The following is a 56079-nucleotide window of genomic DNA, read 5'->3' as shown; positions in this document are numbered from 1 at the left end:
AGGCCTCGTCCGTGATGACCGGGAGCTCCCGGTACTCGATCTTGATCTTCGCGGCGGCGCGGCGGGCGGTCTCCGGGTGGTCGGCGGCCACGAGGGCGACCGGCTCACCGTGGTGACGGACCTTGCCGTAGGCGAGGACCGGGGTGTCCTGGAACTCCATGCCGTAGTTCTTCGCGGCCGGCAGGTCCTCGTGCGTCAGGACGGCGTAGACGCCGTCCATCACGAGGGCCTCGGTCGTGTCGATGGACACGATCTCGGCGTGCGCGACGGTGGACCGCAGGATCTGGCCCCACAGCATGTCCTCGTGCCACATGTCCGAGGAGTACGCGAACTCGCCGGTGACCTTGAGGGTGCCGTCGGGGCGCAGCGTGGACTCGCCGATGCCGCCCTTGACGTGGTTCTGCGTGACGTCGGTGGGCGTGCCCACCGGAACGGTGCGTGTGTTCTGAGCCATCGTCAGACCGCCTCTTCCTGACGCTCCTGGCGAGCGGCCGCGAGGCGGACCGCGTCGAGGATCTTCTCGTAGCCCGTGCAGCGGCACAGGTTGCCGGAGAGCGCCTCGCGGATGTCCGCGTCCGTCGGGGACGGGTTGCGCTCCAGCATCTCGTCGGCCGCGACGAGCAGACCGGGGGTGCAGAAACCGCACTGGACGGCGCCCGCGTCGATGAACGCCTGCTGGATCGGGGAGAGTTCGACACCCTCACCGGTCTGCGAGTCCTGACCGGCCCGCGGGCGGAGCCCGCTATTGGACGGGCGCGCCTCCCACCGCTTGGCGGCGTCGAGGGAGGTGCCACAGGTGCCGGTGGCGCAACCGGCGTGCTCCGCGCGGTCCTTGGCGAACTCGGCGAGGCCTTCGACGGTGACGACCTCGCGGCCCTCGACCTGACCGGCGGCGACGAGGCAGGAACAGACCGGCACGCCGTCGAGACGGACGGTGCAGGAACCGCACTCGCCCTGCTCGCAGGCGTTCTTGGAGCCGGGGAGGCCCATCCGCTCACGCAGGACGTAGAGGAGGGACTCGCCCTCCCAGACGTCGTCGGCTTCCTGGGGACGGCCGTTGACCGTGAAATTGACGCGCATGGTTATGCAGCTCCCTCAAGCGTGCGGCCGCTTCCGCGGTACTGCTCCCAGGTCCAGCCGAGCTGGCGGCGGGCCATGATGCCGACGGCGTGGCGCCGGTACTTGGCGGTGCCTCGGACGTCGTCGATCGGGTTGGCGGCGCCCGAGCAGAGGTCGGCGAACTGCTTCGCGATCGACGGCGTGATGATCTTGCCGTTGTCCCAGAAGCCGCCCTCTTCGAGAGCCGCGTTCAGGAAGGCCTCGGCCTCCTTGGCGCGGATCGGGGTCGGCGCGGCGGAGCCGATGCCGGTACGCACCGTCCGGGTCTCCGGGTGCAGGGCCAGGCCGAAGGCGCAGACGGCGATGACCATCGCGTTGCGGGTGCCGACCTTGGAGTACTGCTGGGGGCCGTCCGCCTTCTTGACGTGGACGGTCTTGATGAGCTCGTCGGGCTGGAGCGCGTTGCGCTTCACGCCGGTGTAGAACTCGTCGATCGGGATGAACCGGCTGCCGCGGACCGACTCGACCTCGACCTCGGCACCTGCGGCGAGCAGGGCGGGGTGGGCGTCACCGGCGGGCGAGGCGGTGCCGAGGTTGCCCCCGACGCCGCCGCGGTTGCGGATCTGCGGGGAGGCGACCGTGTGCGAGGCGAGGGCCAGGCCAGGGAGCTCGGTCCGCAGGTTCTCCATGATCTGGGTGTACGGAACGGACGCGCCGAGGCGGACGTTCTCCTCCCCGACCTCCCACTCGCGCAGCAGCTCGATACGGTTCAGGTCCAGGAGGTACTCGGGCCGCCGGTGGTCGAAGTTGATCTCGACCATGATGTCGGTGCCACCCGCAATGGGCACGGCCGTGGGGTGCTCGGCCTTGGCGGCGAGCGCCTCCTCCCAGCTGGCGGGGCGAAGGAAGTCCATGGTGGCTCTCTTCTAGTGCTTCTAGTGATCGGGGGTCGAACGCCTGGGCCCGGGGGGACGGCCGGCCCTCGACTTTCTTATTCATGTGCTGTTAACGCGGTGTGTGGCCTAGTACACAAGCCCACCTTCGCCCGGGTGCAGTCACCGAAAACATGAAGGAGTTGGCTGGTGCCCGTCGTCGTCTTGTAGATTCGAACGAAAGGCGGAGATCAGCAACCTCTCCGTTTTCCCCTGGAAACGGTGGCACCACGCCACCGTCGACAACGCGACATCCACGATCACCCACTCGAAGGAACGGCGGCGACACGATGCGGCTGCGCGCACTGCTGGAGAACGACGCGCTGGGGCTGCGCCTGCTCGGCGGCGAGGACGAGCTGGACCGCACCGTCCGCGGTGTGATGACCACTGACCTCAAGGATCCCAGCCGGTACCTGTCCGGCGGTGAGCTGGTGCTCACCGGCCTCGCCTGGCTGCGGGACGCGGCCGACGCCGAGCCCTTCGTCCGGATCCTGGCCTCGGCCGGTGTGGCGGCTCTCGCGGCGGGCGAGGCGGAGCTCGGCGACATCCCCGACGATCTCGTACAGGCGTGTTTGCGCCATCGGCTGCCGCTCTTCGCGGTGAACGAGACCGTTGCGTTCGCGACGATCACCGAGCACGTTGTTCGACAGGTCTCCGGCGAGCGGGCGGGCGACCTGGCGGCCGTCGTCGACCGGCACCGGCGGCTCATGACCTCAGGACCGGCGGGTGGCGGCCCCGAGGTCGTCCTCGACCTGCTCGGCTCCGACCTGGACCTCCGGGCCTGGGTCCTCTCCCCCACCGGCCGCCAGATCGCGGGCGCCGGCGAGCCCCTCGACAGCGGCCTCGCGGCGACCCTGGCGGGCGAGCACCTGGCCGCCACCCGAACGGGCCGGCGCGGCCCGCACCGGCTGAGCATCGCCGGAGCCACGTACTCGCTGTTCCCGATCCGCAACACCGGCAGGGGCCCGGCCCCCGCCTCCCGTGACGTGCGCGAGACGGTCCTGTCGGACTGGCTGCTCGCCGTCGAGGCGGACGCCGGGGACTGGCCTGCCGCCCGTCTCGACCTGCTCCAGGGCGTCACCCAGCTGATCGCCGTCGAGCGGGACCGGCGCGACGCGGCCCGTACGGTACGGCGCCGGCTCGCCCAGGAGGTCCTTGAGCTGGTGCAGACGGGCGCCGCGCCCGCCGAGATCGCGGCCCGCCTGCGGGTCGCGGCCCCGGTGCTGCTGCCCGGGCTCGGCACGGCCCCGCACTGGCAGGTCGTCGTCGCCCGCGTCGACTGGGAGCAGGAGGCCGGTCAGGGCAACGCCGTGGACGGCGGCCCGGTCGCCCAGGCGCTCCTGGAGGAGATCCTCGTCGACCCGGCGACCGTCGGGGCCGAGTCCGCGGACCGGATCGCCGTCGCGCACAGCGGCGACGAGGCGATCGCGCTGGTCCCGCTGGCCACCGCGCCGCTGCCGGACAGCGAGGACGAGGGCCCGGCGACCGCGCTCGGGCTGCACGCGGACGCGCTGCTCGCCGCCGTACGCGCCCCGCTCTCCTCCGGCCTCGCCGACGACGGGCGGCTCACGCTCGGCGTCAGCGCGGCCGTGCACTCGGCGGAGGGCCTGCGAGGGGCCCTGGAGGAGGCCAGGCACGCCCGCCGGGTCGCCGCGGCCCGTCCGGGCCGGGTCTGCGCCGCGGGCCACCACGAGCTGGCCTCGCACGTCCTCCTGCTGCCGTTCGTGCCGGACGACGTCCGCCGCGCGTTCACGGCCCGCCTGCTCGACCCGCTGCGCGACTACGACCGCCGTCACCGCGCGGAGCTGATCCCGACCCTGGAGGCCTTCCTCGACTGCGACGGCTCCTGGACGCGCTGCGCCACTCGGCTGCACCTGCACGTGAACACGCTGCGCTACCGGGTGGGCCGGATCGAGCAGCTCACGGGCCGCGACCTGTCCCGCCTGGAGGACAAGCTCGACTTCTTCCTCGCCCTCCGGATGAGCTGATCGACGGCTGGTACACCGTTGATCCACGGCTGATCCACAGCTACGCGCGTCCTGCGGATTCACTCTTTCGGAGGAGTCCGCAGGAGTGACATCCGAGCTGGTGGCGGCCCGTCGGCCGGAGTGGCCGACGGGCCGCGCCGGGGCCTGATCCCGGGCCCGACGGCGATCTGACGGCCTGTCGGTCGCCACCCGGACGACGGCGTCCGCCCGCCCCGGACTCTTGTGAATTCTTTCACCTGACCCCTTGGCCAGGTGCTGCCCTTCGTGCTGAGATGCGGGTCTACTCAACAGCTCGATGGCGCGCTCGGGGAGGGCAATGTGGCGGATACCGCCATGTCTGGTTCCGAATCAAGGGGTGGCGAAGATCCGTCCCTCGCCTACGGCAAGGAGACTCCCGTGGAGACCGCCATATGGCGGCTCCGCTCCCGAGGTTGCTGGACGGACGCGGCAGCGCTGCTCGCCCCGTACGCGACCGAACCGGCCGCCGCGCTCGAACGGGCGGCCCTTCTGATCGAGCGCTGTCTCTACACCGAACAGGGCTGGGCCGACGCCGAGGAGGCCCTCCGGGCGGCCGAGGCGATCGCCCGCACCGACGAGGAGCGCGGGGCCGCCGCCTGCGAACGCGGCTATCTCGCCTACGCGTCCACGCTCCTCGGGGTACGCGACCGGGCCGACGAGGCCCGGATGGCCCTGGGCCGGGCGGCGGCCCTGATCGGGCCCTCGGCCAAGGGCCGGCCCCTGCTGGACCTCCGGCGCGGGCTCATCGCCCAGAACCTCGGCGACTCCCCGGAGGCGGCCCGTGCCGCGTACCGCAGGGCGCACGCGGGAGCGACGGACCAGGGGGACTCGCTGCTGCTGTCCTCCACCTGGCGCCATCTCGCCGGACTGGCCCTGCGGGAAGGCGAGTTGGCGGAGGCCCGGCACGGCTTCGCCGAATCGCTGCGGATCCGCGAGGAGTTGGGATATCTGGTCGGCACGGCCCCGGCGCTCACGGCCCTCGCCGACACGGAGACGGAACCGGAGGCGGGCCGGCTGCGCGCGGAGGCGAGGCGTCTCTTCCGGCTCCTCGGCGGCGTCCCGACCTGGCTGTCGGCTCAGCTGACCCCCCGGACGGCGACGTGAAATCGTCGACGGGAACACCAAAGTGACGTTCCCTCGGCTTTCGTGCGATGCACCTCCACACCGGTCTCTCAGCCGGTGTGGAGGATGCGGAAGCGATCGGGTTCCGCCGGGTCCCGGTCGGCCACCTGGATGGGCGCCCACGCCCATTGCCACACGCCGATGCCCGGCGGGCGGGTGAAGCGGATCGGTCCTCGGGTTCCCTCGGCCGTCACGTGCGGCCATGAGCCGGCGAGGGCCGACCGGTCCGTGCCATGGGCGCGGAGCGCCTCGGCGAGGACGGTGACGGTGTCCCAGCCCTCGAAGGCGACGAAGGAGGGTTCCTCGCCCAGCCGTTCGCGGAGCTCCTTCCCCACGCGTTCGCCGAGCGGGCCTGGCTGTTCGGGCAGGTAGCGCAGGAACGGGATGCCGGCACCGTCCTCGCCCAGCGCTCCCAGCCATTCGGCGAACTCCGGCTGTCCGGCCGGGGCTCCGATGAGGAGCTCCGCGAGCCGCGGGTCGCTCCGGACGGCCCGGACGATCGGCACCGCCGGCTCCGGATGGCCGGCCAGCAGGAGGAGCGCCGTCGCGCCGTGGTCGACGAGGGCGTCGCACAGGGCCTCGGGCGTGAGGGCGTTCGTGTCGAGTTCGACGACGGTGCCGCCGCGGGGAGCGACGTGGTCCCGCAGGACGCGGGTCCCGGACGTCCAGTACACGCTCGGCTGGGTCGCCACGGCGATCCGGTGCCGGCCGGCGCCGAGGAGGAAGTCCGCATAGATCCGCCAGCCGCGCGACTGGGCCGGGGCCAGGCGCGCGACCCACTCCGTCGGCTCCTCGGTGAGCGCGTCGAGCACCGCGGAGGAGCAGAGGTACGGCACGCCGCGGACGTCGGCCCGGGCGGCGACGGCGCGGGCGACGACGCTGTGGTACTCGCCCACCACGGCGGCCACGCCCAGTCCTGCCAGTTCGTCCACGGCCGCCGCGGCCCGCACGGGGTCGGCCGCGGTGTCCCGGACCACCAGCTCCATGGCCCTGCCGTCGATCCCGCCGGAGTCGTTGACCTCACGGACGGCCAGGTCGAGCCCGGCGAGCAGATGCCGGCCCGCCCCGACCCAGCCGGGCCGCGTCAGCGGGACGAGCGCGCCTACGCGGACGGGCTCGCCGTCCGCGTGGTCCGCTCCGGACGACGACGGTGGCGTGTTCTCACCGATGATCATGGCGCCATTGGATCCACCATCGCCGTCGACAGGCAACCCCTATTCGTTCGTTCCGTAGTGCCGCAGGACGTACACGTGGTCCTCGTCGTACTGCTCCCAGTCCGTGACGAGGTGGAAGCGCTGGAGGTCCTGGAGGTCCCCTGCCGAGGCGACCGGCACCCGGGGGATTCCCCGGTAGAGACGGATGTGCTCGTCCTCCACCAGGTCGTCGAGCGCGGCGCGGAGTTCGTCGGGGCTCAGGCGCACGGCCTCGGCGAGACGGCCCGGCGTGGTGAACAGTTCCCCGGGGCGGCCGAGGGTGTGGTCGAGGTAGTCGGTCAGGGCGTGCTTCCAGGGCTCGGCGGCGTCGCTTCGCCGCAGCCTCCGGAAGGTCCCCCGCAGGTCGTCGGGGAGTTCGAGCACGTCCTCCGGCAGGGGCAGCCGGTCCGGCATGGACCAACGCCCCTCGGTCGTATGGGCGATGCCCAGCGCCAGCATCGTGCCGACGAGGTCGCGGATCGTCTCCGGTACGGGGAATCCCCCCGCCCGCAGGGCGCCTTCGCCGCCCGCCCGGCGCGCCGCCGCCTCCGCCCGGATCCGGGCCTCCTCCTCGGTGTCCTCTGCGGCGGCGAGGGTGTCGGGAGCCAGCCAGAGCACCGGCGAGTCCAGATCCTCACCGAGTCCGTGGAGGAAGTCGCGCGGAGAGTCGCCGAACACCTCCCGCGCGACCTCGTCGAGCGTCCCGGTCACGGGCCGCGTCGCGGCCGTGCTCAGGAGCATGCACATCAGCATGGCCTGGTACCCCGGCAGCAGGTGCATCCATCCGCTGGAGAACCAGTCGTTGTGCACGGCGAGATCGCCCTTCCCCGCCTCGCCCTTCCCCGCCTCGGTCTTCCCCGCGCCCTGATCAACCGTCATGGCCGTCCTCCCACATGTCAGCGGCATACTCACCCGCTCAACGGTCACGACCCCGCCGAGGTCACCGCTCGGGAGACGATTCGCGCGATGATCGGAAGAGCTTCTCCCGGGATCGCGGTACGAGGCAGACCAGGCTCTCGTCGGTGCCGACGAGCAGCGCGCCCGCGCCGGTGACGGCGACCGCGCGGACCGGGGGGCCCGGGCGGAAGGAGAGCGTCGCGCCGCCCTCGGGGCGGTGGAGTTCGACGAGGCCGTCGGCCCAGGCCGCGGCGACCAGGGGGCCGTGCGGGGTCTCCGCCGCGTGCAGGGAGACCACCGGGGACCGGCGTTCCGCGAGGGGTTCGGAGCGCGGCTCGCGGCCCGGGGTCCAGAGCCGTACCGTCCCGTCGGCTCCGCCGGAACACACGAACGGCGTCTCGGACTCCACGGCGGCGACCGCCGTGACCCGGCCGCTGTGCGGGGCCGCCTGGTGCAGGCCGGTGAGGCCGAAGGCGTGCACGGAGCCGAGCCGGTCCCCCACCACGACCGAGCCCGCGATCGCCGCGAGAGCCGTGCCGGGGTGGCGGGCCAGGGTCTTCGAGACGGCCTCGGTGAGGCGTTCCAGGTACGGGGCCCTGGGCACCGTACCGCGGACGGAGTGCAGCCGGCCCCGGTCGTCCAGGAGCAGCACCGTGCCGTCCGGGGCGGGCGCGAGCGCCGTGACCCGGCCGGGGACGGTGTGCGGGAGCCGCCCGGCGGAGCTCGCGTCGGCCTCGTGGAGCAGGCGGACGGTGCCGGTGCGGTCGCCGACGAGCAGGGTGCCCTCCAACGGGCCGCCCGCCGCGCCGAGTACGGCGACGGGACCCGGCCAGGGCGGTGTCAGGTCGCCGCGGTTGCGGGCCCAGCGGAGCCGCCAGGCGGCCCCTTCGGCGAGCTCGGCCAGCGCGGGCCGCAGCCGGGGGTCGGCACCGTCGCCGAGCGCGGCGAGGAGCACGAGTGCCCGTTCCGCGGGGGCCTGCGCGCGGCAGAGCGACTGCCCGGCCCGCAGCCAGGCGGTCCTGAGTCCCCCGTGGTCGTCAACTCCGGCCTCTCCTGAGCCTTCACCGGTTCCGGTGACGTACGCGGTGGTGACGAGCAGCGGGTCGGCGGCGCACACGGCGAGCGGGTCGGAGAGGTCCGGCAGCGGGCGCGGGGGCTCCGCGGGGGCTCCGCCGGCGGGGGCCGGTTCGCCGTCCGCGTCCAGGTCCACGACCGTCGCCCGGCGTGCGGCGCGCAGGGTCCCGGGTGCCGGGCTCCCGGTCCGGGCCTCGACGACGAGCCGGACCCGGCCCACCCCGGCGAGTTCGCCGATGAGTTCCGTGAGCGCGGCGGGCTCGGCGGCGGCGTGGAGGTCCGTGAGGAGGAGGACGGCCCGGCCCGAGGGCCGCGCCTCGCTGGTGGCGAGGGCGTGGACGAGTTCGTCCGGCGACCTGGCCACCACACCGAGGAGGTCGGCGATCGTCCAGGTCGCGCCGAGCGCGCTCTGTCCGGCGAGCGGGACGAGCACCCGGGGCGTGCGACGCCGGCCGCCCGAGCGCGGGCCGTACGCGGCGAGCCAGTCGAGGAGGGCCGTCTTGCCGCTGCCGGGGGCGCCGGTGACGAGGCAGAGCCGGGGCGCCTCCGGGTCGGTGAGCCAGCCGAGCAGGGCCGCGGCCTCGGCTTCCGTACCGGTGACGGCTCGGCCTCCCTCCCGTGCCGGGGGCGGGGTCGCGGACGGCATGGGACACCTCACGGACGACGCGGTGCGGGCGGTCTGACGTCAACGACCTTAATGCTCCGGACACCCTCCGGGGGGTGTGTCGTGGATCAGTACTCGGATCCGGCGAAGTGCTCCCGTACGAGCGACTGGACGACCGCCAGGTCCTGGGCGATCAGGGCGTCGAGCAGGGCCGTGTGCTCGGCGGCGTCGGCGACGAGCTCACCGTGGCGGAGGGCGGGGGCGCTGATCAGCGGCCACTGGGAGCGCCGGTGGAGGTCGTCGGCGACGGCGAGCAGCTGCGCGTTCCCGGCGAGGGAGAGGACCGCCCGGTGGAAGGCGCGGTCGGTCTCCGCGTAGTGGGCGCGGTCGCCCCGCGCGGCGGCGGCCCCGGTCGCCTCGGCGAGCGGGCGGAGGTCGGCCCAGCGGGCGGCCGGGACCGTGCGGGCGAGCCGCAGCATGACGGGGACCTCGATGAGCGCGCGGACCTCGGCGAGCTCGGCGAGCTCGCGGGGGGTGCGCTCGGTGACGCGGAAGCCGCGGTTCGGGACGACCTCGACGGCCCCTTCGACGGCGAGGCGCTGCATGGCCTCCCGGACGGGGGTGGCCGAGACGCCGAAGCGCTCGGCGAGGGCGGGGCCCGAGTAGACCTCGCCGGGGACGAGCTCGCCGCCGACGAGGGCGGTGCGGAGGGCTTCGAGGATCTGGTCGCGGACGGAGTGCCGCTGGACGACGCGCGGTCCGGGGGCGGTGGCGGGACGACGCGCCGCCGGTTCGCCGTGCGTGTGCTCGCCACGGGCCTGTTCCGGTACGCGTACGGCGTCGCCGAAGGGCGGGTACGGCCTCTCCGTCGCCCGCTCGCGCGCTGCGCCCTGCTCCACCCGGGTCCTCCTGCGGCCTCGTGCCGGGCCCGGCTCGCGATACCCGGGTCCCCTGTGCACCATAGGCGAACGGCCGACATTTGGGGCACGGGGGGCCTACCCGCGGGACCCGGGGGTGGACGCGGCCCGTGCGGTGGTGAGAGCCGATCGAGATTCGGGTAAGGTAAGGCTTACCTGCTAACGATCGCGATTCGGTGGTCCGCATGACCGTCCCCGCTCTGTTGCCCGCACCCCCGACCTCGCCCGTCGCGGCCTCGTACGCCCGGCTCGCCGAGGTCTTCACCGGCCTGCGGATAGAGGAATCGGCCCCGGACGAACGGCTGCCGCGCGGCGCCGGCTGGGTCGGCGCCGAAGAGCTCGCGGCCGGCGGATCCGCCCTCGACGCCTTCCTCGCCTGGGACAACGCCCAGGTGCTGCGCGACTACGGCACCCAGGCCCGCCCCGACGTCGTCGCGAGCTTCGGACTGCACCGCTACGCCTGGCCCGCCTGCCTCCTCGTCACCGTCCCCTGGTTCCTGCACCGGAGGGTGCCGCGGCTGCCCGCGGCGAACGTGTCGTTCCAGCGCGCGCTCGGCCGCATGTCCGTCGGCATCGAGGAGTTCGCCTGCCTGCCCGGCGACCCCGCCGCCGCGCTGCCCGGCGCCCGCGTCGTCGCCGACGAGGAGGCGCTGCGGACCGAGGTGCGCGCCTCGCTCGCCGAGCACTTCGAGGCGATCCTGGGCGGTTTCGGCCCCCGGATGAAGCGCGGCCGCCGGGCCCTGTGGGGCATGGCCACGGACGAGATCGTCGAGGGCCTCTGGTACATCGGCGCCCTGCTCGGCGAGGAGGAGCGGGCGATGGCCGAGCTCGAACTCCTCCTGCCGGGCACCACCGCCACCCGCAAGCAGCACAAGCCGTACGCCGGTTCGGCCGGTTTCCGCGAGCTCGCCGGCACCGAGGGGCCCGATGGCGCCCCGCGCGCCACCCGCGACCGGGCGACCTGCTGCTTCTTCTACACGCTGCGCCCCGAGGACACCTGCCTCACCTGCCCGCGCACCTGCGACACCGAGCGCGTCCGTCGTCTGGCCGCGACGGCCTGAGGCTCCCGAGTGATTACGCCACCCGGACGGGTGGCGTCAATCGAACCCAACCCCCTTCTCTTGCACGGGTGTTCGACCAGATCGCACCTATTCGTATGCCCTGGGACCCCGATGGCGTGCTCTTGCCCCGAAACCGCTTGAGCGCCGCGCGGGGTCGGCCAGTATGGGCCGCCAAACGCCCTACTGCGATGCAAGGGACACCGCATGAGACTGACCGACATATCGCTGGACTGGCTGCTTCCGGGCGGCGTGATGGTGGCCGGGGTCCTGACGGCGGTGGCGGTGCTCGCGCGCGGGAAGCGCGCCGGTGACCAGGCCGCGGCCGAGGACTCCTGGGAGCGCAACGAGGAGCGCCGCAGACGCAAGGAGGCGGTGTACGGAACGGCTTCCTACGTCCTGCTCTTCTGCTGCGCCGCGGTCGCGGCGGCGCTCTCCTTCCACGGACTCGTCGGCTTCGGCCGGCAGAACCTCAACCTCTCCGGAGGCTGGGAGTACCTCGTCCCCTTCGGCCTCGACGGCGCCGCCATGTTCTGCTCGGTCCTCGCCGTCCGCGAGGCCAGCCACGGCGACGCGGCGCTCGGCTCGCGGCTCCTGGTCTGGCTGTTCGCCGGCGCGGCCGCCTGGTTCAACTGGGTGCACGCCCCGCGCGGCCTGGGCCATGACGGGGCACCGCAGTTCTTCGCGGGCATGTCCCTCTCGGCGGCGGTCCTCTTCGACCGGGCGCTGAAGCAGACCCGCCGGGCCGCGCTCCGCGAGCAGGGCCTGGTGCCCCGCCCGCTGCCGCAGATCCGGATCGTACGGTGGCTCCGCGCGCCCCGGGAGACTTTCGCGGCCTGGTCGCTGATGCTCCTGGAGAACGTACGGACGCTGGACGAGGCGGTCGACGAGGTGCGCGAGGACCGGCGGGAGAAGGAGCAGAACCGGCTCCGCCGGCGCGACCAGGTCAAGCTCGACCGGGCGCGGCTCAAGGCCATCAACCGCCAGCACCGCGCCTTCGGGCTCGGCCGCGGCGGCGGCACCGACCGTCAGGTCGAGATGGCGGCCTTGGGCGCCGCGGGCGGCGCCGGTACGGGCTCGGGCCCGGGTTCCGGTTCGGGTACGGGCTCCGGCTCCGCGACGCCGGCCGTGCAGGCCGCCGTCGCGGAGCCCGCCATAGCGGATCCCGGACAACTGCCGCTTCGACCCCGGCCCTCCCTGCAAGCCGTGAGGGGCGCCGAGTCCCGCACGGTGGACCTCACCGCTGAGGACGACACCCAGACGCTGCCCCGGCTCGACTCCCTGGAGCGCAAGCTCAAGGACCTGGAGCAGCAGTTCGGCTGAACAGGGACCTACGGAAATCCGGCGGGGCCGCCTCTCAGGCGGCCCCGCCGTTCAGTTCGAACCAGACCACCTTGCCCGCCCCGTACTCCTCGACTCCCCAGGAGTCGGCGAGCGCCTGGACGAGGACGAGCCCCCGGCCGTGCGTACGCGTACCGTCGTCGGCGGGCGGTACGTGCGGCGGTGCGAGCCCGGGGACGAAGTCGCGGACCTCGACCCTCAGTTGCTCGGGGACGACCGTCGCGGTCACGACGGCGCCGTGCTCGGTGTGGACCAGGGCATTGGTCACCAGTTCGCTGGTGAGCAGTTCGGCCACGTCGGAGGCGCCCGGTCCGCCCCATTTCCGCAGCAGTTCTCGCAAGGCATGTCGCACCTCCGGCACCGCGGTGAGATCCGCGCATCCCACCTTCCTGAGCAGTTGAGTCGGCTGTCGCGCCTCCCCGGCCATAACCCCCACCCACACGTCGTCGAACAGGCTCACGGGGATGCATGCCCCACGGGGGCGCCCGCATTCCCTCGGAGCCGGGCGACTCGGAGCGGGGACGGAGCCGGGGGTCAGAGCCGGGGGACGTTGCGCAGGTTGGAACGGGCCATCTGGAGCATGCGGCCCACTCCGCCGTCGAGGACGATCTTGCTGGCGGAGAGGGCGAAGCCGGTGACCATGTCGCTGCTGATCCTGGGCGGGATGGAGAGGGCATTGGGGTCGGTGACGACGTCCACGAGGGCCGGGCCCTTGTGCTTGAAGGCGTCCTTGAGGGCGCTCGCGAGCTGCTTGGGCTTCTCGACGCGGACGCCGTAGGCCCCGGCGGCGCGCGCGATGGCCGCGAAGTCGGGGTTCTTGTTCGTCGTCCCGTACGAGGGGAGCCCGGCGACCAGCATCTCCAACTCGACCATGCCCAGCGAGGAGTTGTTGAAGACGACGACCTTCACCGGGAGGTCGTACTGGACCAGGGTGAGGAAGTCGCCCATGAGCATGGAGAATCCGCCGTCGCCGGAGAGCGACACCACCTGCCGGTTGCGGTCGGTGAACTGTGCGCCGATGGCCTGCGGCAGCGCGTTCGCCATCGAGCCGTGGCTGAACGATCCGATGATCCTGCGCCGTCCGTTCGGCGAGAGGTAACGGGCCGCCCAGACGTTGCACATGCCGGTGTCGACGGTGAACACGGCATCCCCGTCGGCCAGTTCGTCGATGACGGAGGCGACGTACTCGGGGTGGATCGGGACGTGCTTCTCGACCTTGCGGGTGTACGCCTTCACGACGCCTTCGAGCGCGTCGGCGTGCTTCTTGAGCATCTTGTCGAGGAAGCGGCGGTCGGTCTTGGCCCGGACGCGCGGGACGACGCAGCGCAGGGTCTCGCGGACGTCGCCCCAGACGGCGAGGTCGAGCCGGGAGCGTCGACCGAGGTGCTCGGGCCGGACGTCCACCTGGACGATCTTCACGTCGTCGGGCAGGAAGGCGTTGTACGGGAAGTCCGTGCCGAGCAGGATCAGCAGGTCGCACCCGTGGGTGGCCTCGTAGGCGGCGCCGTAGCCGAGCAGACCGCTCATCCCGACGTCGTACGGATTGTCGTACTGGATCCATTCCTTGCCGCGCAGGGCGTGGCCGACCGGTGCCTTGATCCGCTCGGCGAACTGCATCACCTCGGCGTGCGCGCCCGCCGTGCCGCTGCCGCAGAAGAGCGTCACCCGGTCGGCCGCGTCGATCATCCGGACGAGCGCGTCGATCTCGTCGTCACCCGGTCGGACGGTGGGGCGGGAGGTGACGAGCGCGGTCTCCGCCGCCTTGTCGGGCGCGGGCAGGGAGGCGATGTCGCCGGGGAGCGAGACCACGCTGACGCCGCTGCGGCCGACGGCGTGCTGGATCGCCGTCTGGAGCAGCCGGGGCATCTGCTTCGGGTTGGAGATGAGCTCGCTGTAGTGGCTGCACTCGCGGAAGAGCTGGTCGGGGTGGGTCTCCTGGAAGTAGCCGAGGCCGATCTCGCTGGACGGGATGTGCGAGGCGAGGGCCAGGACCGGGGCCATGGAACGGTGGGCGTCGTACAGGCCGTTGATGAGGTGCAGGTTGCCGGGGCCGCAGGAGCCCGCGCAGGCGGCGAGGCTGCCGGTGATCTGGGCCTCGGCACCGGCGGCGAAGGCGGCCGTCTCCTCGTGCCGCACCTGGATCCAGTCGAGCGCGGGGGTGCGGCGGATGGCGTCGACGACCGGGTTCAGGCTGTCCCCGACGACGCCGTACAGACGCTTCACGCCCGCGCGCACGAGGATGTCGACGAACTGTTCTGCGACGTTCTGTTTGGCCATGGCTCCATCAACACATGACCCGGCGCGTTACGCCTCCCAGACGGCCACCCCCGTACGGTCGTCGGCGTAACCCGTCACCCTCAGCTGGGTGTCGGCGAGGAAGGCGGCGAGTCCTGGCGGTTCCTGGCCGCCCCAGCGGGTGGCGAGCTCGCGGGCGAGGGCGGGTTCGCCGCGCATCGGCTCGGCGAATCCGGGCGAGGCGAGGAGCAGGGTGTCCCCCGGGCGGGCGACGGAGGCCCGGAAGCGGAACGGTTCGGCGGGCGGCGGCACGGGCTCCTCGATGAGCGGACGGCCGGGTGCGGTCGTGACGCCGAGGTTCATGGTGAGCCGGTCGCCCTCCTCGGACCCGGCGTCGATGTCGGCGTCGGCGTCGGTCTCGGGCTCGGCTTCGGCCTGGGAGCGGCCCTCGGGTGAGCGCGGCGAGCCGAAGCCGACGACGGGGGCGCCGGTGACGGCGGCCGGTTCGGGCAGGAGCGGTTCGATGTCCTGCCAGGAGCCGTCGCGGAGCCGGAACAGGCCGCCGCCGCCGATCCCGAAGAAGACCCGCGTACGGCAGTCGGGGTCGGCGGGGACGAGGAGGCAGCGGAGGGTCGCGGTGTACTCGTCGGAGCCGAGGCCCCGGTCGGCGGCGCGGGCGCGCAGCTTGCCGTACGTACGGTCGGTGAGCCGGTGCAGTCCGGACTTGAGGTCGCCGCGGCGGCCGGTCCTGATGTCCTCCGAGAGCCTGGCGTGGCTGCGGCCGACGGCCTCCGCGATCCACTGGCAGGCGTCGGCGGCGGCGAGGTGGGCGTCCTCGGCGGCGCGGGAGCCGGCGGCGACGGCGACGAGGACGAGCGCGGCCTCGTCGTGACCGAAGCGGGCGGTGAGCAGGGCGTCGCGCCGGGGTTCGCCGCGATAGCGGGCGGAGTCGCCGCGTACGGATGCGGCCCGCAGGGTGCAGGTGCCGTAGCGGGCGCCGTCGAGGACGGTGTCGGCGACCAGTTCGGCGAGCTCGCCGGGGCGCGCGATGGGCAGGGCGGTGGGCTCGGACTCGTAGGTCGGCGGTCGGCTGCCGACGAACCCGGCGGCCCGGGGGCGGGGCACGGGCACCTGGACGGTGAGGTCGGCGTCCGCGCCGATGTCCGGATCTCCGTCGCCCGGAGGCACCGGCACCTGGACGGTGGGTGTCTCGACGGGCGGGGCGACCGGGGGCGGCGGCGGTGGCGGGGGTGCCGGGAAGGAGCGCGGTCCCGATTCGGGCGCCTCCCAGGGCGCCCGGTCGGACAGGACGGGCGGCGCTGTCCGGGGATCCGGCGCGGGCATCGCGGCCTGCTCCGGTTCCGGTTCCGGTTCCGGCTTCAGGTCCGGCTTCAGGTCCGGCGTCAGGTCCGGTTCCGGGCCCGACGGGACTGACGGGCCCGGCGGGCCCGTGGCGGCGCGGGGCGCCGTGGCGAAGTGGTCGTCGAGTGTGTCACCCGAGACCGCCGGGGCCGTGTCCGTCGCCGACTCGTCGTAGAGCTTGTCCCACCAGTTGTCCCCCTGCTGAGTCATGCCCATATTGTCCACCGCGCACGGCGCCCGAAAACGGACATCAGGAAAACCGTTGCTGCGAATGAGTGATCCGCCGGGCGGCCCCACCCCCCACGGGAAGGACGCCCGGCGGATCGTCGTGATCAGCGCACGTCGTAAGCGCGGACCACGGTCTGGGTGACGGAGTTGCCGTTGGCGTCCGTCAGTTCGGTCTTCAGGGTGACGGGCTTGCCGGTCGCGCCCGTGTGGTTCACGGTCGCGGTCCAGTCGCCGCCCTGCTGAGAGACCCGCGCTTCGGTCCAGGTCGTGCCCCCGTCATAGGAGTACGAGAGCTTGGCCGAGGTGAGCGCTGCGGGGGTGTAGCCCGCGTGACCCGTCGCGGTGAGGCCGATCTGCTGGCCGTCGGTCGCGGCGAGGGTCTTGAGTCCGTCCTCCGGAAGGTCGTACCGGGGGAAGAGAATCGGGATGCCCTGAGAATAGACGCTCTCGTCAAGCTTGGAGGTGAATTTCCAGACCGAGTTGACGGAGGTGGAGCGGGCCCACACCTTGCTGCCGATCTTCATGGTGTTCTGTTCGAGCGTGTACGTCCCGGCTTCGGCCGGGACCTCGAAGGCACCGAACGGCCAGCCGTTCTCACCGAGGAGCTCACCGTCGCGGCTGAGGCTGATGTTGCCGATGTCGCCGAAGGAGCCGGGCTCGGCGTAGTGGGTGCTGTCGCCCCACATGGCGTTGGCGAAGCCGATGAGGTTGCCCTGCCGCTCGGAGACGAGGACCGGCTTGCCGGTGGCGTCGCGCGGGGCGGTGGGGGCGAGGACGCCGTCGTACCAGTTCTCGGTGCGCCGTTCGCCGGGCGTGTACGTGTGCGGCGTGCCGATCATGATCTCCCCGAACGGGAAGCTGCTGCCGACCATCGGCTCCCAGAGCGTGTCACCGGCCGAGTAGTACTCGGTGCGGGCGCCGGGCGCGGGGACCGCCTCCAGCGAGGAGAAGCCGACGCGGACGCCGTCGGGACGGCGTGCGGACGGGAAGTCCACGAAGTCGGTGGCGATGCCCGCCGACCCGTGGGTGGCGTCGGTGCGGCCCAGTTCGCGGTCGCGGACCCGGTAGGTCCGGTCGTCGCGGATGGCTCCGTCCTCGGGGAAGGCGAGGCTGTAGACGTACGGGCTCTTCGCGGTGCCCTTCCAGGCGAGGGTGACCTCGCCGGTCGCCAGCTTGCCCTGGAGCGCGGTCGCCTCCGCGGACGGGACGGACAGGACCGGCAGGCCGAGGCCGTTGAAGCCACCGGCCGGGTACCAGCGGCCGGGGGCCGAGTGGTACGCGACGACGGCGACTGCGCCGGCGGCCTTGGCGTCACGGGCGAGAGCGCCCGCGCCGTTGGAGCCGTCCGGCAGGCGGACGAGGGCGATCCGGCCCTGGACTCCGGCGGCCTTGAGCTCCTCGGGGGTGCCGGTTCCGGCGTCGACGAGGCGGGCGGAGCCCGTGCCGTCGAGGTTGTCGGAGCCGAGGGTGCCGGTGAGCGGGTGCAGGGTCAGGCCGTCGCTCGTGCGGAGCGAGGTGATCTGCGGGGCGGCGGCGCGCCAGTAGCTGCCGAACTCGAAGGCGCCCTCGTCTGCCCGGCCTTCGACCGAGGCGTAGTAGCCGCGGATGGTGCGCGGTCCTGCGGCGGTGCCGGCGTGCAGCCAGGTGTCGTCCCAGGAGCGGGAGAACGTGAGGGTGGCGCCGCGGAGTTCGGTGGCCTGGTCGGTCTGCACCGACAGCTTGTGGGCCTTGCGGGCGTCGAGGACGACGGTGGTGTCCTTCTTCAGCTCCAGCTGCGGGCGGCCGAGGTAGCTGAGCGAGTCGTTCAGCGTGGCGCCCTCTCCGGCGTCGGGGGTGGTGACGAAGGAGGAGAGGAAGTAGCTGCCGGGACGCAGGCGGTAGACCTGGTCGGCGGCGCCCTCGTTGAAGCGGCGCTCGCCACTGGCGTCGTCGGTGCCGATGACGTCGAGGGAGGAGGCGCCGGAGGCGGGCTTGCCCTGACGGTCGATCAGCTTGACGCGCAGGGTGACCGTCTCGGGCTCGACGTAGAGCGAGAACGGGGTGGAGACGTGGATGCCGCCGGGGCCGGTGGCGAGGACGCGGCCGGTGACGTCGCCGTACTGGGCGCGCTCCAGGCGGGCGTCGGGGTCGAGCTCCAACGGGACCTGGGCGGTGGCGCCGGCCGGGACGGTGACGGTGCGCTTGCCGAGGCGGGCGACCGAACTCCGCACCCGGGAACCGTCGTTGCCGGTGACCTTCTCGACGGCCAGGTTCAGGGTGACCGGGGCGTCGGAGGTGTTGGTGTACGGGACGGAGACCGTGGTGCGGTCGCTGGTGTCCTGCGGCCAGTCGAACGTGCCGCCCTGGACGGCGGAGGCACCGAGGACGGTCTGGTCGACGGCGGCCTTGACGTCGAGGCGGCCGCCGCCGACCTGGCGGACGTCACCGGGGAGGTCGCTCTCGGCGGAGGAGACGAGGGCGGCCTTGATCTGCTGGGCGGTCCAGTCGGGGTGGCGCTGCTTGACGATGGCGGCGGCGCCCGCGACGTGCGGGGTGGCCATCGACGTACCGGACATGGACTGGTAGGCGTACACGCCACGGCCGCCGGCCGCGGCGGCGGAGATGTCGACGCCGGGCGCGGCGATCTCGGGCTTGAGGGTGTGGTTGACGATCGTCGGGCCGCCGCTGGAGAAGTACGCGGTGGAGTCGTCGCGGTCGGTGGCGCCGACGGTGAGGACGCTGGGCGCGCAGCCGGGCGAGGAGACCGTGTTGAGGGTCGGTCCCGAGTTGCCGGCGGCGATGACGAACAACGTGCCCTTGTTCTGGGCGAGTTCCTCGGCGGCGGCGCTCATCGGGTCGGTGCAGTCGGTGGGGACGGAGCTGCCGAGGCTCATGGAGACGACGTCGGCGCCCTGGGCGACGGCCCACTCCATGCCCGCGATGATCCAGGAGGCGGCGCCGGAGCCGGAGTCGTTGAGGACCTTGCCGTTGAGGAGGTCCGCGCCGGGGGCGACGCCCTTCTTCCTGCCGTCGCTCGCGGCGCCGGAGCCGCCGACGGTGGAGATGGTGTGGGTGCCGTGGCCCTGGCGGTCACCGGCGGTCTCGGAGTCGGTGAAGTTCTCCGAGGCGGTGACGCGGCCCTTGAGGTCGGGGTGCTCGGTGTCGGCGCCGGTGTCGAGGACGGCGACCTTGGTTCCGGTGCCGTCGTAGCCGGCGGCCCAGGCTTCGGGGGCGTGGACCTGCTTCGTCGACTGCTCCAGGGTGGCCTGAACCTTTCGGTCGAGCCAGAGCTTCTCGATGCCGGCGGCGGAGCGGGCCTTCGGGGTGTTCACGTCGGCCCAGAAGGTCGCGGCCTGCTTCTTGTCGGCCTTGAGCGCGACGCCGTCGACGGTCTTGAGGACCTGGCCGCGCTGGGCGCCACGCGGGGCGGCGGGGACCGAGCGGGCGAGGTCGGAGCCGTAGACCGCGATGAGGGGCAGCGTCGTGGTGGCGGCGTCGTCGTAGCCCTGGCGGACGAGCCCGGTGACGTTGAAGAGCTCCTCGTCGACACGGCCGGCGGCGAGCGCGTCGGTGGCGTCCTCGGGGTAGACGTACAGGTCATGGCCCGAGCGGCGCGTCTGGACGAGGGGGACGATGCCGTCCTCGCGGGGCAGCGCCGTGGCCGCCGGGTTTCCTTCGGCGTCGTGGGTGACCAGGACGCGGTCGCCGGTGACCAGGGTCACCGTGGCCGTCCGGTCCCCGGCGCGGGCCGAGGCCTCGCTGCCGACCAGCGGTCGCTTGCCGGCCGTGTCGTCCTGCGGCTCATTCGCCATGGACGGCGCGACCGCGGTGACGGCCAGGACGACGGCGGTCGCCGCCCCCAGGGCCGTACGCGAAATCGGGCGCATCGCTCTCCCCATCTGATTCCGGAAAAAAGGCACAAGACACCCGTCTCCGGAGGCTGTTGGTGCTGCGGTGGCGCCACATTGGCAGAGGTGAGGGCGGTACAGGGATGATGGGCAAGGCGGGAATACGCCGTGGCCGTTTCCCGCCAGGTCACCAACGGAACGAATGCCTCCGGTGAAGGTCCCGGAAATATCCGGGGCGCCCATCGGACGTACGGCGAGGGGTGGGGCAACCATGCTGGGAGCGATAGGGCTCGATGAACGCCAGGAGTCCGCGTACCGCGCGCTGGTCGCGCTGGGCGCGGCCGAGGTCACCGATCTCGCGCACCGGCTCGCCATGCCCGAGCGGGACACCGAGCGGGCGCTTCGCCGGCTGGAGTCGCAGGGGCTCGCCGCGCAGTCCTCGGCGCGGACCGGACGGTGGGTGGCGGCGCCGCCGGGAGTGGCCCTCGGTGCGCTGCTGACCCAGCAGCGCCACGAGCTGGAGCAGGCGGAGCTGGCGGCGAAGCTGCTCGCCGAGGAGTATCGCGCGGAGGCGGCGGAGTCCGCCGTCCACGACCTGGTGGAGGTGGTGACCGGCGCGAGCGCGGTCACCCACCGCTTCCTCCAGCTCCAGCTGGGGGCGACGGAGGAGGTCTGCGCCCTGGTCACCGGCAAGCCGATCGCGGTCACCGGGATGGAGAACGACGCGGAGGAGCAGGCCGCCGGGCGGGGGGTGCGCTACCGGGTGGTGCTCGAGCGCGAGGTGCTCGCGCTCCCGACCGGGCTGCTCGAACTGTCGGCGGCGCTCGGCCGCGAGGAACTGATCCGGGTCGCCGACCGGGTCCCCACCAAGCTGGTGGTCGCCGACCGGTCCCTGGCCATGGTGCCGCTGACCGGGCGGGGCGCGGAGCCCTCGGCGCTCGTCGTGCACGCGAGCGGGCTCCTCGAATCGCTGATGGGCCTCTTCGAGTCGGTGTGGCGGGACGCCCTGCCGCTGAGGCTGGGGGCGGGCGCGCAGATCACCGAGGACGAGGCCCCCGGCCCGGACGTGATGGACCTGGAGATCCTGTCGCTGCTGCTCGCCGGGATGACGGACGCGAGCGTGGCCAAGCAGCTGGATCTGGGGCTGCGGACCGTGCAGCGGCGGGTCAAGGGCCTGATGGAGCTGACCGGGGTGACGACCCGGCTCCAGCTGGGCTGGCACGCGTACGAGAAGGGCTGGGTGGCCCGCGGCTGAGCGCTCCCGGACCCGCGCTCGCCCCCCGTATGCGCCGCGCGACCTGCGCGGACTCGGATTCTGGGGGACGCTGGGCAGCGTGGGTGTGTGGCAGCTCCTGATGGTCGCGACGGTGATGCTGCTCGGTCTGTTCGGGGTGCTGACCCCCGGCGTGCCGGGAACGTGGCTGGTGTGGGCCGCGATGCTCTGGTGGTCCCTGCACGAGCGGACGGACCTCGCCTGGATCCTGCTGGCCTCCTCGACCGGTCTGCTGCTCCTCACGCAGGTGATCGTCTGGCAGCTGCCACCACGCCGCTTCCGGGGCGTCGGCATCACCCGGCGGATGATCCTTTACGCGGGCCTGGGCGCGCTCCTGGGCTTCGTCCTGATCCCGGTGCTCGGCGCGATCCCCGGCTTCGTCGGCGGGATCTACCTCGGGGAACGCCTCCGCCTCGGCGGCCACGGCCAGGCCAGGGCGGCCACCCGGACGGTCATGCGGGCGGCCGGCACGAGCGTCCTCGTCGAGCTCTTCTCGTGCCTGCTGATCGTGGGGGCGTGGGCGGGTGCGGTGCTCTGGGGCTGAGCCGTGTCCGGTGAGGTCTCTTAGGTGCGGACTCTTACGGCGCGGACTCTTACGGCGCGGTCGCGAGGTAGCGCGCCGCGTACGAGCGCCAGGGGCGCCACTCCTCCGCGTCCGGGGCGCCCCCGGGGAGGACGTCCGGGTCGCCGAGGGCCCGCATCCGGATGAGGGCGGCGGACTCGGGGGTCACGCCGGGGACGGTCAGCAGTGCCCGCTCGGCCTCGTCGCGGTCGGCGCCCGGGTCGAGGCGTACGGCTCCGTCGGCGAGCGCGCGGGCCAGCGGCCCCGCGACGGGGTGGCCGGTCAGGTCGGCCGGGGCCGGGAAGAGGTGGGTGAGGCCGCCGCAGGCGGTGGCCAGGGGTGTGCCGTGCGCTTCGACGAGCCGGGCCGACTCCTCGGGTCCGAGGAGGGTGCGCAGCGCGAACTCCTCGGGCTCGGCCGTCCCCGGGGACCGTACGCCGGGGCGGGCCGTCACCTCGGCAGCGAGGCCGGGGGCGGCGCCGAGGCGCTCGGCGACCGCGTACGGGTCGGCGTCGAGGTCGAAGAGGCGGCGCAGCCGGTGCACGGCGGTCGTGAGGTCGCGCAGCTCGGTGAGGTGGATGCGGGCGTCGAGCCAGCGCCCGGCGGACCGCTCGTCGACGGAGACGACCCCGGTGCCGTACGGGAGGCGGAGCGTGCGCCGGTAGGTGCGGGTGCCGGGGGCGCCGACGACCTCCTCGACGCGGGGCACGGCCTCGGCCGCGAGCAGGTCGAAGACCTCCCCCGCGGCGTACGGCCCCCGGTGGGCGAGCCGCAGCGGGACCCCGGCGGCGAGCGCGGTACGGCTTCCCGCGCCGCTGCCCGCCTCTTCCCGCAGGGCGGTGGGGGTGCGGGCGTAGACGGCGCGGATGGTCTCGTTGAACTGGCGGACGCTGGCGAAGCCGGCCGCGAAGGCGATCTCGGTGACGGGCAGGCCGGTCGTCTGGAGCAGCAGCCGCGCGGTGTGCGCCCGCTGGGCGCGGGCGAGGGCGACGGGTCCGGCGCCGAGCTCGGCGGTGAGCTGGCGCTGCACCTGCCGGGTGCTGTAGCCGAGGCGTCCGGCGAGGCCGGGCACGCCCTCGCGGTCGACGACCCCGTCGCCGATCATGCGCATGGCGCGGCCGACGACATCGGCCCGTACGTCCCACGCGGCGGAGCCGGGCACGGCGTCCGGCCGGCAGCGGCGGCAGGCGCGGAAGCCGTGGCCCTGGGCGGCGGCGGCCGTGGGGAAGAACGAGACGTTGCGCCGCTTCGGGGTGACGGCCGGGCAGCTGGGCCGGCAGTAGATGCCGGTGGTGCGGACGGCGAAGAAGAACTCGCCGTCGAACCGGGCGTCCCTGCTGCTGACCGCCTCGTAGCGGGTGTCGTCGTCCCTCATGCATCCCAGTGTGCGGGACCCGACGACACCCGACTCGCGGATTTCGGACACGGCGCTGCGGCCCGGAAGCGCCTCCCGGACCGCGACACGGCGCCAAGACGGCCCCTACCGGACGCGCCCGCGCTTGGCCTCCATGGCCGCGCGTCCTTCCGCGCCCTTGCGCTTCCAGTCCTTGAGGATCTCGGTACGCACCCGGGCGTCGGTCTTGGCCACGATGCGCTGGTTCTCGCGGAGCAGCTTGCGGTAGCTCTCCAGTCGGCGCACGGGCAGCGAGCCGTCCTCGATCGCCGCCGCCACCGCGCAGCCGGGCTCCGACTCGTGGGCGCAGTCGTGGAAGCGGCACTGCGCCGACAGCTCCTCGATCTCGGCGAAGACCTGGCCGACGCCGGTCTCGGCGTCCCAGAGCCCGACCCCGCGCAGCCCGGGGGTGTCGATGAGGACGCCCCCGCCCGGCAGGACGAAGAGGTTGCGGGTGGTCGTGGTGTGGCGGCCCTTGCCGTCGACGTCCCGGGCGGCCTGGACGGTCATCACGTCCGTGCCGACGAGCGCGTTGGCGAGGGTCGACTTGCCGGCGCCGGAGACGCCGAGGAGGACGGTCGTGCCGCCCGCGACCACCGCGGAGAGCACGTCGAGGCCCTCGCCCGTGGCGGAGCTGAGGGGCACGACCTGCACGCCGGGCGCGACGGTCTCCACGTCCTCGACGAGGTAGGACAGCCCGAGGGGGTCGGGCACCAGGTCCGCCTTGCTGAGGACGACGGTCGGCTGCGCGCCGGACTCCCAGGCCAGGGCGAGGAAGCGTTCGATCCGGCCGAGGTCCAGCTCGACGGCGAGCGAGACGGTGATGACCGCGTGGTCGACGTTGGCCGCGAGGATCTGGCCCTCGGACCGCTGGGAGGAGGTGGAGCGCGCGAAGGCCGTACGGCGCGGCAGCAGCGTCCGTACGTAGCGGGGGTCGCTGGCGCCCTCGGGGTCGACGGCGGCCCAGTCACCGGTGCAGACGACGCGGAGCGGGTCGTGCGGGGTCACGAACGCCGTGTCGGCGCGCACGACCCCCTCGGGGGTGGCGACGTCGCACTGCCCGCGGTCGACCCGGATGACCCTGCCGGGGAGGAGTCCCTGCCGGGCGTACGGAGCGAACTCCGCCTCCCAGTGCTCGTCCCAGCCGTAGGCGGTGAGGGAGGAGAGAGAAGACGGGTGGAGAGAAGCGTGGGACAAGGGGAACCCTTCGAAGGGTGGCCCCGGCGGCGCGCTCTGCGCGCGGAAGTCGAGTGAGTGTCAGCCGGAGACCACAGGGGTGGGGACGATGAACTCCTGAATGCGGGCAGTGCCCGTCACCGTGACAGTCATCAATGTCCTCACCTCCTGCTTCTTCTCTACGAACAGACGCTGTTCCGTGGAAACCCGTGGATCGATCCGTGGAACGAGCAGAACCATAGCCCGGCCCCGCGGCTCGGTCCACCGATTTAAAGGCCCTCGTGGATCAGCGGCATTTCCTCGGTATTGCAGTGCCACGGGAGAGGGTCCGCGGGCGAGAACCGTACGAGACGAGAGGGCTGCCACGTGAGTGAGACCCCGCAGAGCGATCCCCGACGGGCCTTCGGCGACAGCCGTCCCACCCAACCCCTCGGACAGACCGCCCCGGCCTGGGGACCCATGGCGCAGAGCCCCGGTCAGGTCCCGCCCCCGATGCCGGGTCAGATGCCCGGTCAGGTCCCGCCCCCGATGCCGGGTCAGGTCCCGCCGCCGGTCCCGCCGGTGGCGCCCTCGGCATGGTCCCAGCCGGTTCCCGCGGGTGGCCAGGGCGGACCCCGCGGCGGCCCGCGCGGATGGCACCCTGATCGCCTGGGGCAGCCCCGCGAGGACGGACCCGGTCGCGTCGACCAGGGGGTACGCCTCTCTCGCCCCGGAGTCCGGCGAGCGCGTGTGGGCCAAGGACCTCGTCGCCCTCTACCCGTCGGACACCGGCGAGGAGGAGTGTGCAGACCGCCGCCCGCGGGAACCGCGGCTACGCGCGCTCCGGCGCGACCGTCTGCTACCTGGACGGCAGGGTCCTGCACGGGATCGACGCCGGGACCGGCGCGAAACGCTGGACGGCCGGGTCCGGCCTGGGCGACCTGGAGTTCCTCGGCTCCCTGCGCGGCCTCTTCCTCGCCGCCGGCGACAAGGGCCTGTGCGCCTTCCACGCCGAGAGCGGCCGGCAGGTCTGGCATCACGCGGCCGGCGGCGCCGGTTCCGCGTCCGGCGCCTGGTCGACGCACGTCGTCGGCGATCACCTCTACGCCACGGTCCGGCAGGCTGCTCCGCTTCTCGCTGCCCCCGGCCTGACGAACGTCAGGCCAGGGCGAGCAGGATCAGCGACGCGGCCGTGAGGAGGGTTCCGGCGAGGAGGACCTGGGTGCCGGGGGCCGGGTTTCCGAGCCGGGGCGCCGTCGGGAGGTCGTTCGTGCGGACGGCGGCGCGGGCGCGGGCCAGTTCGGCGGCCGGCGGGTGCTGCGGGAGGTCGACCCGCCAGGGGCGGCGCGGGTCGTGGCGGACGAGCGCCGCGCGGTGGAGCCGGACGTCCTGGAGGTCGAGGGGGTGCTCGACCTCGATGCGGTACGGGGCACCCCTGTCGGGGAGGACGGTCAGGTCGAAGACGAAGTCGGTGCCACGGACGGTGAGGGAATGGAGCCTGGCCGGCGCGTGGACGGCCCCTTCCCCGGAGGGGAGGTCCTGGGCCACCCCGGGGCGGTGCCGAAGTCGCACGGTGCCGAGCGTGAAGAGCAGGGCGGCCGTGCCGTTGAGGCCGAGCATCATGGCCCAGCGCGGCCCGTCGAGGGCTCCGTGGACGAAGGCGGTGACCACGACGGCGGCCGGCGCGGCCACGAGGAGCGTGCCGGGGGCGAGGACCTGACGCAGCAGGGCCCGGCCGGGGACACGGCCGCCGTCCGCGGCCGGACCGGCCGCCTCGGGTTCCTGACGTAGCCCCCGCCGGCGCAGCGACCGCGCCGCTCCCGTGACGACGAGGACGACCCCGAGCGCGACCAGGCCGTACGCGGCGACGACCGCGTGGTCGTCCTCCCGGCGGAGGAGGAGCCCGAAGGCGGCGAGCACCACGGCGAGCCCGGCCCCGGCGAGCCCCAGGAAGGGGGCCGCGAGCACGGCGGCGCCCACGGCCGAGGGAACCGCGAGGAAGAGCGCCCCGCCCGCGAGCTGGTTCGTGCCGCACCCCTCGGTGTCACAGGTCCAGCGGACGCCCGAGCGCTCGGTGGCGTAGACGTGGCAGAGGAACCAGGTCTGCCAGAACAGCAGGACGGCCGTCGCGGCCCAGGGCCAGGACGTCCTTCCGTACGCACGTGTGCTCATGGACGGACCGTAGCCCTCGGGTCGGCTCTCCGGTCGGGGTACTCGTCTGTTTCGTTCAAGACCGGGACGTCCGGCAGCGCCTAGCGTGCGAGGCATGGACACAGCACCCCGCATCGCACCCCGACTGGACCTCGTCGGCGTGGTGGTCTCGGACATGGCCGCCTCGCTCGCCTTCTACCGCCGTCTCGGCCTGGACGTCCCGGACGGGGCCGAGACCGCCCCGCACGTGGAGGCCGCGCTGCCCGGTGGGCTGCGCATCGCCTGGGACACGGAGGAGACCGTGCGTTCCTTCGATCCCTCCTGGCGGCGCCCCGAGGGCGGGAACCGGATCGAGCTCGCCTTCCGGTGCCGTACGCCCGAGGACGTGGACGCGGTGTACGAGGAGCTCGTGGGCGCGGGCCACGGCGGGCATCTGAAGCCCTGGGACGCCGTCTGGGGGCAGCGTTACGCCGTGGTCCTCGACCCGGACGGCAACGGCGTGTCCCTGTTCGCGGACGCGCCGGCGGCCGCCTCGTAGGCACGGGCCTCGTAGGCACTCAGGGTCGTGCCGGCCAGGGCCCTCGTCTCGCGCGCGAGATGGGCCTGGTCGGCGCAGCCCGCGCGGAGGGCGGCCTCGGCGTACGGCAGCCCGGCCCTGACCAGGGCCAGGGCGCGCTGGAGGCGGAGGATCCGGGCGAGCGTCTTGGGGCCGTAGCCGAAGGCGTCCAGGGAGCGGCGGTGCAGCTGCCGGGCGCCGAGTCCGACCGCGTCGGCGGTCTCCGCGACCGGGCGGCCCGCGTCCAGGCGGGCGACGACGGCCCGCAGCAGCGGGTCCGGGGCGGGGGCGTCGGCCGCCCTGCGCAGGGCCAGGGACTCCAGGGCCGCGGCCGGGTCGGGGGCCTCCGTGATCCGTTCGCCGAGCTGTCGCGCCTCGGCCTCGCCCCAGAGCGCGCCGAGGGCGACCCGCCGGTCGCGCAGTTCACGGGCCGGTACGCCGAGGATCGCCGGCGCGTCTCCGGGGGCGAAGCGGATGCCCGCGTACCGCGTGACCGGGTCCCCCGGTACGTACGCCCGCGTGTCGGGTCCGGCGACGAGGAGGCTGCCGTCGGCCCAGATCAAGTCCATGCAGCCGTCGGGCAGCACGGGATGCAGGGGGTGCAGGGGGCCTGCCGGACGCGAGACCAGCGTCCTCGTCCACAGCACGGCTCCGTCCAGCAGGGCCGGGCGTTCCTCGTACATCCTTCGAGCCTACGACGGGACGGCTCGCCGCCTCATTCCTTCTCCCAGCCCGAGTGGATGCGCGACTTCACGTCGTCCGGGGGCAGGAACTTCGACCAGCGCTCCGGGAACTCGGAGGGCATGTCCGGGTCGTCCTCGTCGACGTCCTCCGCCTCGGCGCGGACGCGGGCGACCAGCTCGGCGGCCTGGACGGCCCGGGCCCGCTCGTTGGCCTCGCGGGCCGCCGCGGTGGCGACGGAGGGCCAGACGCGGTCGATGGCGGCGTTCACGGCGGCGCCGACGAGGACCGCGAAGGCGGAGATGCCGATCCAGAGGAGGACGGCGATGGGGGCGGCCAGGGAGCCGTAGATGGTCGGTCCCTCGACCTGGCTGGTGAGGTAGATCCGCAGCAGGAAGCTGCCGAGGACCCACATGCCGAGTGCGACGAGGGCGCCGGGGATGTCCTCGATCCACGGCGATCTGACGGGTACGGACACGTGGTAGAGCGTCGTGAGGAAGGCGATGGAGAGCAGGATGACGGCCGGCCAGTACAGGACGGCGACGACTTCCGTACCCCAGGGCACCAGTTCGACGACACGGTCGGGTCCGACGACCGCGAGCGGCAGGACGACGGCGCCGATGATCAGGGCCACGATGTAGAGCAGGAAGGCCAGGAGCCGGGTCTTGACGATGCCTCGGTGGCCGTCGAGCCCGTACATGACGGTGATGGTGTCGATGAAGACGTTCACCGCCCGCGAGCCGGACCAGAGGGCGATGGCGAAGCCGAGGGAGACGAGTTCGGGCCGTTTTCCCTGGGTGACGTCGTCGAGGAGCGGTTTGGCGATGTCGTGGACGCCCCGGTCGGAGAGGACCGTTCCGGCGGCGCGGAGGATGTTCTCCTCGATGCTCGCGACGGTGTCGGTGTTGGTCCAGTCGTCGGCGTAGCCGAGGAGGGCGATCATGCCGAGGAGCAGCGGCGGCAGCGAAAGCAGCGTGAAGAACGCGGCCTCGGCGGCGAGGCCGAGGATCCGGTACTCGATGCCCGAATTGACGGTGTCCTTGAGAAGGAGCCAGACCATCTTCCGCTTGGAGACGTTGCGGTAGAGGACGCGCGCGCGGTGGAGCCTGCTCCAGGGCCGCCGCTCGGGCCGATCGGGTGTTTCGCTTGCTGCCTGCACCTGCTTACCGTATCGGCATGGCAGCGAGCACCCACACCGTGACCAACCAGGCTCCGCCCCTGGTGGGATACGACGTCTTCACGTGCGACCGGACACTGGCGGAGGCCGTCGAGCGGCACCTCGCGCCCGAGGTCCTGGCGGAGGCTCGCGAGGACCTGGCCCTGTTGGGCCGGGCGGCGGGGTCGGAGCAGGTCAGGGAGTGGGGCGAGCTCGCGAACACGTACCCGCCGCGGCTGCGGACCCACGACCGGTACGGCAACCGGATCGACGAGGTCGACTTCCATCCGGCCTGGCACCGGCTGCTCGGCCGGTCGGTGGAGGCCGGCCTCACGGACGCGTGGGGCCGCCCGGGTGGTCATGTGCGGCGCGCCGCCGGGCTCCTGGTGGTGTCGCAGGCGGAGGCGGGGCACGTCTGTCCGCTGTCGATGACGCACGCGTCGGTGCCGGCGCTGCGCGCCGAGCCGGAGCTCGCGGCGGTGTGGGAGCCGGCGGCGACCGCGCACGTGTACGAGCGGGAGCTGCGTCCCGTCGCCGAGAAACCGGGGGCGCTGCTCGGGATGGCGCTGACGGAGAAGCAGGGCGGCAGCGACGTACGGGCGAACACGACGGAGGCGCGTCCGCTGGCGGCCGACGGGGAGTACGTCCTGACGGGGCACAAGTGGTTCTGTTCGGCGCCGATGTCGGACGCCTTCCTGGTCCTGGCGCAGGCTCCGGCCGGACTGACCTGTTTCCTGCTGCCGCGGGTCCTCCCGGACGGCTCGCGCAACGCGTTCGCGATCCAGCGGCTGAAGGACAAGCTGGGCAACCGCTCGAACGCCTCCGCCGAGGTGGAGTTCGACGGGACGACCTGGGCGCGCCGGATCGGCGAGGAGGGGCGCGGGGTCCGGTCCGTCATCGACATGGTGGCGGCGACGCGGCTCGACTGCGTGCTCGGCTCGGCGGCGCTGATGCGGCAGGCGGTGGCGCAGGCCGTGCACCACTGCGCGTACCGCGAGGCGTTCGGCGGGGTGCTGATCGAGAAGCCGCTCATGCGGAACGTGCTCGCCGATCTGGCCCTGGAGTCGGAGGCGGCGACGGTCCTCGCGATGCGCCTGGCAGCGGCCTACGACGCCGTCGAAGGCGCCACCGCAACCGACACCCCCGGTGAAACCGACGGCAGCAACCGCGCCGAGCGTGAGCGGGCCTTTCTCCGCATCGCCGTTCCGGTGGCGAAGTACTGGGTGACGAAGCGGTGTACGCCAGTGGTGGCGGAGGCCCTGGAGTGCCTCGGCGGCAACGGGTACGTGGAGGAGTCCGGGCTGCCGCGGCTGCTCCGCGAGTCGCCGCTCAACTCGGTCTGGGAGGGCTCGGGGAACGTCCAGGCGCTCGACGTGCTGCGGGCGCTGCGGACCGGGCCCGCGTCGTTCGACGCGTTCCTGCGGGAGGTGGGGGCGGCGCGGGGCGCGGACCACCGGCTCGACCGGGCGATCCGGGACCTGCTGGTCGAACTGGCCGATCTGGAGGGGGTCGAGGCGCGGGCGCGGCGGCTCGTGGAGCGGATGGCGCTGGTGCTCCAGGGCGCGCTGCTGGTGCGGTGGGCGCCGCCGGAGGTGGCGGACGCGTTCTGCGCGTCGCGGCTGGGCGGGGACGGGGGGTCGACGTTCGGGACGCTGGCGCACACGCTGGACCTGCGGGCGGTGGTGGAGCGGGCGCGGGTGACGGTCTGATGCGTCGTACGGCTCGCGCGGGCCGGTGCGGTCACGGTACGGCGCGCTCGGGCCGGTGCGGTGCGGTGCGGTGCGGTGCGGTCACGGTACGGGGCGCGTCGGCCGGAGTGTTGAGCCGCGCGTACCAGGGGTGGACCCGCGAGGGTCGGCACGCGCGGAGAGCGGGGGTGGTGCTGCGCCGACACGGCACCACCCACCGCTCACACCACCCTCGTGCACAGGGCCGGTCGGTCGCCAGAGTTGCAAAGGGTTGCAGGATTACCCGAACCGGGCCGCGCCGGACGGCCCCGAACGGCACCATGGGCAGCGACACTCCGGACATCTGCCCAGTGCAGAACCGATACAGCACCACGGGTGGCTGGGAGAGACCGATGAAGAACACGCAGCTCGACATGAAGCGGCTTGCCACCATGGACGCCGCCCAGGCCGCCCGGCTGCTGCACCGGGTCCGTGATGCGACCCTGGCGGGCCGTACGCCGCCGATCGCGCCCCGCGCGGTCATCGACGCGTCCTGGCAGCGGATGGCCCGGCTGGGGCTCGACCCCGACCAGGGCACGAGCAGCGTGCTGCTCCAGCGGGACGAGCTGGAGCAGCGGCGCAGGAGCACGCTCCTGTCCGAGGTGATGCAGACGCTCAGCGGCGGCCTCGCCGGCATCGCCGACACCTCCCTCCAGATCATGGTGGTCACCGACGAGAGCGGCCGCGTGCTGTGGCGTCAGGGCAACCTGGCGGTGCTGCGCCAGGCGAACGGCATCTGCCTGGAGGAGGGCGCGGCCTGGACCGAGCACACGACCGGGACGAACGCGGTCGGCACGGCGCTCGCCATGGGCCGGGCCGTGCAGGTGCACTCCGCCGAGCACTACGTGCAGACCCTGCACAACTGGACCTGCGCCGCCGCGCCCGTGCACGATCCGCGCGATCAGCGGCTCCTGGGGATCCTCGATGTGAGCGGTCCGGCGTCCAGCTTCCATCCGGCGATGCTGGCGCTGGTCGCCTCGGTCGCCCAGCTCGCCGAGGCGGAGATGCGGGAGCGGCACCGGCGGTCGGTCGAGCGGCTGCGGGCGGTGGCCGCGCCGATCCTGTGCCGGGTGGGAGGGCGCGCCGTGGCGGTCGACGTCCACGGCTGGACCGCCGCGGTGACCGGTCTCGCCCCGGTGGACCGGATCCCCCTGCCCAAGTCCTTCCGTGCCGGCCGGGTGTGGCTGCCCTCCCTCGGCGTGTGCGCGGTGGAACCGCTGCCCGGCGGCTGGCTGCTGCGGGTCGAGGAGGAGACCCGGCCGGTGGACCCCGGCGCGGCCGCGGCGAGCCGGGTGGTCCTCGACCTGAGCAGGCCGCGCCGGTGGACGGTGGCCGTCTCGGGGGAGGCGGGCAGCTGGCAGCTGGAGCTCAGCCCCCGGCACGCGGAGCTCCTCTATGTCCTGGCGCTGCACCGCGACGGACGCACGGCGGCGGAGCTGGCGGACGACGTCTTCGGGGACCGTACGAGGACGGTGACCGTACGGGCGGAGATGTCCCGGGTACGCCGGAACCTGGCGGGGGTCCTGGCGCACCGCCCGTACCGCTTCCGGGAGGAGGTCGCGGTGGAGATCCTCCGCCCGGAACGTCCGGCGGACCTGCTGCCGCACTCGACGGCCCCGGCGGTGACGGCGGCGCGCACGGTCGGGGACGCGTAGGCGCTCGGCGTAGGGCGCTCGGGTCCGGCGTCCGGGGCCGGCATCCGGGGCCGGCGTCCGGGGCCAGCGTCTGGGGCCAGCGTTCGGGTCCGGCGTTCGGTCGTCCCACCCCTTGGACACCCTGCCCACGGAACATCGGCCACCGGCCACCGGAGCGCGGAGGGCGGCCACCCCGGTCGCCTCACCACAGGGGCTCGTGATGCGATGGTTCCATGCACATCACGCTCACCACCTGGTCCCTCGAACAGACCTCGCCGTCCGACCTCCGCCCCGCCCGCGTCCCGGAGGGCGACGACATCACGATCGCCCGGGCCGAGGTGCCCTCGGCGGAGTTCAGCCGCTTCCTCTACACGGCGGTCGGTGGCGACATCCGCTGGAACGACCGCCTGGCGCTCACGTACAAGGAGTGGCAGGAGATCGTGGAGAAGCCGGGGGCCGAGATCTGGGTGGCGTACGACCGGGGGACGCCCGCCGGGTACGTGGAGCTCGACCCCCAGCCCGACGGCGTCGTGGAGATCATCTACTTCGGCCTGATCCCCGCCTTCCGGGGGCGCCGTATCGGCGGCCACCTCCTCTCCGAGGGCGTGCGGCGCGCCTGGGACCTGGCCGAGCGGTGGCCCGAGCGAGAGGCCACGAAGCGCGTGTGGCTGCACACCTGCTCGCTCGACGGCCCGCACGCGATGGACAACTACGAGCGGCGCGGCTTCCGGCTCTTCGACACGAAGGTGGAGGAGGTCGAGGAGTCGGAGACCCCCGGCCCGTGGCCCGGCGCCCACGCCTGAGCGCACGAGACACGCACCGACCACGTGAGAAGGGGCCCCGAGCGGGCCCCTTTTTCGTGACCTGCACCACAGCATCTCGCACAGCGAGACACCAATGTCCAAATTGTGGACGATGCTGGACTGGGTCCAAAGTCCCGTGACACGCTTCCGTCATGTCTGGAACTGGAACTGCCTTGGTGAGTCGGCGGCACGTCGACCTCGGCCGCATGTCCAGCGCCATCTGTCCGGCGCGCTGAGACCACCAGCACCGCCGCGATATCTCCTCTGCCCGACCCTGCTGCGCACTGACGCGCCACCCTCTGACCTCAGCGCGAGTGTGCAGGTCAGAGCCGCCCTCTCGCAGTCCCGAAGGACAAACGCCATGGCCGCCACCCCGGAAAACCCCACACCCGCCGCCGCCCGCCGCAAGACCGGGCGCCACCGTGGCGAGGGTCAGTGGGCCGTGGGGCACTTCACCCCGCTGAACGGCAATGAGCAGTTCAAGAAGGACGACGACGGTCTCAATGTGCGGACACGCATTGAGACGGTCTACTCGAAGCGCGGATTCGACTCCATCGACCCCAACGACCTGCGCGGACGCATGCGCTGGTGGGGCCTCTACACCCAGCGCAAGCAGGGTCTGGACGGTACCAAGACGGGTGTCCTGGAGCCGGAGGAGCTGGACGACGAGTACTTCATGCTCCGGGTCCGCATCGACGGCGGCCGGCTGACCACGCAGCAGCTCCGGGTGATCGGCGAGATCTCCGAGGAGTTCGCGCGCGGCACGGCCGACATCACCGACCGGCAGAACGTCCAGTACCACTGGATCCGCATCGAGGACGTCCCCGAGATCTGGAACCGCCTGGAGGCGGTCGGCCTGTCGACCACCGAGGCATGCGGCGACACCCCGCGTGTCGTCCTCGGCTCGCCGGTGGCCGGGATCGCCGAGGACGAGATCATCGACGGCACGCCCGCCATCGACGAGATCTACCGCCGGATCGTGGGCAACAAGGACTTCTCCAACCTGCCCCGCAAGTTCAAGTCCGCGATCTCCGGCTCGCCGCTGCTCGACGTGGCGCACGAGATCAACGACATCGCGTTCGTCGGCGTGCGTCACCCGGAGCACGGCCCCGGCTTCGACGTGTGGGTCGGCGGCGGTCTGTCGACCAACCCGAAGCTCGGCGTCCGGCTCGGCACCTGGGTCTCGCTCGACGAGGTCCCGGACGTGTACGAGGGCGTCATCTCGATCTTCCGCGACTACGGCTACCGCCGGCTGCGCAACCGCGCCCGGCTGAAGTTCCTCGTCGCCGACTGGGGCCCGGAGAAGTTCCGCCAGGTCCTGGAGGACGAGTACCTGAAGCGCAAGCTCAGCGACGGCCCCGCCCCCGAGCAGCCCGCCGGCCAGTGGCGTGACCACGTCGGCGTGCACCGGCAGAACGACGGCCGGTTCTACGTCGGTTTCGCGCCGCGCGTCGGCCGGGTCGACGGCGCCACCCTGACGAAGATCGCCGAGATCGCCGAGGCGCACGGTTCGGGCCGGGTCCGCACCACCGCCGAGCAGAAGATGCTCGTCCTCGACATCGAGGAGTCGCAGGTCGACGGGATCGTCTCCGCGCTGGAGTCGCTCGACCTGCGGGTCACCCCCTCGCCGTTCCGGCGCGGCACGATGGCCTGCACCGGGATCGAGTTCTGCAAGCTCGCGATCGTCGAGACGAAGGGCCGCGGCTCCTCGCTCATCGACGAACTGGAGCGCCGGATCCCGGAGTTCGACGAGCCGCTCACCATCAACATCAACGGCTGCCCGAACGCCTGCGCCCGCATCCAGGTCGCGGACATCGGCCTCAAGGGCCAGCTGGTCCTGGACGACGACGGCAACCGCGTCGAGGGCTACCAGGTGCACCTGGGCGGCGCGCTCGGCCTGGAGGCCGGCTTCGGCCGCAAGGTCCGCGGCCTCAAGGTCACCGCCGCCGGGCTCCCCGACTACGTGGAGCGGGTCCTCAAGCGCTTCCAGGCGGAGCGCGAGGACGGCGAGCGCTTCGCGACCTGGACGGCCCGCGCCTCCGAGGAGTCGCTGTCATGAGCGAGCGCGCGGCACCGTTCCACTGCCCCTACTGCGGGGACGAGGACCTGCGTCCGAACGAGCAGGGTCACGGCGCCTGGGAATGCGCCACGTGCAGCCGAGCCTTCCAGTTGAAGTTCCTGGGGCTGCTCGCCCCGGGCACTTCGGGCACCACCCCTGGGAGGGAACAGATATGACGGTCACTCAGGACCAGCAGGACCTCACCGCGGCCGACCTCAAGGCACTCGCCGAGCAGGCCGGCCGCGACCTGGAGGACGCCTCGCCGCTGGAGATCCTCCGGTGGGCCGTGGACACCTTCGGCGCGCGGTTCTGCGTCACGTCCTCCATGGAGGACGCGGTCGTCGCGCACCTCGCCTCGCGGGTCCGGCCCGGCGTGGACGTCGTCTTCCTCGACACGGGCTACCACTTCGAGGAGACCATCGGCACGCGGGACGCCGTCGACGCCGTCATGGACGTCAACGTCATCACCCTGACGCCGCGTCAGACCGTGGCCGAGCAGGACGCCGAGTACGGCGCGAAGCTGCACGACCGCGACCCCGACCTGTGCTGCGCGCTGCGCAAGGTCAAGCCGCTGGAGGAGGGCCTGACCGCGTACAGCGCATGGGCCACCGGCCTGCGCCGCGACGAGTCCCCGACCCGGGCGAACACCCCGGTCGTCGGCTGGGACGAGAAGCGGCGCAAGGTCAAGGTCTCCCCCATCGCCCGCTGGACGCAGGACGACGTCGACGCGTACGTCATGGAGCACGGTGTCCTCACCAACCCGCTCCTGATGGACGGTTACGCCTCCGTCGGCTGCGCCCCCTGCACCCGCCGCGTCCTGGAGGGCGAGGACGCCCGCGCCGGACGCTGGGCGGGCCGCGCCAAGACCGAGTGCGGGCTGCACGGCTGATGACCCCCACCCCTCAGACCTCCCACACCTCCCAGGAGACCCACGTGACCGGTGCCACCACATGGCTCACCGGCCTGCCGAGCGCCGGAAAGACCACCATCGCGTACGAGCTGGCCGGCCGCCTCCGCGAGGAAGGCCACCGCGTCGAGATCCTCGACGGCGACGAGATCCGCGAGTTCCTCTCCGCGGGCCTCGGCTTCACCCGCGAGGACCGGCACACCAACGTGCAGCGCATCGGCTTCGTCGCCGAACTGCTCGCCTCGCACGGCGTGCAGGTCCTGGTGCCGGTCATCGCCCCGTACGCCGACAGCCGCGAGGCGGTCCGCAAGCGCCACGCGGCCGAGGGCACCGCCTTCGTCGAGGTGCACGTGGCCACCCCCGTCGACGTCTGCTCGGTCCGCGACGTCAAGGGCCTCTACGCCAAACAGGCCGCCGGCGAGATCAGCGGTCTGACCGGCGTCGACGACCCCTACGAGGCCCCCGAGGCGCCCGATCTCCGGATCGAGTCCCAGAACCAGACCGTGCAGGAGTCCGCGGCACAGCTCCACGCGCTGCTCACCGAGAGGGGTCTGCTGTGACCACCGTCGTCAACGTCCACGAGGCGACCGACAGCCCGTTCGCGCTGTCGCACCTCGACTCCCTGGAGTCGGAGGCCGTCCACATCTTCCGCGAGGTGGCGGGCGAGTTCGAGCGGCCGGTGATCCTCTTCTCCGGCGGCAAGGACTCCATCGTCATGCTGCACCTGGCGCTGAAGGCCTTCGCCCCGGCGCCGGTCCCCTTCACGCTGCTGCACGTCGACACGGGGCACAACTTCCCCGAGGTCCTCGAGTACCGCGACCGCGTCGTCGCCGAGCACGGGCTGCGGCTGCACGTCGCGTCCGTGCAGGAGTACATCGACGCGGGCAAGCTCCGCGAGCGCCCGGACGGCACCCGCAACCCGCTGCAGACCGTCCCGCTGACCGAGGCGATCCAGCAGCACCGCTTCGACGCGGTCTTCGGCGGCGGCCGCCGCGACGAGGAGAAGGCCCGCGCCAAGGAGCGGGTGTTCTCGCTGCGCGACGAGTTCTCCCAGTGGGACCCGCGCCGTCAGCGCCCCGAGCTGTGGCAGCTCTACAACGGCCGCCACGCGCCCGGCGAGCACGTCCGCGTCTTCCCGCTCTCCAACTGGACCGAGCTGGACGTGTGGCAGTACATCGCCCGCGAGGGCATCGAGCTGCCGGAGATCTACTTCGCCCATGAGCGCGAGGTCTTCGCGCGCAGCGGCATGTGGCTGACCGCCGGCGAGTGGGGCGGCCCGAAGGACACCGAGACGGTCGAGACGCGGCTCATCCGCTACCGCACCGTCGGTGACATGTCCTGCACGGGTGCCGTCGACTCCGACGCCACCACGCTCGACGCCGTCATCGCCGAGATCGCCGCCTCCCGCCTCACCGAGCGGGGCGCGACCCGCGCCGACGACAAGATGTCCGAGGCCGCGATGGAAGACCGCAAGCGCGAAGGGTACTTCTAGCATGACGAGCACGACCGAGCAGTTCGCCGAGTTCGCCGACGTCTCGGCGACCACCCTGCTGCGCTTCGCCACCGCCGGCTCCGTCGACGACGGCAAGTCGACCCTGGTGGGCCGCCTGCTGCACGACTCCAAGTCGGTCCTCACCGACCAGCTGGAGGCCGTCGAGGCCGCGTCCCTCAAGCGCGGTCAGGAGGCGCCCGACCTGGCGCTCCTCACCGACGGTCTGCGGGCCGAGCGCGAGCAGGGCATCACCATCGACGTGGCCTACCGCTACTTCGCCACCGCCCGCCGCCGCTTCATCCTCGCCGACACCCCCGGCCACGTGCAGTACACCCGGAACATGGTCACCGGCGCCTCCACCGCCGAGCTGGCCGTCGTCCTGGTCGACGCCCGTAACGGCGTGGTCGAGCAGACCCGCCGGCACGCCGCCGTCGCCGCGCTGCTCCGCGTCCCGCACGTGGTCCTGGCCGTGAACAAGATGGACCTGGTCGACTACCGGGAGCCCGTCTTCGCCGCGATCGCCGAGGAGTTCACGACGTACGCCTCCGAGCTCGGCGTCCCGGAGATCACCGCGATCCCGATCTCGGCGCTCGCCGGCGACAACGTCGTGGAGCCGTCCGCGAACATGGACTGGTACGGCGGCCCGACGGTCCTGGAGCACCTGGAGACCGTCCCGGTCAGCCACGACCTGACGGCCTGCCACGCGCGCTTCCCCGTCCAGTACGTGATCCGGCCGCAGACCGCCGAGCACCCCGACTACCGGGGCTACGCCGGTCAGATCGCGGCCGGCGCCTTCCGCGTCGGCGAGCGGATCACCGTCCTGCCGTCGGGGAAGACGTCCACGATCAGCGGGATCGACGCGCTCGGCGAGTCTGTGGACATCGCCTGGGCCCCGCAGTCGGTCACGATCCGGCTCGCCGACGACATCGACATCTCGCGCGGCGACCTGCTCGCCCCGGTCGGTGACGCCCCGGCGACCAGCCAGGACATCGAGGCGACGGTCTGCCACGTGGCCGACCAGCCGCTCGCCGTGGGCCAGCGGGTGCTGCTCAAGCACACGACCCGCACGGTCAAGGCGATCGTCAAGGAGATCCCCTCGCGGCTGACCCTGGACGATCTCTCCCAGCACCCGAACCCCGGGCAGCTGGTCGCCAACGACATCGGCCGGGTCGTCGTGCGCACGGCGGAGCCGCTCGCGCTCGACGCGTACGCGGACTCGCGCCGTACCGGTTCCTTCCTGCTGATCGACCCGGCGGACGGCACCACGCTCGCGGCGGGCATGGCGGGCGAGTCCTTCGCCACCAGCAAGGCCGTCGCGGTCGTCGAGGACGAGGAGGGGTGGGACTTCTGATGTTCCAGGACATCTACGCCACCTTCGCCAAAGAGGGTGGTCGCGTGGGCGGCGGCACCCTCGGCACGGGCCAGGGAGGTGTTGCGCGATGTTGCGCGCCGACCTCCACGCACCGCGCGAGCGGTGCGACGCGGCTCCACCTTCTCCACCCCGAACGACATAAACGCAGACTTCGCAGAAGTTGAATCGAGGGGACCGACTCCCGTGCCTGCCACCACCCGTACCACCCTGCGCCGCAGCCTCACCGCCGCCACCGTCCTGCCGCTGTTGATCGGCGCGCTCGCCTCCTGCGGCTACGGCTCCGATGCCAAGAACGACGAGAAGAAGGTGGCCGCCGAGGGCGCGAAGCTCTCCGCCGACACCGTACGGCTCGGGTACTTCCCCAACCTCACGCACGCCACCGCGCTCGTCGGTGACCAGGAGGGCCTCCTCCAGAAGGAGTTGGGCGGCACGAAGCTGGTGCCCACCACCTTCAACGCCGGTCCGTCCGAGATCGAGGCGCTCAACGCGGACTCGATCGACATCGGCTTCATCGGCCCCTCGCCGTCGATCAACGGCTATGTCAAGACCAAGGGTTCCAACCTCCGCATCATCGGCGGTTCGGCCTCCGGCGGCGTGAAGCTCGTGGTGAACCCGGCGAAGATCAAGACCCTGGACGACCTCAAGGGCAAGAAGATCGCCACGCCTCAGCTCGGCAACACCCAGGACGTGGCCTTCCTCAACTGGATCTCCGAGAAGGGCTGGAAGGTCGACGCCCAGAGCGGCAAGGGCGACGTCTCGGTGGTCCGCACGGACAACAAGGTGACCCCGAACGCCTACGCCTCCGGCGCCATCGACGGCGCCTGGGTGCCGGAGCCGACCGCGTCGAAGCTGGTCAGCGACGGGGCGAAGGTCCTCCTCGACGAGTCCGACCTGTGGCCGGACAAGAAGTTCGTCATCACGAACATCATCGTGTCGCAGAAGTTCCTCAAGGCCCACCCGGACGTCGTCGAGGCCTTCCTGCGCGGCGCGGTGAAGACCAACGAGTGGATCAACGCGAACCCGGACAAGGCGAAGGCCTCGGCCAACGCCAAGCTGAAGGCCCTCTCGGGCAAGGCGCTGGGCGCGAAGGTCATCGACGCCGCGTGGCCGTCCATCCAGTTCACCAACGACCCGCTGGCGGCCACGCTCCAGTCCCAGGCCGACCACGCGGTGAAGGCCGGTCTCCTGAAGCAGCCCGAGCTCGCCGGCATCTACGACCTGAAGCCGCTCAACAAGGTCCTGAAGGCCGCGGGTCAGCCCGAGGTCGCCGACGCCGGTCTCGGCGTCAAGTAACCAGGCGTCAGACACCAGTGCAGCAGCCCGAGTTCAGCTTCACCAGGAGGTGACGACCATGGCCACGACCGCGACGCTCGCCAAGGCCGAGGACCGTGCGGCGGTGACCCATGCCGCCCGTATCGAGCATGTCTCCAAGTCCTTCGGCGGTCCCGCCGGCGGACAGCTCGTCCTCGACGACATCTCGCTCGACGTCGCCCCCGGCGAGTTCGTCACCCTCCTGGGCGCCTCGGGCTGCGGCAAGTCCACGCTGCTCAACCTGGTCGCCGGGCTCGACCGGCCGTCCGCGGGGTCCATCGAGACCCCCGGCGGCCGGCCGGCCCTGATGTTCCAGGAGCACGCCCTCTTCCCGTGGCTCACCGCGGGCAAGAACATCGAACTGGCCCTGCGGCTGCGCGGGGTACCCAAGACCGAGCGGCGTCCGGAGGCCGAACGGCTGCTCGACCTCGTCCGGCTCGGCGGCTCGTACGGCAAGCGGGTCCACGAGCTGTCCGGCGGCATGCGCCAGCGGGTCGCGCTGGCGCGCGCGCTCGCCCAGGACAGCGACCTGCTCCTGATGGACGAGCCGTTCGCCGCGCTCGACGCCATCACCCGGGACGTGCTGCACGACGAGCTGACCCGGATCTGGCGGGAGACGAAGGTGTCGGTGCTCTTCGTCACCCACAACGTCCGCGAGGCCGTGCGGCTGGCCGAGCGCGTCGTCCTCCTCTCGTCCCGGCCGGGCCGGATCGCCCACGAGTGGACGATCGACATTCCTCAGCCGCGCCGCATCGAGGACTCCGACGTCGCGGAGCTGTCCCTCGAGATCACCGAGCACCTGCGTGGGGAGATCCGCCGTCATGGCCAGCACTGACACCACTCCAAAGACGCCGAAGACACAGAAGGCCGACGACATCGCCGGCCTGGAGGCCGGCCTGGACGCCCTGGACAGCGTGCAGATCCGGCGGACCCCGGTCCGTGAGGTCCTGCTCAAGAAGGTGTTCCCGCCGGTCCTCGCCGTCGCGCTGATCCTGGTCGTGTGGCAGCTGCTGGTCTGGGGGAAGGTCACCGACGAGTACAAGCTCCCCGCCCCGTCCGCGGTGTGGGACAGCCTGACCACCATGTGGCTGGAGGGCACGCTCCTCGAAGTCCTGTGGACCAGCGTGTCCCGGGCCCTGCTCGGCTTCCTCATGGCGCTCGCCATCGGCACCCCGCTGGGTCTGCTGGTCTCCCGGGTGCGGTTCGTGCGCGCGGCGATCGGCCCGATCCTCTCCGGTCTCCAGTCGCTGCCCTCGGTGGCCTGGGTGGCCCCGGCCGTGCTCTGGCTCGGCCTGAACGACAGCATGATGTTCGCGGTGATCCTGCTCGGCGCCGTCCCGTCGATCGCCAACGGCCTCGTCGCGGGCGTCGACCAGGTCCCGCCGCTGTACCTGCGGGCCGGCCAGACGCTCGGCGCGTCGGGGCTCAAGGGCGCCTGGTTCATCGTGATGCCCGCCGCGCTGCCGGGCTACCTCGCCGGGCTCAAGCAGGGCTGGGCGTTCTCGTGGCGTTCGCTGATGGCCGCCGAGATCATCGCCTCCTCCCCCGAGCTCGGGCTCGGCCTCGGCCAGCTCCTGGAGAACGGCCGCAACAACATCGACATGGCCGGCATCTTCCTGGCGATCATCCTGATCCTGGTCGTCGGCATCGCCATCGACCTGCTGATCTTCAGCCCGCTGGAGCGTGCGGTGCTGCGCCGCCGCGGCCTGCTCACGAAGGGCTGAGCCGCACCGTGTACAGGCCATCCCTCCCGTCGCCCACCACCCTTGCAGGGAAGCGCTACGCGCCTGTCCTTTTCGTCATCGCCCACGGCAGCCGCGACCCGCGGCACGCGGCGACCGTCCAGGCGCTCGTGCGCCGGGCCGGCGCGCTGCGGCCGGGGCTGCGCGTGGAGACGGCGTTCCTGGACTTCAACCTGCCGTCGGTGACGGGGGTCCTCGACCGGCTCGCCGCCGACGGGGTACGGGACGTGGTGGCGCTACCGCTGCTGCTCACCCGGGCCTTCCACGCGAAGGCCGACATCCCCGCCGTCCTGCGGCAGGCGCCCCGCTCCCTGCGGATCCGGCAGGCGGAGGTCCTCGGACCGTCGCCGCTGCTGATCGCGGCGGTGGAACGGCGGCTGTACGAGGCCGGGCTCACGCCCGGCGACAAGAGCTCGACCGGGGTCGTCCTGGCCTCGGCGGGCTCCACGGACCCGGAGGCGATCGCGGTGATCGCAGAAACGGCGCGGGAGCTGCGGCGCACCGGTTGGTGCTCCGTGCGGCCCGCGTTCGCCTCCGCATCTCTCCCCCGTACGGAGGAAGCCGTCCGGGCCCTCCGTACCGACCCGGGCGTCCGGCGGGTGGCCGTCGCCCCGTACGTGATCGCCCCGGGCAGGCTCCCGGACCGGATCGCCGCCGGCGCGGCCGAAGCGGACGTCCTGGCGGACGTCCTCGGCCCCTCCCCCGAACTGGCCGCCCTCCTGGTGGAGCGCTACGACGGCGCGGTGCGGGCGTCGGAGCGTGTGGCCGCGGCCGTCGGCTAGCCGAACTCGTCAGTCGAAGTCGAGACCGCCCGCGCGGGTCCTCTTCAGTTCGAAGAGGTCGGGGTGGGCGGCCAGGGCGCGGACGTGGTCGAAGAGTTCGGCGGCCTTCTCGCCGCGCGGGATCGCGCGGAGGACCGGGCCGAACCAGACCGTGCCGTCGACGTGGATCGTCGGCGTACCGACGTACGCGTCAGCGGCGGGGTCCTTGCCCGCGTCGTGGCTGCGGCGGACGGCGTCGTCGTGGGCCGGGTCGTGGGCGGCCGCGGCGAGTGCGGCGGGGAGGCCGAGTTCGGTGAGGGATTCGGCGACGACCGTGTCGAAGTCCCTTTGCTTCTTCTCGTGGATGCGGATCCCGTACGCGGTGTAGAGCGGGCGCAGGATCTCCTCGCCGTGCTGCTCGGCGGCGGCCGCCGCGACGCGCACCGGGCCGATCGAGGCGTCGACGAGCTCGCGGTACCAGTCGGGCAGGGTGTTGCCCTCGTTGTGGAAGTACAGGCTCATGACCTTGAAGCGGAGGTCGACGGGCCGGTGGCGTTCGACCTCCAGCATCCAGCGGGAGGTGATCCAGGCGAAGGGGCAGGCGGGGTCGAAGTAGACGTCGACGGTGGTGCGGGGCTCGGTGGCGGTCGCGGTGCTCGTCATGTGTCCGAATCTAGCCAGCGGGTGGCCCGTCACCCTGGGCCAATCCGCAGTGGGCGGAGTGGGCCACTCGGCGCTCAGGCCTCGTGGGTCATCTCGACGAGCTTGACCACCGTGTTCCAGTTCCGGGCCGTGGCCACGAGCCCCTTGACGACGGCGGGGCGGGAGACGACGTCCCCCAGCTTCGACCGGCCGAGGCCCTCGGGGACGTAGAGGTAGAGCACGCGGTCGCCGAGGGCGAAGTCCTCCGGCAGGTACGTCTCCCGGTCGATCGCGGCGAAGCGTCCGGGCTCGACGGGGCCGGAGTAGTAGATGGCGTGGAGCTGCTTGCCCTCGAGCTCGGCGGCCGGGAAGGGGCAGGCCTCGACGACGGCCGCGAGGTAGTCGCCGTCGCGGACGAGGCAGTCGACACGGAAGCCGAAGCGGCGCTCGATCGCGTCCTCCAGCTCGGCGGTGAGTTCGTCCTCGGAGGCGGGCGAGTCCGTGGTGAAGACGGCGTTCCCGCTCTGGAGGTACGTGCGGACGTCCCGGTGGCCGAGGCCTTCGAGGACGGAACGGAGCTCCGCCATGGGGACCTTGCGGTGTCCGCTCACGTTGATGCCGCGCAGCAGGGCCGCGTATGTCGTCGCCATGGGTTCACCTTAGGCGGCCACCGCGCCTCGTGGGGGGCGGCACGGTGGCCGGTTCGAACACTCTCCGATGGGAGCGATCCGGGAGAAGACCCTTCACCCATCTGTGACTTATTCAACAAGGTTTCGTAATGACGAATCCATCATTTGCGGTAATAGCGGGCGAGGACCCGGTTGCCGTCCTCCACCAGCCGTCGACGCAGCTCGGCGGCGTCGATGGCTCCGCTGTAGTACTCCTGGAAGGCCGGGGTCGCCACCTTGTCCTTCCATTCCGGATATCCGCGCACGGCCTGCGCGGGGGCGGGCCGAAGCCGCTCGGCGACCTCGGCACCGGTCGCCCAGCCGTCCCGGGCGGTGTGCAGGGAGGGGTCGGCGAGCGCGGCCGTGCCGGTGGGCAGCATCCAGTCGCCGCGGGCGAGCCGCACCATGCTCTCCGGCCGCAGGAAGAAGTCGAGGAACTCCATCGCCTCCTTCTTGTACGGGCTGTCCTCGGCGATCGACAGGGTCTGCGGGGAGACGCCCTGGGCGAGGCCCTCGCTTCCGGCGGGGGCGGGCAGCACCGTCCACTCGAAGCCCTTGGGGGCCTGCTGGGCGATCTGCTGCCGGTAGGCGAAGCCCAGCGGGACCATGGCGTACTTGCCGGCGAAGAAGCCGGGCAGGGTGTCGGAGCCGCCGCTGCCGAGCGTGGTGCGCGGGGCGGTGCGGTCGACGACGACCTGGTCGTGGATGGTGCCGGTGACGACGGCGTCGGCCTCGGTGAAGTCGACGGTGATCCGGCTGTCCGCGCCCCGGTGGAAGAGGCTGCCGCCGGCCGAGACGCCGAGGTTGAGGCTGACGGAGACGGGCTCCTTGAGCGGCCAGGCGACCGCGTACCGGTCGGGTCCCATGAAGGTGGTGAGGTCCCGGGCGATCTGCCGGAACTCGGTCCAGGTCCAGGGCTTCTCGGGGGTGGGGACGCGGACGCCGGAGGACTCCAGGATCTTCCGGTTGGCGATGATCACGCGGGGTTCCTGGAGGAAGGGGACTCCGTAGATCCCGTCGCCGAAGGTGGTGGTCCGCCAGCTGCGGGCGGGGATGTCGGCGCGCAGCCGCTCGGACAGCAGCGGGCGCAGATCGGCGAGGTCGCCGCCGTGGGCGAAGTCGCCGAGGTCGTCGGCGGCGTCGTGGATGATGTCGGGCGCCTCGCCGCCCTCGAAGGAGGTGAGGAGCTGGTCGTGGACGGAGTCCCAGCTGCCCTGGACGTAGTCGACCTGGACGTCGGGGTGGGCGGCGTTCCACTCCGCGACGAGCTGCTTGTTGGCGTCGACGGACTCCTTCTGCCAGGCCAGGGACTGGAAGCGGAGTCGTACGACGCCGTCGTCATGGCGCTCGTCGCCGCCGGCGCAGCCGGTGAGGAGGAGGGCGAGCGCGGCGGTGAGGGTGACGAGCCGTCGTCCCATCACTTCACCGCCCCGGCCAGCATGCCTCCGGCGATCCGGCGTTGGAGGACCGCGAAGACGACGAGCGAGGGGAGGGTGGCGAGGAAGGCCGCGGCGGCCAACGGGCCGAGGTCGGCGACGCCCTCGGCGCCGAGGAAGTGGGTGAGGACGACCGGCAGGGTCTGCTTCTCGGGGGTCTTGAGCAGGACGAGCGCGAAGAAGAACTCGTTCCAGGCGGTGACGAAGGCGAAGAGGGCGGTGGCGACGATGCCGGGGACGAGCAGCGGGGCGGTGACGGAGACGAGGGTGCGGAGCCGGCCGGCGCCGTCGACGGCCGCGGCCTCCTCCAGTTCGGCCGGGACGGCCTTCACGTACCCCATGAGCATCCAGAGGGCGAAGGGCAGCGACCACACCACGTAGACCATGACGAGGCCGAGGACGCTGTTGATCAGGTGCAGGTTCTTGAGGATCAGGAAGAGCGGGATGATCACCAGGACGAAGGGGAAGGCCTGGCTGATCACGACCCAGCCGGTGGCCGCCGTGGCGAGCCGGCCCCGATGGCGGGCGGTCACGTAGGCGAGCGGGGTGGCGACGACGACCGCGATCAGGGCCGCGGCGAGCGCGGCGAACAGGCTGTTACCGGCCGCCCTGAGCAGCGGCTGCTCGGCGAAGGCCTGCCGGAAGTTGGCGAGGGTCGGCTGCTCCGGGATCCAGGTGGGGTGGAGCGAGGCCAGCTCGGGGGCGGGCTTGAAGGCGGTGGAGATCAGCCAGAGGAAGGGGAAGGCGAGGAAGACCAGGTAGGCGAGGAGGGCGAGGTACTGGCCGATCCGCGCGGGTCTGCTCGTCCGGAGGGCGCTCACCGGTCCTGGTCCCCTTTCAGCCGGCGTACGAGGGAGAGGGCGATCAGCACCGAGACGGCGGCGACCATCACGCAGCCCATCGCGGCGGCGTAGCCGAACTGGCCGTAACGGAAGGCCTCCTCGTAGGCGAAGAGCATGGGGAGCCGGGTCCGGCCGCCCGGTCCGCCGTTGGTCAGGACGTAGACCAGGGCGAAGGAGTTGAAGTTCCAGATGAGGTTGAGCGCGGTGATGGCGAGGGCCACGGGTCTCAGCGCGGGCCAGGTGACGGTGCGGAAGCGGCGCCAGGCGCCGGCGCCGTCGAGGGCGGCGGCCTCGTGGAGTTCGCGCGGCGTGTTCTGGAGTCCGGCGAGGAGGGCGACGGTGGTCTGCGGCATGCCGGCCCAGACGCCGACGACGATGACGGCGGGAAGAGCGGTGGCGAGTCCGGAGAGCCAGTCCTGGCCCTGGCCGAGGCCGAGGTCGCGGAGGGTCTCGTTGAGGATGCCCGCGTCGGGGTTGTAGACGAGCCGCCACATGATGCCGACGACGACCTCGGGCATCGCCCAGGGGACGATCGCGAGCGCCCGCGCCAGCCAGCGGAAGCGGAGCTTCTGGTTGAGCAGGAGGGCGAGGCCGAGGGCCAGGAGGAACTGAGGGACGGTCACCCCGACGGCCCAGACCAGGCCGATGCGGAAGGAGTCCCAGAAGAGGGTGTCGTGGAGCAGGTCCTGGAAGTTGAGGGTGCCCACCCAGCGGGTGGCCTGGCTGCGGCCGGACTGGGCGTCGGTGAAGGCGAGCGCGATCCCGTAGAGCAGCGGGCCGACGCTGAGGACGAGGATCGGCAGGAGCGCCGGGAGCACCAGGAACCAGGCGCCGAAGTCGGGCCCCCGGGGGCGTGACGGGCGGACGGTCCGCGGTGTCCGCGTCCCGCCCGGCCGCTTCGTCGCGGTCGCCGAGCTCATCGATCCGACCCCCGTCTGCCGGTGCCGCGCCGGTGGGAACCCCGTCATGGTGCTGACGGGTCGTGAGGCCGTCAAGACGGCCTGCGCGGCGGCTCAGGGGGTGGATGCGAGACTTTGGCTCAAACGCACAGGTAGGGAGAGGTCGATGGACGAGGCGCGGGCGAGGGAGATCCTGGCCGCGGCGGGGCTGCCGGTAGCGGAGGCGCGGCTGCTCGCGCTCGGGGAGAACGCGGTCTTCGCCGTGGGCGACCTGGCGGTGAAGGTCGGCAGGGACGCCGAGGTGTTCGAGCGGGCCGAGCGGGAGGTGGCGCTGTCCGGCTGGCTCGCCGAGGCGGGGGTCCCGGCTCCGCGGGCCGCCGAGGAGAAGCCGCGGCTCGTCGACGGGCACCCGGTCTCCTTCTGGCACCGGCTGCCCGATCCGGTCCGGCCCGCCGAGCCCCGCGATCTGGCCCCGCTGCTGCGGGCCGTGCACGCCCTGCCCGAGCCGCGGGGCTTCACGCTTCCGCGGCGTGAGCTGCTCGGCGGCGTCGAGCGGTGGCTGCGGCTCGCGGGCGAGGCGATCGACCCGGCGGACGCGGACTTCCTCCGGGAGCGGCGCGACGCCTTCGCCCCGGCGGCCGCCGCACTCGCCCCGCGTCTGACGCCGGGCCCGATCCACGGCGACGCCCTCCCGCGGAACGTGCTCGTCGGCCCGGACGGCCCGGTCCTGATGGACCTGGAGACGTTCTCCTCCGATCTGCGCGAGCACGACCTCGTGGTGCTCGCCCTCTCCCGGGACCGCTACGGCCTGGACCCGGCGGCCTACGACGCCTTCACCGAGGCGTACGGCTGGGACGTCCGGGAGTGGGAGGGGTGCGCCGTGCTGCGGGGCGCGCGGGAGACCGCGAGCTGCGCGTGGGTGGCCCAGCACGCGCCGGCGAACCCGAAGGCACTGGCCGAATTCGAGCGGCGGGTGCGCTCGCTGCGGGACGGCGACCCGGAGGTCCGCTGGTACCCGTTCTGACATCATGTCCGGGCCGGGCGACCGGCCCGGATCCCTTTGCCGAACGGGGTGTTGCGATGCGTGTGGAACTGTCCGAGGTGACGCTCGACGTCCAGGTGAGCGGCGAGGGCCCGGCCGTCCTCCTGGTGCACGGCTTCCCCGACAGCCATGACCTCTGGCGCCATCAGGTCCCGGCGCTGACCGCGGCCGGCTTCTCCTGCGTCGCTCCCACCCTGCGGGGCTTCGGCGCCTCGGACCGGCCCGAGGGCGGCCCGGAGGCGTACCACCTGGGCAAGCACGTCCGCGACCTCGTCGAACTGCTCGCCCGGCTGGAGCTCGACCGGGTCCATCTGGTCGGCCACGACTGGGGCTCGGGCATCGCCCAGGCGCTCGCGCAGGTCGCGCCGGACCGGGTGCGGAGCCTGAGCCTGCTGTCGGTGGGGCATCTGGGTGCGATCCGGGCGGCGGGCTGGGAGCAGCGGCAGCTGTCCTGGTACATGGTGCTGTTCCAGCTGGCCGGGGTGGCCGAGGACTGGCTCGCGCGGGACGACTACGCCAACTTCCGGGAGATGCTCGGTGAGCACCCGGACGCGGAGACCGTCCTCGAACCGCTGCGCGCGCCGGGCGCGCTGACGGCCGCGCTGAACATCTACCGCGCGGGCCTGCCGCCCGAGGTCCTGTTCGGCCCCGACCCTGTACTACCGCCGCTGGCGGAGTCGATCCCGGTGATGGGCGTCTGGTCGAAGGGCGACCGCTTCCTCACCGAGCGCTCGATGTCGGGCACGAGCGAGTACGTCGCCGGGCCGTGGCGCTACGAGCGCGTGGAGGAGGCGGGTCACTGGCTCCAGCTGGACCAGCCGGAGAAGGTGAACGAGCTGCTGCTCTCCTTCTTCAAGGAGAACTCCTAGCCGAGGAGGACTTCTAGCCGGCCGTCACGACCACCGGGCGCAGGGGCCAGGTGGACTCGATGACCGCTTCCGTCTCGCCCTTGCGGCGCAGGAAGGCCTGGAAGTCCTCGGCCCAGACGCGGTACCAGGCGATCTGGCGCTCGTGGAGCTCGGCCGGGTCCAGCTCGGCGACCTGGCGGTGCCGCTCGGCTATCGCGACGGCGACGCGGACGGCGGCGAGTGCGTCGGCCGCGGCCTGGTGGGCGGCTTCGAGGACGACGCCGTACTCGCCGCAGACGGCTTCCAGGGTCCGCTTGCCGCGCCGGTAGCGGTCGACGGCCCGGTCGATGGTGTACGGGTCGACGACCGGGCCGATGTCGACGCCGCCGAGCCGCTCGCTCAGCGAGGGCAGCCCGTGGCGGCGCAGCTCGGCGGAGAGGAGCGTGAGGTCGAACGAGGCGTTGTACGCGACGATCGGGACGCCGTCCTCCCAGTACGCCGCGAGGGTCCTCGCGATCTCGTCGGCGACCTCGCGCACCGGCCGGCCCTCGGCCGCCGCGCGCTCGGTGCTGATTCCGTGGATCGCGGAAGCCTGCTCCGGGATGCGGATGCCCGGGTCGGCGAGCCAGTCCTGTCGTCGTACGACGTCTCCCCCGCCGTCGACTTCGATGATCGAGGCCGTGACGATACGGGCCTCCAGCGGATCGGTGCCGGTCGTCTCCAGGTCGAAGCCGACCAGCGTGTCGCCGTGCCAGGCCATCGGGTCCTCCTTACGTGATCTCCCCCGTGGTGGTGACCACCCTCGCACGCACCACTGACAACGCCCCTGGGCGGTGCTCGACGACCGGTCAGGAGACCGGCCGGGAGTCGAGCCACACCGACTCGAATTCCTCCCGATATGTCTCGAATAGTCCGTGTTCGCCGTCGCCGCCCCGCTGGCCGTGGCGCACCACGCTCCGGCCGCCGCCGCGCAGGACCAGGACCGGGGCCTCCATGCCGCGGGCCTTGCGCAGATAGGACTGCACGACGCCCACCCCGTCAGGGCCGTCGCCGTCCACCAGGTACGCGGTGAAGCGGGGCGTCTCGTCGAAGACGTGGATCTGGAAGGCCCCCGGGTCGCGCAGTTTCGACCGCACCCGGCGCATGTGCAGGATGTTCATCTCGACCGAGCGGCTGAGCTCGCCCTTCTTGAGGCCGAGTTCCCGCTCGCGCCGCTTGACGGCGCTGCTCGCCGGGTTGAGGAAGAGCAGCCGCGTCCGGCAGCCGGACTCGGCGAGCCGGACCATGCGGCGCCCGGAGAAGTTCTGCACGAGCAGATTCAGGCCTATGCCGGTGGCGTCGAGCCGGCGGGCCCCGCCGAAGAGGTCCTCCGCGGGCAGCTGGCGCTGGAGGCGGACCCGGTCGGGATGGACGGAGACCACGTCCGCGTACCGGTCGCCGACGAGGTCCTCGACCGCGTCCACGGGCAGCCGGTCGGCGGACGGCACCCCGGCCCCGCTGCCGAGGATCTCCAGGAGCCGCGCCGACGCCCGCTCGGACTGGGCGAGCACGGTCAGCGAGAGCGCCCGGTTGCGGGAGACGACATTGCGCGTGACCTCCAGCTCGTCCAGGGCCAGTTCGACCTCGCGCCGGTCGTCGAAGTAGGGCTCGAAGCAGGGCCAGTGCTGCACCATCAGCTCGCGCAGCTGCGGCAGCGTGAGGAAGCTCAGCACGTTGTCGTCGGCCGGGTCGAGCAGATAGCCCTTGCGGCGCGACACCTCGCGCACGGCGACGGCCCGCTGCACCCACTCCTGGCCGGCGGGACCGGCCGCGGCCACGACCCACTCCTCGCCGTGCACGGGTTCGTACACGGGCCGCAGGACGGCCGCGACCACGGCCCGCAGCCGCTGCTCGACCAGGTTCAGCCAGATGTAGGCGCGCCCGGCGCGCTGCGCGCGGGTGCGCACCTCGCCCCAGGCCTCGGCGCCCCAGTCGAGTTCCGCCCCGATCTCCACCGGCCGGGCGACGGAGACCGTACCGGGCGGGACGACCGTCCCCGGCGGGACCGCCGCGCCGGGCGGGACGACCGCTCCGGGCGGCGCCTCGGCGGGGCCGGCCGGGCCCCCCTCGCGACCCGCGTCGCCTGGGGGCAGCTCCAGACCTCCCGAGCTCACCCGCGCACCGCCTTCTGCTCCTGGAAGCCCGTTTCGACCAATCCGACAACGATCAAGGAAGGGTACTCCGCGAGCGGGAGGCGGTGCAGCAGGATCGCCAGGCTGCTTGCTCAACTCCCCAGATCGGGCTGCCCGTTCTGCGAGGCGAGATCGGACGGAGTGAGCGGATTCATAGCGGTTACGTCCCGGGGCGCGAGCTGGAAGCCCTGCCAGTGGACCGGCATCGGCTGCTGGTCCTCGTCCCGGGCGACGTGGTGGAACCCGATGTTGACCCACACGGACGGTTTGGTCAGAGTCTCACCGTTGACCCATTTGTCCACGCTGTCCCCGGCGTTGGTCCCGCAGTTCCCGATGTTGTTGCTCGCGAACTGCTCGCATGCCCGTGACTGGGTGAAGTACACGTCGTGCTTGGTGAAGCCGCGGCCGGCGTGGGTGTTCGTGTGGCCGGGCACGATCTCGTACGAGCGGGCGTGGCCGTCGGCGTTCTTGCCGGTGCCGCTGACCACCCGCCACCAGCGCATGTTCTTCGCGTCGCCCGCGAGCTCCTTGGTGACGACGGTGCGCTTCGTCTTCACGGTCGGTCCGCCGCCGTTGGCGGGCGGCGCGGTGACGGTGGAGTCGAACTGCTCGACGCGGTCCTTGGTGGAGCCGTCGAGGCCGAAGTCGAGCTTCCAGAAGACGTTGTGGGCGTGGCTGGTGGCGTAGGCGCGGGCGCCCTTGCCGATGGGCCAGCCGCGGCCGTCGGTGGCGTTGTAGTCGACGGGCGAAAGGCTGCCGGTGGCCCCGACGTTGGCGCCGATGGTGCCGTCGGCGGAGAAGCGCCACTCGGAGATGTACTCGTACCAGCCGACCTTGTTCACGGTGTAGACGAGCAGGTCCTTGCCCTGCACCTGGTACACCTGGCCGCCGGCGCCGTCGGCGGCCATGCGGTACGCGTGGCCGCGCGCCCTGGTCGTGGTGCACAGGCCCTTGACCTGGCCGACCTCGGGCACCTTGATGGTGGAGATGGTGCCGCCGGGGCACTCGGCGGGCTTGAGGTTCTGCAGGCCCCAGCCGAAGCCGGCGCCGGTGAGGTCGTCGTACTCGGCGGCGCCGTCGTCGTACGGCACGTGGATCTGGGCGAGCCGGGCGCTGGTGAGGACCTTGATGGGCGCGCCGCCGGGCGGCTGGTAGGTGACGCGGTCGAGCGTGAGTCCGGCGTCGGTGTTGTAACGCCAGCACATGTTCCAGACGGCCCCGCCTTCGAGCTTCTGCGTGATGCGGTACGCGGCCGAGCAGACGGGCTGGACCGGCGGGCGCGGTGCGGACGTCGGCAGCGGCGGGGACGGCGGGCGGGGCGCGGCGGTCGCGGGTCCCGCGGCGGCCGAAGCGGTGCCGAGCAGGACGGCCGCGGTCAGGACGGCGCCCCTCCGGCGGGTGCGCGTGGTGCGCTGGGTGGACATGGGAACGTACTCCCTCGTACGGAGATGTCTGGGAACGCGGAAACCGAGTGCGGCGGTGGTCAGCCGACGCGCGTGACGGTCCTCGCGGAGAGGTCGACGATGAGGTTCCGGGTGTTGATCCAGGCCCCGTTGAGGACCTTGGTGACGAGGCGGACGCACCGGTGCTCGCCGCAGTCGGCGAGCTGCGCGGGCACGTTCGCCTCGCGGTAGGGGCGGTAGACGTCGCCGTTGAACCACAGTTGCCCGGTGGAGGTGAGCTGCTTGCCCGTGGCGTCCTTGTAGTCCTCCTTGACGCCCTTGCCGAGCGGGCTCGCGAGGATCAGCTCCAGGGCCTCGCGCAGCTCCTCGGGGTGGGCGGACGGCTGGACCCCGCGCTGCGCCGCGGACCTCTCGACCTTGCCCGTGCCGAGGTTGACGGTCCGGGTGACGAGCTCGTCCTTCGCGTAGTCGTAGAACCGGACCTCGGCGCGGCGCGTGCCGTCCCCGGGCAGCGGGTCGGCGAGCAGGGTGCCCAGGTGCTGCGGGCCCCGCCCTCCCTCGACGTTCTGCTGGGCGGCGGCGGCCGGCGGGGTCAGCGCCAGCTGCTCGGCCCGCGCGAGCTCGTCGTCGGTGAGCGGGTCGGAGCCGATGCCCTTCTCCCCCTCGGCCGCGGCCGGGGCGACGGTCGCCGGCGGCGGCGCGGCGCCGGCCGCCTGCGCGCCGGCCTCTCCCTGTCCGGCCTGCCCCTGGCCGGTCTCCCCCTGGCCTGTCGCACCGGCCGAACCGGCGGAACCCGCCGACCCCGAGGCGCCTGATCCTGCCGCCGAACCGTTGGCCCCCACCGCCGCCCCCCGGCCGCCCGGCGTGTCGTCGGCTCCTGCTGTGCCCGGGAGGCTGATCGCGACCGCGACGGCGGTTCCCGTCACCGCCATGGCCGCTCCGGCCACCACCTTCCCCAGGTGGCGGCGCGCTATTTCGTACACACTTCCCCCTCTTTCCCCCTCTTGATGTGCGGTCACCCGGTAGGACGGGGCGAAGTCCTAGGAGGTTGCGCCTCTTTCGGGCAGGATCTGGCCGAAGAACATGACCTGAACCCGGACAGAAGAGGACGAGTCGTATCCATGCAAGTCTGGCCGGGACGGGCGTATCCCCTGGGCGCCACCTATGACGGAGCGGGAACCAACTTCGCGGTCTTCTCGGAGGCCGCCCACAGGATCGAGCTGTGTCTGATCCACGACGACGGCTCGGAGACGGCGGTGGAGCTGCGCGAGACGGACGCTTTCGTCCGGCACGCCTACCTGCCGGGCGTGATGCCCGGCCAGCGGTACGGGTTCCGGGTCCACGGCCCGTACGCCCCCGAGCACGGGCTCCGCTGCAACGCCGCCAAGCTGCTTCTCGATCCCTACGCGCGGGCGGTGTCCGGGCAGGTCAAGTGGGGCGAGGCGGTGTACGGCTACCCGTTCGGGCGGCCGGACGCGCGCAACGAGCTCGACTCCGCCCCGGACACGATGACCTCGGTCGTGGTCAATCCGTACTTCGACTGGGGCGACGACCGGCGCCCGCGCACCGAGTACCACCACACCGTCATCTACGAGGCCCATGTGAAGGGCCTGACGATGCTCCACCCGGACCTTCCGGAGGAGCTGCGCGGTACGTACGCGGGGCTCGCCCACCCGGCGGTGATCGGTCACCTGAAGAAACTCGGCGTCACCGCGCTGGAACTGATGCCCGTTCACCAGTTCGTGAACGACCACCGGCTCGTGGACGCGGGTCTGTCGAACTACTGGGGCTACAACACGATCGGCTTCTTCGCCCCGCACAACGCCTACGCGTCCTGGGGCGACCGGGGCCAGCAGGTCCTGGAGTTCAAGTCGGCGGTCCGGGCGCTGCACCAGGCGGGCATCGAGGTCATCCTCGACGTGGTCTACAACCACACCGCCGAGGGCAACCACCTGGGCCCGACGCTCTCCTTCCGGGGCCTGGACAACCCCTCGTACTACCGGCTCTCGAACGACCCCCGGTACTACACGGACACGACGGGCACCGGGAACTCGCTGCTCATGCGCTCCCCGCACGTCCTCCAGATGATCATGGACAGCCTGCGGTACTGGGTGACCGAGATGCACGTGGACGGTTTCCGCTTCGACCTGGCGGCCACCCTGGCCCGGCAGTTCCACGAGGTGGACCGGCTGTCCTCGTTCTTCGACCTCGTGCAGCAGGACCCGGTGGTGAGCCAGGTGAAGCTGATCGCCGAGCCGTGGGACGTGGGCGAGGGCGGCTATCAGGTGGGCAACTTCCCGCCGCTGTGGACCGAGTGGAACGGCAAGTACCGGGACTGCGTGCGGGACCTGTGGCGGGGCGAGCCCCGTACGCTCGCCGAGTTCGCCTCCCGCCTGACGGGCTCGTCCGACCTCTACCAGGACGACGGGCGCCGCCCGCTCGCCTCGGTCAACTTCGTGACCTGCCACGACGGTTTCACGCTGCGGGACCTCGTCTCGTACAACGAGAAGCGCAACGAGGCGAACGGCGAGGGCAACCGGGACGGCGAGAGCTACAACCGCTCGTGGAACTGCGGCGAGGAGGGCGACACCGAGGACGTCGGGATCACCGAGCTGCGCGCCCGCCAGATGCGCAACTTCCTCGCCACGCTGATGCTTTCGCAGGGTGTGCCGATGCTGAGTCACGGCGACGAGTTCGGGCGGACGCAGGGCGGCAACAACAACGCGTACTGCCAGGACAACGAGGTGTCCTGGGTGCGGTGGCCGAAGGCGGACAGCGAGGCGGAGGCCACGCTCCTGCGCTTCACCCGGTCGATGGTGCGGCTGCGGCGGGAGCATCCGGTCTTCCGGCGGCGCCGCTTCTTCCACGGGCGGCCGGTGGAGGGCACCCACGACGAGCTCACCGACATCGCGTGGTTCACCCCCGAGGGCGAGGAGATGACGTCGAGGGACTGGCAGGCCGCGCACGCCCAGGCGTTGACGGTCTTCCTCAACGGCAACGCCATCTCGGAACCGGGGACGCAGGGCGAGCGGATCGCCGACGACTCCTTCCTGCTGATGTTCAACGCCTCGGCGAAGGAGCTGGAGTTCGTGGTGCCGGACAGCCACGGCCGGTACTGGCGGATGGTCGTGGACACCTCCGACCCGGAGGGCATGCCGCCGCAGGAGGGGCCGGAGCTGGCGGGTGGCGAGCGGGTGTCGCTCGCGCCGCTCAGTCTGACCGTGCTGCGACGGCCGGCCTGACCTCCCGTACGGGAGTCGTCACCCGCACCGTCCAGGAGAGCAGCGCGCAGGCCACGGCCGCCCCCACCGCCACCGCGAAGGCGGCGGGGGCGCCGTGGCCCTCGGCGAGGCGCCCCGAGACGGCGAGGGCGAGGGCCTGGCCGCCGACGATCCCGCTGGTGAGGAAGGCCATGGACTCGGCGAGCCGGGCGGCCGGCACGGTCCGCTCGGTGAGCCCGAAGACCGTGATCAGGTGCGGGGCGTAGGCGGCACCGAGGACGACCACGACCGCGTACAGCGCGCCGAGGGAGCCGACG

The 56079-nt window shown here is 72.5% G+C and carries 51 protein-coding genes (2 of these 51 only partly in view); 25 read left to right on the top strand and 26 right to left on the bottom strand.

Annotated features, from left to right (window positions below; genetic code table 11):
* The 3 genes in view from ACIBG6_RS27870 to ACIBG6_RS27860 are tightly spaced (at most 2 nt apart) and all read right to left on the bottom strand, a layout consistent with a single transcriptional unit that may run on beyond the window.
* Positions 1-454 carry the 5' end (the start) of a xanthine dehydrogenase family protein molybdopterin-binding subunit gene (locus ACIBG6_RS27870; protein WP_399225367.1) on the bottom strand. It extends 1946 nt beyond the left edge of the window, so the window shows 454 of its 2400 coding nt (coding positions 1-454); its start codon is at positions 452-454; the stop codon falls past the left edge of the window.
* 2 nt (positions 455-456) lie between these two features.
* Positions 457-1080 (bottom strand): (2Fe-2S)-binding protein, encoded by a 624-nt coding sequence (locus ACIBG6_RS27865; protein ID WP_399225366.1) that lies wholly within the window; start codon positions 1078-1080, stop codon positions 457-459.
* Between the two features lie 2 nt (positions 1081-1082).
* Positions 1083-1973, bottom strand: a complete 891-nt coding sequence (locus ACIBG6_RS27860) for a xanthine dehydrogenase family protein subunit M (protein ID WP_024760265.1) — start codon at positions 1971-1973, stop codon at positions 1083-1085.
* 308 nt (positions 1974-2281) lie between these two features.
* Here ACIBG6_RS27860 and ACIBG6_RS27855 point away from each other — a divergent pair, with 308 nt between their 5' ends.
* Both ACIBG6_RS27855 and ACIBG6_RS27850 read left to right on the top strand, forming a co-directional pair.
* Positions 2282-3979, top strand: coding sequence for a PucR family transcriptional regulator (locus ACIBG6_RS27855; RefSeq protein WP_399225363.1), 1698 nt, complete (start codon positions 2282-2284; stop codon positions 3977-3979).
* A 333-nt stretch (positions 3980-4312) separates the two neighbouring features.
* Positions 4313-5101 (top strand): hypothetical protein, encoded by a 789-nt coding sequence (locus ACIBG6_RS27850; protein WP_399225362.1) that lies wholly within the window; start codon positions 4313-4315, stop codon positions 5099-5101.
* Positions 5102-5169: 68 nt separating this feature from the next.
* On the opposite strand, the gene ACIBG6_RS27845 is transcribed toward ACIBG6_RS27850, so the two are convergent.
* The 4 genes from ACIBG6_RS27845 to ACIBG6_RS27830 form a co-directional block, all read right to left on the bottom strand.
* Entirely contained in the window at positions 5170-6294 is a 1125-nt protein-coding gene (locus ACIBG6_RS27845; RefSeq protein ID WP_399225361.1) for an ABC transporter substrate-binding protein, read from the bottom strand.
* A 39-nt stretch (positions 6295-6333) separates the two neighbouring features.
* Complete coding sequence (locus tag ACIBG6_RS27840) at positions 6334-7191, bottom strand: DUF6042 family protein (protein ID WP_399225360.1); 858 nt, start codon at positions 7189-7191, stop codon at positions 6334-6336.
* A gap of 61 nt (positions 7192-7252) precedes the next feature.
* Positions 7253-8929 carry a hypothetical protein gene (locus ACIBG6_RS27835; protein ID WP_399225359.1) on the bottom strand — a complete coding sequence of 559 codons (1677 nt, stop codon included), beginning with the start codon at positions 8927-8929 and terminating at the stop codon, positions 7253-7255.
* A gap of 86 nt (positions 8930-9015) precedes the next feature.
* Entirely contained in the window at positions 9016-9786 is a 771-nt protein-coding gene (locus tag ACIBG6_RS27830) for a GntR family transcriptional regulator (RefSeq protein ID WP_399225357.1), read from the bottom strand.
* 203 nt (positions 9787-9989) lie between these two features.
* On the opposite strand from ACIBG6_RS27830, the gene ACIBG6_RS27825 reads away from it, so the two are divergent.
* Complete coding sequence (locus tag ACIBG6_RS27825; RefSeq protein WP_399225356.1) at positions 9990-10865, top strand: (2Fe-2S)-binding protein; 876 nt, start codon at positions 9990-9992, stop codon at positions 10863-10865.
* A 204-nt stretch (positions 10866-11069) separates the two neighbouring features.
* Positions 11070-12185 carry a DUF2637 domain-containing protein gene (locus tag ACIBG6_RS27820; protein ID WP_399225355.1) on the top strand — a complete coding sequence of 372 codons (1116 nt, stop codon included), beginning with the start codon at positions 11070-11072 and terminating at the stop codon, positions 12183-12185.
* A 34-nt stretch (positions 12186-12219) separates the two neighbouring features.
* On the opposite strand, the gene ACIBG6_RS27815 is transcribed toward ACIBG6_RS27820, so the two are convergent.
* The 4 genes from ACIBG6_RS27815 to ACIBG6_RS27800 all read right to left on the bottom strand — a co-directional run bounded on the left by ACIBG6_RS27815 (position 12220) and on the right by ACIBG6_RS27800 (position 19894).
* Entirely contained in the window at positions 12220-12630 is a 411-nt protein-coding gene (locus ACIBG6_RS27815) for an ATP-binding protein (protein WP_399225405.1), read from the bottom strand.
* Positions 12631-12737: 107 nt separating this feature from the next.
* Entirely contained in the window at positions 12738-14480 is a 1743-nt protein-coding gene (locus ACIBG6_RS27810; RefSeq protein ID WP_399225354.1) for a pyruvate dehydrogenase, read from the bottom strand.
* Between the two features lie 27 nt (positions 14481-14507).
* Positions 14508-16010: a protein phosphatase 2C domain-containing protein gene (locus ACIBG6_RS27805; protein ID WP_399225353.1), complete on the bottom strand. Its 1503-nt coding sequence runs from the start codon at positions 16008-16010 to the stop codon at positions 14508-14510.
* A gap of 122 nt (positions 16011-16132) precedes the next feature.
* Positions 16133-19894 carry a S8 family peptidase gene (locus tag ACIBG6_RS27800; RefSeq protein ID WP_399225352.1) on the bottom strand — a complete coding sequence of 1254 codons (3762 nt, stop codon included), beginning with the start codon at positions 19892-19894 and terminating at the stop codon, positions 16133-16135.
* A gap of 232 nt (positions 19895-20126) precedes the next feature.
* On the opposite strand from ACIBG6_RS27800, the gene ACIBG6_RS27795 reads away from it, so the two are divergent.
* Together ACIBG6_RS27795 and ACIBG6_RS27790 are read left to right on the top strand one after the other, a co-directional pair.
* Positions 20127-21110 carry a helix-turn-helix domain-containing protein gene (locus ACIBG6_RS27795; protein WP_399225351.1) on the top strand — a complete coding sequence of 328 codons (984 nt, stop codon included), beginning with the start codon at positions 20127-20129 and terminating at the stop codon, positions 21108-21110.
* Between the two features lie 79 nt (positions 21111-21189).
* Positions 21190-21672 carry a DUF456 domain-containing protein gene (locus tag ACIBG6_RS27790; RefSeq protein ID WP_399225349.1) on the top strand — a complete coding sequence of 161 codons (483 nt, stop codon included), beginning with the start codon at positions 21190-21192 and terminating at the stop codon, positions 21670-21672.
* Positions 21673-21721: 49 nt separating this feature from the next.
* Here the strand turns inward: ACIBG6_RS27790 and ACIBG6_RS27785 are convergent, their stop codons facing one another.
* Positions 21722-23065 carry a DNA-3-methyladenine glycosylase 2 family protein gene (locus tag ACIBG6_RS27785; RefSeq protein WP_399225348.1) on the bottom strand — a complete coding sequence of 448 codons (1344 nt, stop codon included), beginning with the start codon at positions 23063-23065 and terminating at the stop codon, positions 21722-21724.
* Between the two features lie 105 nt (positions 23066-23170).
* Entirely contained in the window at positions 23171-24280 is a 1110-nt protein-coding gene (gene rsgA / locus ACIBG6_RS27780; protein ID WP_399225347.1) for a ribosome small subunit-dependent GTPase A, read from the bottom strand.
* A gap of 761 nt (positions 24281-25041) precedes the next feature.
* On the opposite strand from rsgA, the gene ACIBG6_RS27775 reads away from it, so the two are divergent.
* Positions 25042-25434 carry a PQQ-binding-like beta-propeller repeat protein gene (locus ACIBG6_RS27775; protein ID WP_399225346.1) on the top strand — a complete coding sequence of 131 codons (393 nt, stop codon included), beginning with the start codon at positions 25042-25044 and terminating at the stop codon, positions 25432-25434.
* Here ACIBG6_RS27775 and ACIBG6_RS27770 read toward each other — a convergent pair.
* Entirely contained in the window at positions 25397-26410 is a 1014-nt protein-coding gene (locus ACIBG6_RS27770; RefSeq protein ID WP_399225345.1) for a hypothetical protein, read from the bottom strand. The two genes, ACIBG6_RS27775 and ACIBG6_RS27770, sit on opposite strands and share 38 nt — an antisense overlap.
* A gap of 112 nt (positions 26411-26522) precedes the next feature.
* Here ACIBG6_RS27770 and ACIBG6_RS27765 point away from each other — a divergent pair, with 112 nt between their 5' ends.
* Positions 26523-26927, top strand: coding sequence for a VOC family protein (locus ACIBG6_RS27765; RefSeq protein WP_399225403.1), 405 nt, complete (start codon positions 26523-26525; stop codon positions 26925-26927).
* On the opposite strand, the gene ACIBG6_RS27760 is transcribed toward ACIBG6_RS27765, so the two are convergent.
* Positions 26855-27628, bottom strand: a complete 774-nt coding sequence (locus ACIBG6_RS27760) for a helix-turn-helix domain-containing protein (protein WP_399225344.1) — start codon at positions 27626-27628, stop codon at positions 26855-26857. The two genes, ACIBG6_RS27765 and ACIBG6_RS27760, sit on opposite strands and share 73 nt — an antisense overlap.
* A 32-nt stretch (positions 27629-27660) precedes the next feature.
* Positions 27661-28785: a YihY/virulence factor BrkB family protein gene (locus tag ACIBG6_RS27755; RefSeq protein ID WP_317600266.1), complete on the bottom strand. Its 1125-nt coding sequence runs from the start codon at positions 28783-28785 to the stop codon at positions 27661-27663.
* Positions 28786-28802: 17 nt separating this feature from the next.
* Here ACIBG6_RS27755 and ACIBG6_RS27750 point away from each other — a divergent pair, with 17 nt between their 5' ends.
* From ACIBG6_RS27750 to ACIBG6_RS27685, 14 genes are all read left to right on the top strand, one after another.
* A complete protein-coding gene (locus ACIBG6_RS27750; RefSeq protein WP_399225342.1) occupies positions 28803-30491 on the top strand; it encodes an acyl-CoA dehydrogenase family protein in 1689 nt (562 codons plus the stop codon).
* Positions 30492-30862: 371 nt separating this feature from the next.
* Positions 30863-32164 (top strand): GAF domain-containing protein, encoded by a 1302-nt coding sequence (locus ACIBG6_RS27745; protein WP_399225340.1) that lies wholly within the window; start codon positions 30863-30865, stop codon positions 32162-32164.
* A 212-nt stretch (positions 32165-32376) separates the two neighbouring features.
* A complete protein-coding gene (locus ACIBG6_RS27740; protein ID WP_399225339.1) occupies positions 32377-32946 on the top strand; it encodes a GNAT family N-acetyltransferase in 570 nt (189 codons plus the stop codon).
* Between the two features lie 152 nt (positions 32947-33098).
* On the top strand, positions 33099-33182 hold the full coding sequence (locus ACIBG6_RS27735; protein WP_312846743.1) for a putative leader peptide: 84 nt from the start codon (positions 33099-33101) through the stop codon (positions 33180-33182).
* Positions 33183-33307: 125 nt separating this feature from the next.
* Entirely contained in the window at positions 33308-35005 is a 1698-nt protein-coding gene (locus ACIBG6_RS27730) for a nitrite/sulfite reductase (protein WP_399225338.1), read from the top strand.
* The gene (locus ACIBG6_RS27725) at positions 35002-35181 is read left to right on the top strand and encodes a hypothetical protein (protein ID WP_399225337.1); all 180 of its coding nucleotides are present in this window, start codon (positions 35002-35004) and stop codon (positions 35179-35181) included. The genes ACIBG6_RS27730 and ACIBG6_RS27725 overlap by 4 nt, the downstream gene beginning before the upstream one ends.
* Positions 35178-35894, top strand: a complete 717-nt coding sequence (locus ACIBG6_RS27720) for a phosphoadenylyl-sulfate reductase (protein WP_399225335.1) — start codon at positions 35178-35180, stop codon at positions 35892-35894. Before ACIBG6_RS27725 ends, ACIBG6_RS27720 begins: the two co-directional genes overlap by 4 nt.
* The gene (gene cysC, locus ACIBG6_RS27715) at positions 35894-36472 is read left to right on the top strand and encodes an adenylyl-sulfate kinase (RefSeq protein ID WP_399225334.1); all 579 of its coding nucleotides are present in this window, start codon (positions 35894-35896) and stop codon (positions 36470-36472) included. Before ACIBG6_RS27720 ends, cysC begins: the two co-directional genes overlap by 1 nt.
* A complete protein-coding gene (gene cysD, locus ACIBG6_RS27710) occupies positions 36469-37404 on the top strand; it encodes a sulfate adenylyltransferase subunit CysD (RefSeq protein WP_317600255.1) in 936 nt (311 codons plus the stop codon). The genes cysC and cysD overlap by 4 nt, the downstream gene beginning before the upstream one ends.
* 1 nt (position 37405) lies before the next feature.
* Positions 37406-38755: a sulfate adenylyltransferase subunit 1 gene (locus tag ACIBG6_RS27705; RefSeq protein WP_399225332.1), complete on the top strand. Its 1350-nt coding sequence runs from the start codon at positions 37406-37408 to the stop codon at positions 38753-38755.
* Between the two features lie 204 nt (positions 38756-38959).
* Positions 38960-40069, top strand: coding sequence for an aliphatic sulfonate ABC transporter substrate-binding protein (locus ACIBG6_RS27700; RefSeq protein WP_399225331.1), 1110 nt, complete (start codon positions 38960-38962; stop codon positions 40067-40069).
* 58 nt (positions 40070-40127) lie between these two features.
* On the top strand, positions 40128-40922 hold the full coding sequence (locus ACIBG6_RS27695) for an ABC transporter ATP-binding protein (RefSeq protein WP_399225330.1): 795 nt from the start codon (positions 40128-40130) through the stop codon (positions 40920-40922).
* Positions 40909-41811 carry an ABC transporter permease gene (locus tag ACIBG6_RS27690; RefSeq protein WP_399225329.1) on the top strand — a complete coding sequence of 301 codons (903 nt, stop codon included), beginning with the start codon at positions 40909-40911 and terminating at the stop codon, positions 41809-41811. The genes ACIBG6_RS27695 and ACIBG6_RS27690 overlap by 14 nt, the downstream gene beginning before the upstream one ends.
* A gap of 8 nt (positions 41812-41819) precedes the next feature.
* Positions 41820-42611: a sirohydrochlorin chelatase gene (locus ACIBG6_RS27685; protein ID WP_399225328.1), complete on the top strand. Its 792-nt coding sequence runs from the start codon at positions 41820-41822 to the stop codon at positions 42609-42611.
* Positions 42612-42620: 9 nt separating this feature from the next.
* Here the strand turns inward: ACIBG6_RS27685 and ACIBG6_RS27680 are convergent, their stop codons facing one another.
* The 5 genes from ACIBG6_RS27680 to ACIBG6_RS27660 all read right to left on the bottom strand — a co-directional run bounded on the left by ACIBG6_RS27680 (position 42621) and on the right by ACIBG6_RS27660 (position 47098).
* The gene (locus tag ACIBG6_RS27680) at positions 42621-43253 is read right to left on the bottom strand and encodes a DsbA family protein (RefSeq protein WP_399225327.1); all 633 of its coding nucleotides are present in this window, start codon (positions 43251-43253) and stop codon (positions 42621-42623) included.
* Between the two features lie 74 nt (positions 43254-43327).
* Complete coding sequence (locus ACIBG6_RS27675) at positions 43328-43882, bottom strand: DUF1697 domain-containing protein (RefSeq protein WP_399225326.1); 555 nt, start codon at positions 43880-43882, stop codon at positions 43328-43330.
* 140 nt (positions 43883-44022) lie between these two features.
* Positions 44023-45318 carry an ABC transporter substrate-binding protein gene (locus tag ACIBG6_RS27670; protein WP_399225325.1) on the bottom strand — a complete coding sequence of 432 codons (1296 nt, stop codon included), beginning with the start codon at positions 45316-45318 and terminating at the stop codon, positions 44023-44025.
* The gene (locus ACIBG6_RS27665; RefSeq protein ID WP_399225324.1) at positions 45318-46157 is read right to left on the bottom strand and encodes a carbohydrate ABC transporter permease; all 840 of its coding nucleotides are present in this window, start codon (positions 46155-46157) and stop codon (positions 45318-45320) included. The genes ACIBG6_RS27670 and ACIBG6_RS27665 overlap by 1 nt, the downstream gene beginning before the upstream one ends.
* Positions 46154-47098, bottom strand: coding sequence for a carbohydrate ABC transporter permease (locus tag ACIBG6_RS27660; RefSeq protein ID WP_399225323.1), 945 nt, complete (start codon positions 47096-47098; stop codon positions 46154-46156). The genes ACIBG6_RS27665 and ACIBG6_RS27660 overlap by 4 nt, the downstream gene beginning before the upstream one ends.
* 145 nt (positions 47099-47243) lie before the next feature.
* On the opposite strand from ACIBG6_RS27660, the gene ACIBG6_RS27655 reads away from it, so the two are divergent.
* Both ACIBG6_RS27655 and ACIBG6_RS27650 read left to right on the top strand, forming a co-directional pair.
* Positions 47244-48101 (top strand): phosphotransferase enzyme family protein, encoded by an 858-nt coding sequence (locus ACIBG6_RS27655; protein WP_399225322.1) that lies wholly within the window; start codon positions 47244-47246, stop codon positions 48099-48101.
* Between the two features lie 56 nt (positions 48102-48157).
* A complete protein-coding gene (locus ACIBG6_RS27650; protein WP_399225321.1) occupies positions 48158-48988 on the top strand; it encodes an alpha/beta fold hydrolase in 831 nt (276 codons plus the stop codon).
* A gap of 13 nt (positions 48989-49001) precedes the next feature.
* Here the strand turns inward: ACIBG6_RS27650 and ACIBG6_RS27645 are convergent, their stop codons facing one another.
* From ACIBG6_RS27645 to ACIBG6_RS27630, 4 genes are all read right to left on the bottom strand, one after another.
* Entirely contained in the window at positions 49002-49727 is a 726-nt protein-coding gene (locus ACIBG6_RS27645; protein WP_399225320.1) for a 3'-5' exonuclease, read from the bottom strand.
* 88 nt (positions 49728-49815) lie between these two features.
* The gene (locus ACIBG6_RS27640) at positions 49816-51120 is read right to left on the bottom strand and encodes an SAV2148 family HEPN domain-containing protein (RefSeq protein WP_399225319.1); all 1305 of its coding nucleotides are present in this window, start codon (positions 51118-51120) and stop codon (positions 49816-49818) included.
* A gap of 110 nt (positions 51121-51230) precedes the next feature.
* Positions 51231-52562 (bottom strand): copper amine oxidase, encoded by a 1332-nt coding sequence (locus ACIBG6_RS27635; RefSeq protein ID WP_399225318.1) that lies wholly within the window; start codon positions 52560-52562, stop codon positions 51231-51233.
* Between the two features lie 59 nt (positions 52563-52621).
* On the bottom strand, positions 52622-53524 hold the full coding sequence (locus ACIBG6_RS27630; RefSeq protein WP_399225317.1) for a Tat pathway signal sequence domain protein: 903 nt from the start codon (positions 53522-53524) through the stop codon (positions 52622-52624).
* 138 nt (positions 53525-53662) lie between these two features.
* Here ACIBG6_RS27630 and glgX point away from each other — a divergent pair, with 138 nt between their 5' ends.
* The gene (gene glgX, locus ACIBG6_RS27625) at positions 53663-55783 is read left to right on the top strand and encodes a glycogen debranching protein GlgX (protein ID WP_399225316.1); all 2121 of its coding nucleotides are present in this window, start codon (positions 53663-53665) and stop codon (positions 55781-55783) included.
* On the opposite strand, the gene ACIBG6_RS27620 is transcribed toward glgX, so the two are convergent.
* Positions 55752-56079 carry the end of an MFS transporter gene (locus ACIBG6_RS27620; RefSeq protein WP_399225401.1) on the bottom strand. Its footprint extends 890 nt past the window's final position, so the window shows 328 of its 1218 coding nt (coding positions 891-1218); its start codon lies beyond the right edge, outside the window; the stop codon is at positions 55752-55754. The two genes, glgX and ACIBG6_RS27620, sit on opposite strands and share 32 nt — an antisense overlap.

Origin of the sequence: Streptomyces sp. NPDC050842 (assembly GCF_044456565.1) — a bacterium.
Lineage (GTDB): Bacteria > Actinomycetota > Actinomycetes > Streptomycetales > Streptomycetaceae > Streptomyces.
This window is presented reverse-complemented; position numbering and strand designations above follow the sequence as displayed.

Excerpts from the sequence above, each read along its gene's own strand:
- ACIBG6_RS27865 (WP_399225366.1), bottom strand. The coding sequence starts at position 1,080 with ATGCGCGTCAATTTCACGGTCAACGGCCGTCCCCAGGAAGCCGACGAC.
- ACIBG6_RS27860 (WP_024760265.1), bottom strand. The coding sequence starts at position 1,973 with ATGGACTTCCTTCGCCCCGCCAGCTGGGAGGAGGCGCTCGCCGCCAAG.
- ACIBG6_RS27855 (WP_399225363.1), top strand. The coding sequence starts at position 2,282 with ATGCGGCTGCGCGCACTGCTGGAGAACGACGCGCTGGGGCTGCGCCTG.
- ACIBG6_RS27850 (WP_399225362.1), top strand. The coding sequence starts at position 4,313 with ATGTCTGGTTCCGAATCAAGGGGTGGCGAAGATCCGTCCCTCGCCTAC.
- ACIBG6_RS27845 (WP_399225361.1), bottom strand. The coding sequence starts at position 6,294 with ATGATCATCGGTGAGAACACGCCACCGTCGTCGTCCGGAGCGGACCAC.
- ACIBG6_RS27840 (WP_399225360.1), bottom strand. The coding sequence starts at position 7,191 with ATGACGGTTGATCAGGGCGCGGGGAAGACCGAGGCGGGGAAGGGCGAG.
- ACIBG6_RS27835 (WP_399225359.1), bottom strand. The coding sequence starts at position 8,929 with ATGCCGTCCGCGACCCCGCCCCCGGCACGGGAGGGAGGCCGAGCCGTC.
- ACIBG6_RS27825 (WP_399225356.1), top strand. The coding sequence starts at position 9,990 with ATGACCGTCCCCGCTCTGTTGCCCGCACCCCCGACCTCGCCCGTCGCG.
- ACIBG6_RS27820 (WP_399225355.1), top strand. The coding sequence starts at position 11,070 with ATGAGACTGACCGACATATCGCTGGACTGGCTGCTTCCGGGCGGCGTG.
- ACIBG6_RS27815 (WP_399225405.1), bottom strand. The coding sequence starts at position 12,630 with ATGGCCGGGGAGGCGCGACAGCCGACTCAACTGCTCAGGAAGGTGGGA.
- ACIBG6_RS27810 (WP_399225354.1), bottom strand. The coding sequence starts at position 14,480 with ATGGCCAAACAGAACGTCGCAGAACAGTTCGTCGACATCCTCGTGCGC.
- ACIBG6_RS27805 (WP_399225353.1), bottom strand. The coding sequence starts at position 16,010 with ATGACTCAGCAGGGGGACAACTGGTGGGACAAGCTCTACGACGAGTCG.
- ACIBG6_RS27800 (WP_399225352.1), bottom strand. The coding sequence starts at position 19,894 with ATGCGCCCGATTTCGCGTACGGCCCTGGGGGCGGCGACCGCCGTCGTC.
- ACIBG6_RS27795 (WP_399225351.1), top strand. The coding sequence starts at position 20,127 with ATGCTGGGAGCGATAGGGCTCGATGAACGCCAGGAGTCCGCGTACCGC.
- ACIBG6_RS27785 (WP_399225348.1), bottom strand. The coding sequence starts at position 23,065 with ATGAGGGACGACGACACCCGCTACGAGGCGGTCAGCAGCAGGGACGCC.
- ACIBG6_RS27770 (WP_399225345.1), bottom strand. The coding sequence starts at position 26,410 with ATGAGCACACGTGCGTACGGAAGGACGTCCTGGCCCTGGGCCGCGACG.
- ACIBG6_RS27760 (WP_399225344.1), bottom strand. The coding sequence starts at position 27,628 with ATGTACGAGGAACGCCCGGCCCTGCTGGACGGAGCCGTGCTGTGGACG.
- ACIBG6_RS27750 (WP_399225342.1), top strand. The coding sequence starts at position 28,803 with ATGGCAGCGAGCACCCACACCGTGACCAACCAGGCTCCGCCCCTGGTG.
- ACIBG6_RS27745 (WP_399225340.1), top strand. The coding sequence starts at position 30,863 with ATGAAGAACACGCAGCTCGACATGAAGCGGCTTGCCACCATGGACGCC.
- ACIBG6_RS27740 (WP_399225339.1), top strand. The coding sequence starts at position 32,377 with ATGCACATCACGCTCACCACCTGGTCCCTCGAACAGACCTCGCCGTCC.
- ACIBG6_RS27735 (WP_312846743.1), top strand. The coding sequence starts at position 33,099 with ATGTCTGGAACTGGAACTGCCTTGGTGAGTCGGCGGCACGTCGACCTC.
- ACIBG6_RS27730 (WP_399225338.1), top strand. The coding sequence starts at position 33,308 with ATGGCCGCCACCCCGGAAAACCCCACACCCGCCGCCGCCCGCCGCAAG.
- ACIBG6_RS27725 (WP_399225337.1), top strand. The coding sequence starts at position 35,002 with ATGAGCGAGCGCGCGGCACCGTTCCACTGCCCCTACTGCGGGGACGAG.
- ACIBG6_RS27720 (WP_399225335.1), top strand. The coding sequence starts at position 35,178 with ATGACGGTCACTCAGGACCAGCAGGACCTCACCGCGGCCGACCTCAAG.
- cysC (WP_399225334.1), top strand. The coding sequence starts at position 35,894 with ATGACCCCCACCCCTCAGACCTCCCACACCTCCCAGGAGACCCACGTG.
- ACIBG6_RS27705 (WP_399225332.1), top strand. The coding sequence starts at position 37,406 with ATGACGAGCACGACCGAGCAGTTCGCCGAGTTCGCCGACGTCTCGGCG.
- ACIBG6_RS27695 (WP_399225330.1), top strand. The coding sequence starts at position 40,128 with ATGGCCACGACCGCGACGCTCGCCAAGGCCGAGGACCGTGCGGCGGTG.
- ACIBG6_RS27690 (WP_399225329.1), top strand. The coding sequence starts at position 40,909 with ATGGCCAGCACTGACACCACTCCAAAGACGCCGAAGACACAGAAGGCC.
- ACIBG6_RS27680 (WP_399225327.1), bottom strand. The coding sequence starts at position 43,253 with ATGACGAGCACCGCGACCGCCACCGAGCCCCGCACCACCGTCGACGTC.
- ACIBG6_RS27675 (WP_399225326.1), bottom strand. The coding sequence starts at position 43,882 with ATGGCGACGACATACGCGGCCCTGCTGCGCGGCATCAACGTGAGCGGA.
- ACIBG6_RS27670 (WP_399225325.1), bottom strand. The coding sequence starts at position 45,318 with ATGGGACGACGGCTCGTCACCCTCACCGCCGCGCTCGCCCTCCTCCTC.
- ACIBG6_RS27660 (WP_399225323.1), bottom strand. The coding sequence starts at position 47,098 with ATGAGCTCGGCGACCGCGACGAAGCGGCCGGGCGGGACGCGGACACCG.
- ACIBG6_RS27655 (WP_399225322.1), top strand. The coding sequence starts at position 47,244 with ATGGACGAGGCGCGGGCGAGGGAGATCCTGGCCGCGGCGGGGCTGCCG.
- ACIBG6_RS27650 (WP_399225321.1), top strand. The coding sequence starts at position 48,158 with ATGCGTGTGGAACTGTCCGAGGTGACGCTCGACGTCCAGGTGAGCGGC.
- ACIBG6_RS27645 (WP_399225320.1), bottom strand. The coding sequence starts at position 49,727 with ATGGCCTGGCACGGCGACACGCTGGTCGGCTTCGACCTGGAGACGACC.
- ACIBG6_RS27635 (WP_399225318.1), bottom strand. The coding sequence starts at position 52,562 with ATGTCCACCCAGCGCACCACGCGCACCCGCCGGAGGGGCGCCGTCCTG.
- glgX (WP_399225316.1), top strand. The coding sequence starts at position 53,663 with ATGCAAGTCTGGCCGGGACGGGCGTATCCCCTGGGCGCCACCTATGAC.